51 protein-coding genes and 2 pseudogenes (1 of these 53 running past the window's edge) are annotated in these 57,671 nt (G+C 62.0%); 20 read left to right on the forward strand and 33 right to left on the reverse strand.

The window, feature by feature from the left end; all coding sequences use genetic code 11:
- The first annotated feature begins 385 nt into the window (after window positions 1-385).
- Entirely contained in the window at window positions 386-2,050 is a 1,665-nt protein-coding gene (locus QCE73_RS25675; RefSeq protein WP_309884118.1) for an alpha-amylase family protein, read from the forward strand.
- Window positions 2,051-2,056: 6 nt separating this feature from the next.
- Here the strand turns inward: QCE73_RS25675 and QCE73_RS25680 are convergent, their stop codons facing one another.
- The 3 genes from QCE73_RS25680 to QCE73_RS25690 form a co-directional block, all read right to left on the reverse strand.
- Window positions 2,057-2,524, reverse strand: coding sequence for an RDD family protein (locus QCE73_RS25680; RefSeq protein WP_309884207.1), 468 nt, complete (start codon window positions 2,522-2,524; stop codon window positions 2,057-2,059).
- A gap of 68 nt (window positions 2,525-2,592) precedes the next feature.
- Window positions 2,593-2,805, reverse strand: coding sequence for a Sec-independent protein translocase subunit TatA (tatA, locus tag QCE73_RS25685; protein WP_309884119.1), 213 nt, complete (start codon window positions 2,803-2,805; stop codon window positions 2,593-2,595).
- Window positions 2,806-3,045: 240 nt separating this feature from the next.
- Complete coding sequence (locus QCE73_RS25690) at window positions 3,046-3,774, reverse strand: Sir2 family NAD-dependent protein deacetylase (RefSeq protein WP_309884120.1); 729 nt, start codon at window positions 3,772-3,774, stop codon at window positions 3,046-3,048.
- 437 nt (window positions 3,775-4,211) lie between these two features.
- Between QCE73_RS25690 and QCE73_RS25695 the strand changes: the two genes are divergently transcribed.
- Window positions 4,212-6,167, forward strand: a complete 1,956-nt coding sequence (locus QCE73_RS25695) for an AAA family ATPase (protein ID WP_309884121.1) — start codon at window positions 4,212-4,214, stop codon at window positions 6,165-6,167.
- A gap of 124 nt (window positions 6,168-6,291) precedes the next feature.
- Here QCE73_RS25695 and QCE73_RS25700 read toward each other — a convergent pair.
- Window positions 6,292-6,348 (reverse strand): annotated as a pseudogene (locus tag QCE73_RS25700) (H-NS family nucleoid-associated regulatory protein); the annotation flags it as partial.
- A gap of 813 nt (window positions 6,349-7,161) precedes the next feature.
- Between QCE73_RS25700 and QCE73_RS25705 the strand changes: the two are divergent.
- The gene (locus QCE73_RS25705) at window positions 7,162-8,001 is read left to right on the forward strand and encodes a hypothetical protein (RefSeq protein ID WP_309884122.1); all 840 of its coding nucleotides are present in this window, start codon (window positions 7,162-7,164) and stop codon (window positions 7,999-8,001) included.
- A gap of 176 nt (window positions 8,002-8,177) precedes the next feature.
- Here the strand turns inward: QCE73_RS25705 and QCE73_RS25710 are convergent, their stop codons facing one another.
- From QCE73_RS25710 to QCE73_RS25735, 6 genes are all read right to left on the reverse strand, one after another.
- On the reverse strand, window positions 8,178-9,155 hold the full coding sequence (locus tag QCE73_RS25710) for a YncE family protein (protein WP_309884123.1): 978 nt from the start codon (window positions 9,153-9,155) through the stop codon (window positions 8,178-8,180).
- On the reverse strand, window positions 9,101-10,045 hold the full coding sequence (locus QCE73_RS25715; protein WP_309884125.1) for an SMP-30/gluconolactonase/LRE family protein: 945 nt from the start codon (window positions 10,043-10,045) through the stop codon (window positions 9,101-9,103). Before QCE73_RS25715 ends, QCE73_RS25710 begins: the two co-directional genes overlap by 55 nt.
- Window positions 10,046-10,050: 5 nt before the next feature.
- Window positions 10,051-11,172, reverse strand: coding sequence for a substrate-binding domain-containing protein (locus QCE73_RS25720; RefSeq protein ID WP_309884126.1), 1,122 nt, complete (start codon window positions 11,170-11,172; stop codon window positions 10,051-10,053).
- Between the two features lie 52 nt (window positions 11,173-11,224).
- Complete coding sequence (locus QCE73_RS25725; RefSeq protein ID WP_309884127.1) at window positions 11,225-12,157, reverse strand: ABC transporter permease; 933 nt, start codon at window positions 12,155-12,157, stop codon at window positions 11,225-11,227.
- Between the two features lie 114 nt (window positions 12,158-12,271).
- A complete protein-coding gene (locus QCE73_RS25730; RefSeq protein WP_309884128.1) occupies window positions 12,272-13,759 on the reverse strand; it encodes a sugar ABC transporter ATP-binding protein in 1,488 nt (495 codons plus the stop codon).
- A 531-nt stretch (window positions 13,760-14,290) separates the two neighbouring features.
- Window positions 14,291-15,223 carry a LysR family transcriptional regulator gene (locus QCE73_RS25735; protein ID WP_309884129.1) on the reverse strand — a complete coding sequence of 311 codons (933 nt, stop codon included), beginning with the start codon at window positions 15,221-15,223 and terminating at the stop codon, window positions 14,291-14,293.
- A 176-nt stretch (window positions 15,224-15,399) separates the two neighbouring features.
- Between QCE73_RS25735 and QCE73_RS25740 the strand changes: the two genes are divergently transcribed.
- From QCE73_RS25740 to QCE73_RS25770, 7 genes are all read left to right on the forward strand, one after another.
- Window positions 15,400-16,503, forward strand: coding sequence for a 4-hydroxythreonine-4-phosphate dehydrogenase PdxA (locus QCE73_RS25740; RefSeq protein ID WP_309884130.1), 1,104 nt, complete (start codon window positions 15,400-15,402; stop codon window positions 16,501-16,503).
- A complete protein-coding gene (locus QCE73_RS25745) occupies window positions 16,500-17,672 on the forward strand; it encodes an L-rhamnonate dehydratase (RefSeq protein WP_309884131.1) in 1,173 nt (390 codons plus the stop codon). The genes QCE73_RS25740 and QCE73_RS25745 overlap by 4 nt, the downstream gene beginning before the upstream one ends.
- Window positions 17,673-17,674: 2 nt before the next feature.
- On the forward strand, window positions 17,675-18,592 hold the full coding sequence (locus tag QCE73_RS25750) for a dihydrodipicolinate synthase family protein (protein WP_309884132.1): 918 nt from the start codon (window positions 17,675-17,677) through the stop codon (window positions 18,590-18,592).
- 77 nt (window positions 18,593-18,669) lie between these two features.
- Window positions 18,670-19,962, forward strand: a complete 1,293-nt coding sequence (locus QCE73_RS25755) for an MFS transporter (RefSeq protein ID WP_309884133.1) — start codon at window positions 18,670-18,672, stop codon at window positions 19,960-19,962.
- 77 nt (window positions 19,963-20,039) lie between these two features.
- Window positions 20,040-20,987, forward strand: coding sequence for a YncE family protein (locus tag QCE73_RS25760; protein ID WP_309884134.1), 948 nt, complete (start codon window positions 20,040-20,042; stop codon window positions 20,985-20,987).
- On the forward strand, window positions 20,965-21,939 hold the full coding sequence (locus QCE73_RS25765) for an amidohydrolase family protein (protein ID WP_309884135.1): 975 nt from the start codon (window positions 20,965-20,967) through the stop codon (window positions 21,937-21,939). The genes QCE73_RS25760 and QCE73_RS25765 overlap by 23 nt, the downstream gene beginning before the upstream one ends.
- A gap of 330 nt (window positions 21,940-22,269) precedes the next feature.
- A complete protein-coding gene (locus QCE73_RS25770) occupies window positions 22,270-23,238 on the forward strand; it encodes a LysR substrate-binding domain-containing protein (RefSeq protein ID WP_309884136.1) in 969 nt (322 codons plus the stop codon).
- 127 nt (window positions 23,239-23,365) lie between these two features.
- Here QCE73_RS25770 and QCE73_RS25775 read toward each other — a convergent pair whose 3' ends face one another.
- From QCE73_RS25775 to QCE73_RS25810, 8 genes are read right to left on the reverse strand one after another with little or no spacing between them, the layout of a single operon-like run.
- Entirely contained in the window at window positions 23,366-24,217 is an 852-nt protein-coding gene (locus tag QCE73_RS25775) for an amidohydrolase family protein (protein WP_309884137.1), read from the reverse strand.
- Between the two features lie 28 nt (window positions 24,218-24,245).
- Complete coding sequence (locus tag QCE73_RS25780; RefSeq protein ID WP_309884138.1) at window positions 24,246-25,886, reverse strand: class I adenylate-forming enzyme family protein; 1,641 nt, start codon at window positions 25,884-25,886, stop codon at window positions 24,246-24,248.
- A gap of 58 nt (window positions 25,887-25,944) precedes the next feature.
- The gene (locus QCE73_RS25785; RefSeq protein WP_309884139.1) at window positions 25,945-27,045 is read right to left on the reverse strand and encodes an ABC transporter ATP-binding protein; all 1,101 of its coding nucleotides are present in this window, start codon (window positions 27,043-27,045) and stop codon (window positions 25,945-25,947) included.
- 30 nt (window positions 27,046-27,075) lie between these two features.
- Complete coding sequence (locus tag QCE73_RS25790; protein ID WP_309884140.1) at window positions 27,076-28,665, reverse strand: NAD(P)/FAD-dependent oxidoreductase; 1,590 nt, start codon at window positions 28,663-28,665, stop codon at window positions 27,076-27,078.
- A gap of 15 nt (window positions 28,666-28,680) precedes the next feature.
- A complete protein-coding gene (locus QCE73_RS25795; protein ID WP_035498253.1) occupies window positions 28,681-29,535 on the reverse strand; it encodes an ABC transporter permease in 855 nt (284 codons plus the stop codon).
- The gene (locus QCE73_RS25800) at window positions 29,532-30,365 is read right to left on the reverse strand and encodes an ABC transporter permease (protein WP_309884141.1); all 834 of its coding nucleotides are present in this window, start codon (window positions 30,363-30,365) and stop codon (window positions 29,532-29,534) included. Before QCE73_RS25800 ends, QCE73_RS25795 begins: the two co-directional genes overlap by 4 nt.
- A gap of 19 nt (window positions 30,366-30,384) precedes the next feature.
- A complete protein-coding gene (locus tag QCE73_RS25805) occupies window positions 30,385-31,467 on the reverse strand; it encodes an ABC transporter substrate-binding protein (protein ID WP_309884142.1) in 1,083 nt (360 codons plus the stop codon).
- A gap of 40 nt (window positions 31,468-31,507) precedes the next feature.
- A complete protein-coding gene (locus QCE73_RS25810; protein WP_309884143.1) occupies window positions 31,508-33,001 on the reverse strand; it encodes an aldehyde dehydrogenase in 1,494 nt (497 codons plus the stop codon).
- A gap of 140 nt (window positions 33,002-33,141) precedes the next feature.
- Here QCE73_RS25810 and QCE73_RS25815 point away from each other — a divergent pair, with 140 nt between their 5' ends.
- Window positions 33,142-34,035 (forward strand): LysR family transcriptional regulator, encoded by an 894-nt coding sequence (locus QCE73_RS25815; protein WP_309884144.1) that lies wholly within the window; start codon window positions 33,142-33,144, stop codon window positions 34,033-34,035.
- Window positions 34,036-34,131: 96 nt separating this feature from the next.
- Here QCE73_RS25815 and QCE73_RS25820 read toward each other — a convergent pair whose 3' ends face one another.
- Window positions 34,132-34,872 carry a 3-oxoacyl-ACP reductase family protein gene (locus QCE73_RS25820; RefSeq protein WP_309884145.1) on the reverse strand — a complete coding sequence of 247 codons (741 nt, stop codon included), beginning with the start codon at window positions 34,870-34,872 and terminating at the stop codon, window positions 34,132-34,134.
- Between the two features lie 187 nt (window positions 34,873-35,059).
- Window positions 35,060-35,956, reverse strand: coding sequence for a LysR family transcriptional regulator (locus QCE73_RS25825; RefSeq protein WP_309884146.1), 897 nt, complete (start codon window positions 35,954-35,956; stop codon window positions 35,060-35,062).
- Between the two features lie 105 nt (window positions 35,957-36,061).
- Between QCE73_RS25825 and QCE73_RS25830 the strand changes: the two genes are divergently transcribed.
- Complete coding sequence (locus QCE73_RS25830) at window positions 36,062-37,177, forward strand: NADH:flavin oxidoreductase (protein ID WP_309884147.1); 1,116 nt, start codon at window positions 36,062-36,064, stop codon at window positions 37,175-37,177.
- A gap of 28 nt (window positions 37,178-37,205) precedes the next feature.
- On the opposite strand, the gene QCE73_RS25835 is transcribed toward QCE73_RS25830, so the two are convergent.
- The gene (locus tag QCE73_RS25835) at window positions 37,206-38,174 is read right to left on the reverse strand and encodes an AraC family transcriptional regulator (protein ID WP_309884148.1); all 969 of its coding nucleotides are present in this window, start codon (window positions 38,172-38,174) and stop codon (window positions 37,206-37,208) included.
- A gap of 119 nt (window positions 38,175-38,293) precedes the next feature.
- On the opposite strand from QCE73_RS25835, the gene QCE73_RS25840 reads away from it, so the two are divergent.
- The 5 genes from QCE73_RS25840 to QCE73_RS25860 all read left to right on the forward strand — a co-directional run bounded on the left by QCE73_RS25840 (window position 38,294) and on the right by QCE73_RS25860 (window position 43,764).
- Entirely contained in the window at window positions 38,294-38,833 is a 540-nt protein-coding gene (locus tag QCE73_RS25840) for a carboxymuconolactone decarboxylase family protein (protein ID WP_309884149.1), read from the forward strand.
- A 68-nt stretch (window positions 38,834-38,901) separates the two neighbouring features.
- Window positions 38,902-40,299, forward strand: a complete 1,398-nt coding sequence (locus QCE73_RS25845) for an FAD-dependent oxidoreductase (RefSeq protein ID WP_309884150.1) — start codon at window positions 38,902-38,904, stop codon at window positions 40,297-40,299.
- Window positions 40,300-40,525: 226 nt separating this feature from the next.
- Window positions 40,526-41,371 (forward strand): DUF3667 domain-containing protein, encoded by an 846-nt coding sequence (locus tag QCE73_RS25850; protein WP_309884151.1) that lies wholly within the window; start codon window positions 40,526-40,528, stop codon window positions 41,369-41,371.
- A gap of 163 nt (window positions 41,372-41,534) precedes the next feature.
- Window positions 41,535-41,936, forward strand: coding sequence for a phasin family protein (locus QCE73_RS25855; protein WP_035498264.1), 402 nt, complete (start codon window positions 41,535-41,537; stop codon window positions 41,934-41,936).
- Between the two features lie 295 nt (window positions 41,937-42,231).
- A complete protein-coding gene (locus tag QCE73_RS25860) occupies window positions 42,232-43,764 on the forward strand; it encodes a PHA/PHB synthase family protein (protein ID WP_404989815.1) in 1,533 nt (510 codons plus the stop codon).
- Here QCE73_RS25860 and QCE73_RS25865 read toward each other — a convergent pair.
- The 3 genes from QCE73_RS25865 to QCE73_RS25875 are packed head-to-tail and all read right to left on the reverse strand — an operon-like array spanning window position 43,725 to window position 45,593.
- Complete coding sequence (locus tag QCE73_RS25865) at window positions 43,725-44,168, reverse strand: nuclear transport factor 2 family protein (RefSeq protein ID WP_309884153.1); 444 nt, start codon at window positions 44,166-44,168, stop codon at window positions 43,725-43,727. The genes QCE73_RS25860 and QCE73_RS25865 overlap by 40 nt on opposite strands.
- 18 nt (window positions 44,169-44,186) lie before the next feature.
- Window positions 44,187-44,828: an NADPH-dependent F420 reductase gene (locus QCE73_RS25870; protein WP_309884208.1), complete on the reverse strand. Its 642-nt coding sequence runs from the start codon at window positions 44,826-44,828 to the stop codon at window positions 44,187-44,189.
- Window positions 44,829-44,858: 30 nt separating this feature from the next.
- Window positions 44,859-45,593 carry an SDR family oxidoreductase gene (locus QCE73_RS25875; protein ID WP_309884154.1) on the reverse strand — a complete coding sequence of 245 codons (735 nt, stop codon included), beginning with the start codon at window positions 45,591-45,593 and terminating at the stop codon, window positions 44,859-44,861.
- Window positions 45,594-45,699: 106 nt separating this feature from the next.
- Between QCE73_RS25875 and QCE73_RS25880 the strand changes: the two genes are divergently transcribed.
- The 3 genes from QCE73_RS25880 to QCE73_RS25890 all read left to right on the forward strand — a co-directional run bounded on the left by QCE73_RS25880 (window position 45,700) and on the right by QCE73_RS25890 (window position 49,060).
- Window positions 45,700-46,677, forward strand: coding sequence for a LysR family transcriptional regulator (locus QCE73_RS25880; RefSeq protein ID WP_309884155.1), 978 nt, complete (start codon window positions 45,700-45,702; stop codon window positions 46,675-46,677).
- Window positions 46,678-46,766: 89 nt separating this feature from the next.
- Entirely contained in the window at window positions 46,767-47,510 is a 744-nt protein-coding gene (locus tag QCE73_RS25885; protein WP_250487709.1) for a GntR family transcriptional regulator, read from the forward strand.
- Window positions 47,511-47,743: 233 nt separating this feature from the next.
- The gene (locus tag QCE73_RS25890) at window positions 47,744-49,060 is read left to right on the forward strand and encodes an MFS transporter (RefSeq protein WP_309884156.1); all 1,317 of its coding nucleotides are present in this window, start codon (window positions 47,744-47,746) and stop codon (window positions 49,058-49,060) included.
- Here the strand turns inward: QCE73_RS25890 and scpA are convergent.
- From scpA to QCE73_RS25935, 9 genes and pseudogenes are all read right to left on the reverse strand, one after another.
- Window positions 49,029-51,166: pseudogene (gene scpA, locus QCE73_RS25895) on the reverse strand (methylmalonyl-CoA mutase). The gene QCE73_RS25890 and the pseudogene scpA sit on opposite strands and share 32 nt — an antisense overlap.
- The gene (locus tag QCE73_RS25900) at window positions 51,163-51,987 is read right to left on the reverse strand and encodes a Pnap_2097 family protein (RefSeq protein ID WP_309884209.1); all 825 of its coding nucleotides are present in this window, start codon (window positions 51,985-51,987) and stop codon (window positions 51,163-51,165) included. The pseudogene scpA and the gene QCE73_RS25900 overlap by 4 nt, the downstream one beginning before the upstream one ends.
- Before the next feature lie 8 nt (window positions 51,988-51,995).
- A complete protein-coding gene (locus QCE73_RS25905) occupies window positions 51,996-53,285 on the reverse strand; it encodes an MSMEG_0569 family flavin-dependent oxidoreductase (RefSeq protein WP_309884157.1) in 1,290 nt (429 codons plus the stop codon).
- 25 nt (window positions 53,286-53,310) lie between these two features.
- Window positions 53,311-53,595, reverse strand: a complete 285-nt coding sequence (locus QCE73_RS25910) for an MSMEG_0570 family nitrogen starvation response protein (protein WP_309884158.1) — start codon at window positions 53,593-53,595, stop codon at window positions 53,311-53,313.
- A 21-nt stretch (window positions 53,596-53,616) separates the two neighbouring features.
- Complete coding sequence (locus QCE73_RS25915; protein WP_309884159.1) at window positions 53,617-54,567, reverse strand: sll0787 family AIR synthase-like protein; 951 nt, start codon at window positions 54,565-54,567, stop codon at window positions 53,617-53,619.
- Window positions 54,564-55,124: an MSMEG_0567/Sll0786 family nitrogen starvation N-acetyltransferase gene (locus QCE73_RS25920; protein ID WP_309884160.1), complete on the reverse strand. Its 561-nt coding sequence runs from the start codon at window positions 55,122-55,124 to the stop codon at window positions 54,564-54,566. Before QCE73_RS25920 ends, QCE73_RS25915 begins: the two co-directional genes overlap by 4 nt.
- Window positions 55,125-55,126: 2 nt before the next feature.
- Window positions 55,127-56,197, reverse strand: a complete 1,071-nt coding sequence (locus tag QCE73_RS25925) for an MSMEG_0568 family radical SAM protein (protein WP_309884210.1) — start codon at window positions 56,195-56,197, stop codon at window positions 55,127-55,129.
- Entirely contained in the window at window positions 56,190-57,197 is a 1,008-nt protein-coding gene (locus tag QCE73_RS25930) for a Nit6803 family nitrilase (RefSeq protein WP_309884162.1), read from the reverse strand. The genes QCE73_RS25925 and QCE73_RS25930 overlap by 8 nt, the downstream gene beginning before the upstream one ends.
- Before the next feature lie 5 nt (window positions 57,198-57,202).
- On the reverse strand, window positions 57,203-57,671 hold the 3' portion of the coding sequence (locus QCE73_RS25935) for an MSMEG_0572/Sll0783 family nitrogen starvation response protein (RefSeq protein WP_016348771.1). It continues 14 nt past the right edge of the window; the window shows 469 of its 483 coding nt (coding positions 15-483); the start codon falls outside the window, past its right edge; its stop codon occupies window positions 57,203-57,205.

A 57,671-nucleotide genomic window follows, 5' to 3' on the forward strand; every position in this document is an offset into this window, starting at 1 on the left:
ATGCCGAACCAGCAATGTCCCACGCTCCGGTCAACGGAACTCGGGCGACGGCTGACCGTTAAGGCGGGAGGCGACCATTCCATCTAAAAAGCTCTGACAATCAAAAAATTGCTAACTTTCGTTATGTCAAATTTACTGCGCTATGTTTGATCGTGGCTCGCCCTCCAGGCGTCCACGACCCGCAAAGACTGCCGGAACACTTCTTGCACAGCACAGACCGACATCAAACATCGACCCGATCGAATCGGATCAAACGAAGCGAAAGATCGCACCGCGCACGAGCGATCCCCCAACGTTCTCGCCACGCTGTTTAATCTCGGAGAACCTCCAAAGTCGCAAACCCCGATAACCCGCAAATGGAACAGCCGGACTTCCTTCAAGGCCTATGGTCAACGATCTCTGGTACAAAAACGCGATCATCTACTGCCTGTCCGTTGGCACGTTCATGGACGCGAACGGCGATGGCGTCGGTGACTTCCGAGGCCTGCTGCGGCGGCTCGACTATCTTCAGGGGCTCGGCATCACCACGATCTGGCTGATGCCCTTCCAACCGTCCCCCGGCCGCGACAATGGCTACGACATCACCGACTACTACAACGTCGATCCGCGCTACGGCTCGCTCGGCGACTTCACGGAGTTCACGCACGCGTGTCATCAGCGCGGCCTGCGCGTGATGATCGATCTCGTAGTGAATCACACGTCGGACCAGCATCCGTGGTTCCGGGAAGCGCGGCGCGATCCCGAATCGAAATATCGTGACTGGTATGTCTGGTCGAAGAAGCGGCCGGCCAACGCCAAGGATGGAGTGGTCTTCCCCGGCGTGCAAAAATCGACATGGACCTACGATAAAGAAGCGGCCATGTGGTACTTCCATCGCTTCTACGAGTTCCAGCCCGACCTGAACACGGCCAACCCTCTCGTGCAGGCCGAGTTGCTCAAGATCATGGGCTTCTGGATCCAGCTCGGCGTCTCGGGCTTTCGCATGGACGCCGTGCCTTTTGTCATCGCCACCAAGGGCGCGCAGGTGAAAAAACCGGTCGAACAATACGACATGCTGCGCACGTTTCGCGAGTTCCTCCAATGGCGCAAGGGCGACGCGATCATTCTCGCGGAGGCGAACGTACTGCCCGACACCGACATGAAGTACTTCGGCGAAGCCGGCGAACGATTGCAGATGATGTTCAACTTCCAGGTCAATCAGAACACGTTCTATGCGCTCGCGAGCGCGGACGTCGCGCCTCTCAAGAACGCGCTGGAGGCGACGAAGTCACGCGCCGCAACGGCGCAATGGGGCGTATTCCTGCGCAATCACGACGAACTCGACCTCGGCCGGCTTTCGCCCAAGCAGCGTGAAACCGTATTCGCGGCGTTCGGCGCCAATCCCGCCATGCAGCTCTACGATCGCGGCATCCGCCGTCGACTTGCGCCGATGCTCGATGGCGACCGTCGTCGGCTGGAACTCGCGTACAGCCTGATGCTGACGCTGCCGGGAACGCCCGTCGTGCGTTACGGCGATGAAATCGGCATGGGCGACGACCTGCGCCTGCCCGAGCGCGAAAGCGTGCGCACGCCGATGCAATGGTCCACCGAGCCGCATGCCGGCTTCACGAAGCATGATCGCCCCGTCTGTCCGGTGATCTCCGGCGGACCGTACGGTTTCGAACGCGTGAATGTCGCGAACCAGCGCCGCGACCCGAACTCGCTGTTGAACTGGATCGAGCGAATGATCCGCATGCGCAAGGAAGTGCCCGAGATAAGCTGGGGCGATTTCGCGATTCTGAAGGCATCGCGCGATGACGTGCTCGCGATGCTTTACCACTGGCGCAACAACTCGGTGGTCTGCGTGCATAACTTCAGCGCGGCGGCGTGCACTGTCAAGTTCCGAGTCGGCTCAAAAGCCGGTGAAAACGACGTACTCGTGAACCTGCTCTCCGACGACCACAGCCAGGGCAACGCGAAGGGGCAGCACACGGTCGTGCTTGAGCCTTACGGCTATCGATGGTTCCGGGTAGGCGGTCTCGACTACCTCCTGAAACGCAGCGAAGTGTGACGTGCATCAGGACGATTTTCGCAATCCACCGACCACGACCGTGTTTGCGATTCGGTCATGGAGCGCTTGCTTGCGCGGATTGAACAATACCCAGAGAAAACCCGCTCCACACATGGTGAACGTGAGCACGTAGCCCACTGTGCGCAAGACGGCTTGCCTGCGGGTCATCGGCTCGTGACTGTCGGCGTCCACAATCTGCAATCGCACCACGCGCTTTCCCGGTGACGTGCCCCACACGACCCATAAAACACCGGTTATGAGCAGTGGAATGCATTGGGCCACGACCAGCCACAGGATGAAAGTCGCCGCGAGCGCATCAGGCGTCAGCGGGATTTCATCGGAGGACGGTCCTAACGGGATAAACAGAAGGATAACCGTCCACCAGATCGAGTCGATGAACAAAGCGCGGGCGCGCTCGGAATACGTGGCGAGGCGCATCTCGGGAACCAGACCAATCAACTGAGGTTCGTGCACTGACAAGCCGGGGTCCATCGCGTTCCGGCGTGAAATCGTCTCACCGGTAGTGCGGCCCTCTCGCGTCTTTACCGTGCGGTGACATCCTTGGCTTGAACATCAACGGTCGCCGGGATCGGGTTTGCCGTGGAGGCCGACGTTGGGGCATCGCCCAGGCCTTCCTTGAAAGACTTGACGGCACCGCCCAAGTCGGAACCGACGCTACGCAACTTCTTGGTGCCGAAAACAAGTGCGATGATCGCCAGAACGATAAGCCAATGCCCGATGCTGAGACTTCCCATATCACCCATCCATAACAAAGAGAAACGCTTAATTCGAGCGGAATGCGCAATATTTACTTCACGCCCCGCTCCCTCGTCTCGCATTCTGTCATAAAAATCAACAGTTTATGTGACCCTGTTTCGCATCACGACGCACCCGCGACAGGCGCGCATGAAATTTTTACCTCTGGGAGAGCTTTCATGCGCGACTGCCAGCGAGCCGCGAGACAACGCCCCGCAAGCGCAGAGAAAGTCGAAACGCTATTCCATATGACCCGCAATCTGTTCCTCGAGATGCTGTAGCCCGGTTGTCGCAGGCTGCGCCTCTACGACGCCGAACATCTCGCTTCGGTTTGGCGACGGGTCTACGAGGAAGTTTCTCGGATGCTCGTTTTGTCGGTCCCAAGGAAGCATTGCCTCGGGCGGAACGACTTCGAAAGCGCTCCCGATGGCGAGAAACAGATCGCACGCGCGCATTTCTGCCTGGAGCCGATGGAGATTGAGATAGGCAGGGGCCGCCTCTCCGAAGAACACGACTCCCGGTTTGACGCCTTCGTGGTTTCCGCAAATCGGGCAGGCAGCCGCAGGGTCGAAATACAGCCCCTCTTTCGGAAACGCGAGATCGCACGCGGTACACAACAACGAGTTCAAATCGCCGTGGAGGTGGATGACGGAGGTGGCGCCGGCTTTCTCGAGCAGATCATCGACGTTCTGAGTCAGCAACTGGACGCGCTCGGCTCCCCACTTGTTCTGCCACTTGGCGAGCAGCTTGTGGGCGGCATTCGGCTCGGCACCATGCTTCTCGCGAATGCGATCGTTGTAGAACCGGAAGACGGCCTGACGGTTCTTGCGCCATGTGCGGATATTGCAGACTTCGTCGACGCTGTTGCGAGTCCAGATACCGTCGCCTGTACGGAACGTCGATAGACCGCTTTCGGCGGACAATCCTGCGCCGGAAAACACGTAGAGCCTGGGCGTCCTGTTATCCATATCTCAGCTTGGTTGTGCGTACGCCCTTAAAGCACCGCTTCTCATCCAAACGACTGCAGAATTCGCGTCGATTGGAAGGCAGCATTTAAAGGCTCGCGATCTATTCAGCGGCGAGTCTACCAAGATCCGATAACGATCAGCGGTCGCCGCGTTTGATTTAACCGTGCGCAGCCGTATCGAAAAATTCGAGCCATCGGCGATTCACGCTGCACTGCGACGCATGATAAGCCACGCCCCCCGAATCACGCGCCGCGCCGTCCCAAAGCGGTCATACGCACGGACGCGAATTTTCAGCGCGTGCAACATTCGTAGCCTGCGCTCCCGCGTTGCCGACTTAAAAAATGCGGACAAACATGACACGCGCAAGGGCCGGAGCATGAGAGGCAAGTCTCCGCATGAGAGAGACGCACACGTACGCGATACGAGGAAGAACCCCCATGAAACCGGGAAAGAATGGACCGTGGACTCGGCTGCGTGGCCGACGGCGACTGCTCATCTCCGTCGTTGCGTTCGTCGCCGTACTGATCGCGATCGGCTCAGGCGTGCTGCGCAACCGCATGGCGGACCAGCATCACGATCCGCTTCAGGCGACGAGCATCGTCTATCAGATGCGGCAGGATCCGTCGCCGTGGGCGCGCACCGAGAACGACGCCTCGCGCATGCTCACGGATATCCGCGACAAGCGCGTGGCCGCGATCGGCGTGACGCTCGATGCCATCCTCGTGTCGACAAAAAGTGGCCTGCGGTACTTCGTCAGCGACCGGTTCGCGGTGTTCTCGCAGTCGTTGCTGCTCAATGCGATCAAGGGCGAAAGCGCGCCGGACTACCAGATCGCGTGGCTTCCGAACGTGTCCATTGGCGCACAGGCGGGCATAGGCCCGCTGCTCTCCGTGTTGCGTGATTCGGTCGTCATGCTGGTGTACGTGCTGATGCTGGCGCTTATGCTCTGGTACGTGCGCCGCGAAATGAAGGGTGACGCCACGCTGATCAGCGCGCCACCCGACACGAGTTTCGACGACGTGATCGGCGCGGTCGAAGCCAAGGCCGCGCTGGAGGACATCAAGGCCTATCTGCGCGATCCGAAGTCGTTCACGAAGCTGGGCATCCGTCCGCCATGCGGGGTGCTGATGACGGGCGGTCCGGGGGTCGGCAAAACGCGGCTAGCGCAGGCGCTGGCGGGCGAATGCGACGCGCGTTTCATCGCGATCACGGGGAGCTTCTTCAGCGCGAAGTACTACGGCGTCGGCATTCAGAAGGTCAAGCATCTGTTCAAGACGGCGCGCAAACATGGCCCGGTGGTGATCTTCATCGATGAAGCCGACGGGCTCGCCGCACGCACCAGCGGCGCGTCCGGTTCCGCCGACGCCGAAAGCAACCGCATCATCAATCAACTGCTCGCGGAGATGGACGGCTTCGAGAAGAACGAAGGTGTGATTCTCGTCGCCGCGACCAACTTCCCCGAGAATCTCGATGAAGCGCTCCGCCGTCCGGGCCGCTTCGATCGCATCTTGCCGGTGCGTCTGCCGGACGTATCGGATCGCGTGAAGATTTTCGAGTATTACCTGGGCAAGCTGCCGTCGTGTTCGACCGATATCGACTGCAATCAACTGGCGCGGCTGACGGTCGGTTTGTCGCCCGCATCGCTGTCGATGATCGTCAACCAGGCCGGATTGATCGCGCGCAGGCAAGGCGCGGGCATGGTGTGCGGGGAGCATCTGCGCGAGGCGGTCAAGGTCGCGCGCATCGGCGACGTGAGTCGTACGGAGAAGGCGCTCGACGCGGACGAAGTGCGTCGCGTCGGCGTACATGAAGCGGGGCACGGCATCGTCGCTGCGCTGCTGGGCGCCGGCGTGCTGGAGGAACTGACGGTGCTGCCGCGCGGCGGTGCACTGGGCATGGCGCTCATCACGAAGCCGCAGGACAAACACCTGTATCGCCGCAGCGAGCTGGAAAAGGAACTGATGGTGCTGCTCGGCGGACGCAATGCGGAGTTGCTGATGTTCGGCGAGGCATCGAGCGGCGCGGCGCAGGACTTGCAGGAAGCATCGCGCATCAGTCTGGAGATGGTGTCGCGGCTCGGCTTCGGCCGCGAAGGCAATCTGTTCAGCCTCGCCGCGCTGCCGCGCGAGAGCGCCGCACGGCAACTCGACGGTGCGATCGAACAGGCCAACGCGCTATTGAACGAGATGAACGAGCGCTGCTTCGACCTGCTCGCGCGAAACGAATCGATTCTGCGTGATGTCGCGCTCGCGCTGACTAGGACCGAGACGGTGCCGGGCGCATATGTCTATGATCTCATCCGCGAAAGCGGAGTCAGACAGTCGCCCGAGCTGGAAGCGGTGTGTTTCAGTGCCGCGGCCAGCGAGGGACGTGTCAGAAATTTTGTGCGCTGAGGTCGGTTAAATAATCTCAGTTGATGGCGCAGGTGAAGCACTCGCCGAACACAATGGCAAACTGATTGACGGCTTGCCGCCAGGTGACAGGTGGCATCTTCCAGCCCTTCTCGATGCCGCGGTTCTTCGCGCTTGCAATCCATTGAGGCGCCTTACCGCACCCACTCCAGGTCGCGCCTGTTTTCGGGTTTCACTACCTTGACGCAAACAGGCGCACGCCGCCCCTTTCTCCGATCGGCAATTAGCGGCCGTGCCGACCATCGAAGAAATCCACTAATTCAATTCAGTTTACTATCCACATCTCTATGAACCTTCTGCTCACCAAACTGACATAAATTCTTCGCTTTAACCATAAACGAAGAATATTCTAAAATTCTTGACATTGAATTTCACTCCGCTTACATTGCCCGGACACGACACGATAGTTGGTTAGCAATACTGTCGTTCCGCCGAATTGGCGAGGGTCCGCGCAATCTGTTATTTGTATTAAAGCAGCCACATCTCCGCATAAATTCGCAACTTTCCTGCATCGCATTTCGAATTCGGGCTGCACGTTTGTAGGAATTCTCAAATATTCGAATTTCGATCCGGAAATTCCCGACGCAAATTCTCGTCTTCCTATGCAAGTCCGTAAAGCTGAGTCTGTTTTGTCTGTTGGCTTCGAAACAACGAACGAGCAAACGAATGATGAGACGCAGTGCTTTAATTATTGTCGCAACGGCATTTATGTCCGTCACCTTCGGTTACACGATGCCGCTGCTGGCGCTCACATTGAAATCTGGTGGCGCAACACAGACGCAAATCGGCGTCAGCGCTTGCGCACCATCACTTGCGATCATCCTCACGGGATTCAGTTCACGACGTTTGATTGCGCTGCTCGGATACAAAAAAGTCCTCGCGCTCAGTGCGTTAGTGTTGTGCAGTGGGCTCTTTATCCTGGAGAGACTTGTATGTATGGTTTGCCGTCAGAGCTTGCATAGGCGCAACCAATGGAATGCTCTGGATCGCCTTGGAGTCTCTTTTGAATCACTCGACACCCGCCCCCATCAAAGGACGGGTGATTGGGGTTTATGCCGCGGCAACGACTTTCTCCTTGGCCATGGGGTCCTTGATCCCAATCGATACGGCCGCGCTCGAAGGCGCCTTTCTCACGTCCGCATTGCTATTTTGCGTTGGCGTAGCGATATGTTACTTGTCGGGCTCTCTCATCTTGCCAGAAGAAAAAGGAGCAACACTTGAGCTCACTGTCAAGTCGCTGAGGAAAATGCCGGTCGAATGCGTGATCGCAACTTGTGGCGGCGCTCTGGTGGCCGCACAGATCACCCTACTTCCTACCTCGACGACCGTGAACGTGAATAGCCTGACCGGAAAGGATTTGCTGTCGGCCACATTGATTGGTTCTGCGGCTGCGCAGATCGCTATGGGCATCACCGTCGACAAATTGGGTATTTATAAATCGGCTTTCATCGTTACCACCGCAGGGATTCTGCTTTCCCACTTGATATGGATGGGTGACGACGGTGTCGGTAGTGAAATTTTATATTTTCTTTGGGGAGGCGTTTGCAGTGTGTTATACGGGTTGGCGCTTATTATGTTTGGCCTGCGAGCGCGCCCCGATGAACTGATGGCAGGAAATGCCGGATTGCTTTTGCTGTATGAAACGGGGTCGCTACTTGGCCCGGTCACGGGCGGTGTGCTGCACGACATACTTGGCATCTCCTCCCTACCGATTGTTAGCGCCTTGGCGTTTTATGTCATCCTTTCATTTTTGATTTTCGATAAGTACACCAGACTTCGAGTTCTATTAAGAGGCGTCATTGAATTCAAACGCTGACGAGATTTAACGTGACGAACGTAGATGAAGAATTATTGTCGGCTAAGAAAGTGCTTGGCCAGGTCAAGTTTCTTTCTCCGTCGCGTTCATGCCGGCGGGGGTTCGTCGAACGCGAGCAGCTTCGGGCCAAGCCTGTCCCGCCATATCCCAACCCGGCTGCACGCATCTGCGTAAAATCAGATCACTTTCGACACGTCCGGCTCGCGCTGCGTATGGATGTAAGTTTCGAAGCGCCTCGTTTGCATATCAAACAATCCGACGCGGTCGTCGTCCTGCGACACGAACGCGATGCCTCTCGTGTAATCGAACGACAAGGCGATTGCTCGCGCGGACATCGGGACGTGATCGATCTCTTCGAGCGTGGCCGGATCAACAAGCGATAGACTGCGCTCGCCGTAATTCGTGACTACGAGCATGTCGTCTTTCCATCGGTAGATGCGCGTGGGGTCGTCACGCGAAGCCGCCGAATAGCGCGTCTGCATTGTCTCGGTCTCGATCGCGGTCAGCGTCCTGCTCCAGCGGTTGCTGACGAACAGCGTGCGCTCGTCGCTACTGAGACAGTAGCCCTCCGGTTTGTCCCCAGGATGACAGACCAGAGGGAGCGCAAGAGGATCCCAGGGCCGTATTTTCGTTACCGTATGCGAGAGCAGATTCATGCAATAGGCCGTCTGTCCGTCTCGCGTCAAGGCGAACAGATGACTCTTGATTCCACCGGATGGCACGGCGCGACGCGGCATCTCATCCGTCTCGGGGTTATCAAGCACGAGCAATGTCGCCCGCTCCTCGCTGAGCGCATACAGACGGTCCTTTTCGTCCATCTGTAGACCGTGAATCCGATTGAAAGGCGAAAGATCGATCGTACGGGTCAGGCTTCCAGCCGCGATATCGATCTGCAGCAGCGAATGCCCACCCGCGCCGGCATGGCCGGACGTCTCTACTCCGTAATGTCCGACCCACGCGTACCGGTTCGCGCCGTCGGTGACGAACTCGTGAGGGAACGACGGCAAAGCGACACTGTGAAGCCGCTTGCCCGATTCAATGTCATACCAACTGATGCAATGACTGCATTTTTCGACAAGCAGCAGCGTGTTCCGATCGCTCACGTGGCGCCTCGTGTGTTCAGTCTGATTCGATAAAGAGAGCTGGATGCGCATATATACAGTTCCTTGCCATCGGGTCCCCCAAACGTCAGATTCGCGACCTTTTCCGGCACGCCGATTCGCGCCAGCCGCGTGCCGTCGGGGTGAAACACCTGCACACTGTCGGCGCTGCTCGTGAAAATGCAGCCCTCACGGTCAACACGAAAACCGTCGGCAAGACCAGGCTCGATCACGGCAAAAATGCGTGGATCGACAAGCTCGCGGCCGTGGACGACATCAAAGGCGACGATATGGTGGTGACCGCCGCCATCCGTTCTGAGCGCTGCGGACGTGTCGGATACGTACAGGACGGATTCATCCGGCGAGAACGCAAGTCCGTTCGGTTCTTCGACAAAATCGGTCGCGACTGTCAACGCGCCGGTGGCCGGGTCGTATCTGAAAACGTAGTTGTCGCCAAGCTCTGATTCAGCCGCATGCCCTTCCCGATCCGAAACGATTCCGTACGGCGGATCGCTGAACCAGATCGTGCCGTCACGCTTCACGATGATGTCGTTCGGAGAATTGAAGCGCTTGCCCTCGAACAGGCCGACAACAATTTCGTCTGCGGCGTCTTCGAGGTGCGGACCAAAGCGCGTGCGGACAATCGCGCGCTGCCCATGTGAGCAATGCAGGATCGAACCGTCGCGTTCACGCGCATGGCCGTTCGTGAACTCGACGTTCTCGCGCCATACAGTCATACCGTCACGCTCCGACCACCGTAGCATGCGATTGTTGGGAATGTCGCTCCAGAGAACCGACGCATCTTCGTGAATCCAGACAGGACCTTCTCCCCAGATTGCCCCGGTGCATAGCCTCTCAAGGTTCGCTCGGACCGGGAAAAGTCCCTTCGCGCGCAGATCATAAATGACGATATCGGTTTCAATCGTATCGGTGCGGTCAGTCATACCTTTTATCTGCCCCAGATGCGGCGATACACATCGCGATAGTTATTGGCCGGATCGTAGATGTTGTTCGGGCCGACATCGGATGCGATGTTTTCCGGTGTCACCAGATGAACGGGTGTGCTGTATCCGCTTGGCGTCGCACCGGAAAACGCCCGGTTCAACTCGTCAACCAATTGCCAGCCATGCAAAAGCAGCGGTTCTGGAATCGTGCCCGCCTGATAGCGGTCGCCGCGGATACGTTGATAGGCAGATTCGCTCCCATCTCCGGCAGACAGATTCACGGGCGGACCGGACGGCTTCTGACCTGCACTTGCTAGCGCCGGCCCCATGAAATCGAAGTACAGGTCGTTGATGCCGAGCGAGTAACTCCACCGGGTTCCAAACCGTTGCAATAGTGACGTGGACAACTGGGGAATGCGCGTCGACGTTTCCGATAGCGGTGTGTCTTCAACCGAAAGCAGCGCACAACCTTTGCATTTCCGGATGACGTCCGCCATCGCTGTCGATTTAGCCACGGCCACCTGGTACAGCGAGTCTGTGAATACCACGACGCCTGCCGTGCCGTTCGACTTCACGACGGCATAGTTCGCCGCGACAGTGGCGACCTGCAAGGGGTCCGTGCTGACGTTGGTGAATAGCTCGGTGGAGGGATCGGGTCCTGCTTTGGGGCCGGCATGCCATCCGACCACAGCGATCTTGAGGCTGCCGGCTTTGCGAATCACTGTCGCCTGCTCCGTCGGGTCGAATCCGCCGAGAATAATGCCGGAGGGATTGAGCGTCATGGCCTGGTTCATCGCAGCAGTACGGCCCGACACGGAGCCCTGCCCGTCGAGTACGCGCAGTTTCCAGCCAATCCCGCGTGCAGCTTCGGCAACGCCATCGCTGACGCCCAAGACACCGCCGTTGCGCAGATCTGAACCGACATAAACAATGGTCTTGTTAGCCTGTGCCTTTGGTCCGCCCGTCGGGCCGTCCCATGGCGGTGAAGGCTTGACCGCCGCAGCCACGACTGCCTGCGCCTTCGACATGAATTCGTCGGCTGCGCTCGCGTGGGTCGCGAGTAAAAAGAGTGCTGTCGCCACAACAGCAAAAGCTGACCTATGCGGAATTCGGGGCAAACGCCTCATGGTATGTCTCCGTCGTCGGATTTGTATTGAAAGCCGCTTACTGGCTTAAGGCTTATCGGTTATGTTTTGACGCGCGTGACCGTCTGCGGCTGCCGTACCCTGCAATGCCGATCGCGATCAGAAGCGTCACGCCGTTAAAGAGCGGCTCGACAAAGAACGCGCCTCCGAGCTGCTGGATACCAGATATACCTACTGCCAGGACACCTACGCCGACAAGCGTGCCCCAAACATTCACGCGGCCGGGGCGGATCGTTGTCGAGCCGAGAAACGCACCGACGAGGGCCGGTAGCAAAAATTCAAGGCCGACGCTTGCCTGCCCAATGCCGAGCTTCGACGCGAGCACGACACCCGCGAACGCTGTCAGGAGACCCGACGCCATGAATGCGCCAATCACGTAGCGGCGCACGGGAATGCCATTGAGTTGCGCTGCACGAGGATTGGCCCCGATCGCATAGAGGAAGCGACCCGCCGGCAGGTACTCGGTGATGATCCAAAGCATGAGCGCAATCGCTATGACGTACCAGGTCGATACGGGCAGACCGAGGAGTTGCGCGCTGTTGATCAGATAAAACGAATCAGGAGGCATGCCGATTACCTGACGTCCACCCGTGTGCCACAGAGCAATTGCGTAGACGATCGTGCCACTGCCAAGCGTCGCGATGAACGAGTCGATCTTCGCCATCTCGACCAACAGACCATTGAGGAAGCCGAAAGCGAGTCCAAGCAGCAATACGACCGCGACGGCAACTGGCCATGAAAGCCCAAAGCGGGTCTGCAACGTGATTGTCAGTACGTGCCAAAGGACGATCCCGTATCCGACAGTCAGATCGATCTTGTTCGTGAGCATCGGAATCATTGCAGCCAATGCCAGCAGCGCGATGATTGCCTTGTCAGAAAGAATCGAATTGAGGTTCATCCGCGTCGGAAATGTTTCCGGCAATGCGATCGAGAACAACGCGATGAGCATCAACAGGAGGATCGGCATGCCGTACACCGGGATAACACGCGAAAGGCCATGAGAGATGGCACGTGATGAAGGCTGGCCTTCTGTTTGTACGACTGATCTCACTTTCTTATTCCTCAATGTTTGCGAAACCTGTTACGCCGTAATGCATTCGCTTGCAGACGCCCGTTGCAGCAAGGTCTGGATGGTGAGCGATTCACGCTCGACGCAATCGATGACACGTCCTCGATTGAAGATCAGCGCCCTATGCGCGATGTTCGCGACTTCCTCGAAGTCGGTCGAGATGAGCAGCACCGCAAGTCCACGTTCGAGCGCCCTGTTCACGAGCGCATAGATATCCGCCCGGGCGCCGACGTCAACGCCCGCGGTCGGTTCCTCGAGTATCAGGAGGCGTTTGGCGATCTGAAGCCATCTGGCGATGACGACCTTCTGCTGGTTACCGCCGCTCAGGTTTTCGACCGCCTCCGTGGGATCGTTGGGACGTACGCCGAACTGTGTGGTCAATGCGAGCGCCTCGCCATACTCGGTCCGTCCACTTTTGAGCCGAAGAATGCCGCGGCCCGTTGCACGAGGATTCAGAAACATGTTTTCGCGCACGGACATGGACATAGCCAGCGACTCTCCAGTCCGATCGCCAGCCACGAAGCCGATGCCGTGCGCCATCGCTTCCCTTGCGTTGCGCACGCGAAGCGGTGTTCCACCCAACTGGATTTCGCCCCCTTCCGTGGGCGCCTGTCCGAAAAGGGCTCGCCCGACAGCATCCTGCCCGGCTCCCCGCAATCCAGCGAGCGCCAGGAGTTCACCGGCGCCGAGTTTGAAGGACACAGGCCCGACTCCTTCGAACATTGCCGCCCGGAGTTCGAGTGCAACAGGCTTGCCCGCGCTGATCGACGGTACGTGAACCGGCAGCGGCTTGCGGCCCACGATCATGCGGACCAGATCTTCCGGATCGGTTTCGTCGATGCGCTTCTGCCCCACCAGACGCCCGTCACGCATGACCGCGACCCGGTCGGCGATACGGAATATTTCGTCGAGTCGATGGGAGACATAGATCATCCCGACACCGCGCTTGCGCAGCGAGTCGAGCACAACGAAGAGACGCTCCACATCGTCTTGCGGGAGACTGGCGGTCGGTTCATCGAGCACGATCAGTTTCGCATCCGTAGCCAGCGCGCGCGCAATGGCCAGTAACGACTTCTCGGTTCGTGACAGCTCGCAAACGGGCACATCGGGATCAATGCCGCTGTCGACCAGCGCGAGTGTTTCGACCGCACGGCGACGAACCGCCCGCCAGTCGATGAGACCCGCGCACCTTGCGAAGCCGCAGCCGAATGCCACGTTTTCCGCGGCAGTCATCCAGTCGATCAGGCCGAGGTCCTGATGGATGAAGGCAATGGACTTGGACGACGCGCCACCGACGACTGGCGTGCCACGAAACTCTATCGATCCGGAATCGAGCGGATAGACACCGGCGAGAAGCTTGATCAGTGTCGATTTACCCGCCCCGTTCTCGCCAAGCAAGGCGAGCACAGAACCTGACTCGACGTCCAGACTCACGTCATCGACGGCAACCGTGCCACCGAAACGCTTTCTCACGTTTTTTAAAGAGAGTAAGGGCGACACGATTGTCTCCGGAGGGTTTGCTGTCACCGATGCGGCACATAAACTAGCTGGAGCGTTTCATGTGCCGTCTATGTGCTGTCTGGATTGCATCGCCTGTGACTCGCCGATACGCAGCCATTACGTATGTATCGATACGTTTCGAGAAACAGTAGCCGGTGATCAGATTGGACTGGTGATATATGGGCTGTTTCACCGTTCCCTGCTTGTTATCGATGTATTGAATTTTTCGCAAGTGTGGACGCAAGACGGTTGCTGCACTAATCAAAAGATTTCAATAAACGATAACCTGCCGTTATACGAACGAGACGAATGCAAAGTCTTTAAAAAATGAAATTATTGTCCAGGTGAGTAGATATCCATAACATTGGTTTGCAAATCGCAACCAGTAAAGGAGTGGAATCTCTCAGTCAGATTTCGTTCCGAGCGTACATTGCGCAAAGGCGGGAGCGCTCCTGATCCCTAGAGCGGGTCACGTGATACATCAGATGCTGGCAATACATGACTGCGCGAAGGTTGCGCGACGGGCGTCCGCTACGCCTCGCTATGGAACAACTCCAGGAAATGCTTGGCGGGCGCACTCAACGGCCTGTCGCGACGCACCAGGCTGCCATAGGACGGAAGTTTGTGGCCGAATGCATAAGCGATAGTAGCCACGAGCCCATGCTCCGCATTGCGTTGCGCCACCGCCGCCGGAATAACGCCAAGCATCTGGGATCGCGCGACAAGACTCATCGTCGTCAATATTGAGCCCGTTTCAATCAGGCCGCGCGGCAACGGCCGGTGGTGCTCCTGAAATTCGCGCTCAACGACTTCGCGCGCGGGACTGCCTGCAGGCTGGAGGATCCATGGGTAGGAAGTCAGCGTCGTGAATTCAACACGGTGCGCCTGGGCTAGGGGATGGTCGCAGCCAGCGACGATCGCAAGGGTTTCATCATCGACAGACCGGAATAGACATTCGCTGCCTTCGCCGGCATCGCGACCTATCACTACTTCGAGCACGCCCTCGTTCAGTTGAGGCATAAGTCGGTCATTGGTATCGACCGCAATTTCGATAGCCAGGAGGGGAAAGCGCAACTTCAACTGGACCAGCGCCTCGGTTAGCCGGCCGGGCGTCGCCGCCATGATGCTGCCGATAGCGAGCCGCCCCGCGCTGCCGAGTCGCAGTTCCGCCAGTTCACGATTGAGCGCTTCCATGCTGCCGCGTATTCCGTGGAAATACCCCAGTACCCGCTCGCCCGCCGGATTGAGTCGCAAGCCCCGTCCCGCACGCTCGAAAAGCGGTTGTCCCAATGCGCTTTCCAGTTCGTGCAGCATCTTCGTCGCTGCGGGTTGTGTCAGCCCGAGTTGCCCTGCGGCACCACGCAATGTGGAGCATTCCTCGACCGCAAGCAGCAGTGCGATCTGGCGCATACGCAGCCGGTTCAGCAATTGTGGCGTGGTGTCCAGTCTGTCGATCGACCCCATTCTGATTACCTGAAGTTATCAATGGATCAGCAGTTTTCAATTTACGGGGTCAAGGCGTCTACCTAGTATGAACCCTGAATCACATTGGGCCGCCTCGCGGCCACCACGAGGAGACGCACGATGCGAATCGAACATCTGACCGTGTTATCGCGGCCCGTCATGGCGGGAGACACGGCATGACCGCCAAAACCGACCTGCCAGTCGTTGCACTGACGCTCGGCGATCCGGCGGGCATCGGCCCCGAACTGATTGCGAAGCTGCTCGCCCGATCCGATGCAACTGCCCACGCAAACATCGTGCTGATCGGCGACCGCTGGCTTTGGGAAGATGGGCAACGCATTGCACGCGTGCGCGTGAATGTCGAGCCGCTGGATTCGTTCGCCGAGGTCCGTTCGCGTACATCGACAGACTTGCCGGCCTTCCTTGCTGTCGACACCGTCATGCCGGTCAGGGTCGTGAGTGGTGAAGCCCGCGCTGCGGGTGGGCGTTCAGTGCTGCACGTACTCGACTTGTGCATGGATGCCACGCTGGCCGGCCACGTCGATGCGATCTGCTTCGCGCCGCTCAACAAGCACGCGATGAAGCTCGGCGGCCTCGAACACGAAGACGAGCTGCATCATTTTGCCGAGTATCTCGGCGTGACCGACTATTTCTGTGAGTTCAATACCCTCGGCAATCTTTGGACCGCACGCATCTCATCGCATATCCCCCTGAAAGATGCAGCGAACTATGTGACTGTCGACCGCATCACGCAAGCTGCAGAGCTGATGTACCGATCCCTGCGAGCGAACGATATCAGTGAGCCGAAGATTGCGATCGCAGCATTCAATCCGCACGGCGGCGACGGCGGCGTGTGCGGCCGCGAGGAAGTTGACGTCATCGTTCCTGCGACACGGGCGCTTCAGGCGCGCGACTGGCCGACCGATACGCCCTTCCACGGTCCCTTTCCGGCCGACACGATTTTCTTGAAGGCGCAGGCTGGCGCGTATCACGCGATCGTCACGATGTACCACGACCAGGGACAGATTGCGATCAAGCTGCTGGGCTTTTCGCGCGGCGTCACGGTTCAGGGTGGCCTGCCGGTGCCGATTACCACGCCTGCGCACGGCACAGCCTACGACATCGCCGGCCGCGGTTGCGCCGATGTGGGCGCGACCTGGCAGGCATTTCAGATCGCCTGTCGCATGGGCGCCGCACACCGCCGTGACCTCATTGGGCTGGCCGATCCGCGCGGTCCCAAATTCTCTGACCATCAAGAATCAACGGAGACATCCGAATGAAAATCAAGTCCGTGCGTGCCCGTGTCTATGAGTGGAAAGGCAAGACGGTGCCGCCACAGGGCAACTTCTGCTCCAACGCGATGGACCTCCTGTACGCACCGCAGGAAACGATGAGCACTTTTCGCTTCCATGCGTGGACAGTCGTCGAGGTGGAGACGGATGATGGCATCGTCGGTCTCGGCAACGTCGCGCTCGCACCACACGTCGCCAAGTCCATCATCGATCAGTATCTCGCACCGCTTGTGATCGGTCAGGACCCTTGGGACTACGAATACCTCAACCAGCGCATGTATCGCGCGACTCACGCGTGGGGCCGCAAGGGCATCGGCATGGCTGCGATCTCCGCGGTGGACATCGCTATCTGGGACATTCTCGGTAAGAGCGTGGGCAAGCCGGTCTTCAAGCTGCTCGGCGGCCGCACGAAGGAAAAGATCCCGTGCTACTACTCGAAACTCTATCGCACTGGACTGAATGAAATGCAGGCCGAGGCGCAGAAATTCCTCGACCAGGGGTTCCGCGCGTTCAAGATGCGCTTCGGGTACGGCCCGGCGCACGGGCAACAGGGTGTCGTCGAGAACCTGAAGTCGGTCGCCGCGATTCGGGAAGTCATCGGCTACGACAACGACTTGATGCTCGAATGCTACATGGGCTGGAACCTCGAATACGCGAAGCGCACCCTGCCGAAACTGGAGATGTTTCAGCCGCGCTGGCTCGAGGAGCCCGTGATTGCCGATGACCTCGAAGGCTACGCCGAACTGAACCGGCTGACGAGCATCCCGATCTCGGGCGGCGAGCACGAGTTCTCGCTCTACGGCTTCAAGCAGCTTCTGGATCGCAAGGCGGTATCGGTCGTTCAGTACGATACGAACCGCGTCGGCGGCATCACGATGGCGCACAAGATCAACGCGCTGTGCGAGGCGTACAGCGTTCCCGTGATCCCGCACGCGGGCCAGATGCACAACTATCACCTGACGATGAGCACGCTCGCATCGCCGATGAGCGAGTACTTCCCGATGTTCGACGTCGAGGTCGGCAACGAGTTGTTCTACTACATCTTCGATGGCGAGCCGGTCGCGGAGAACGGCTTCGTGCAGTTGCGCGACGACGCGCCCGGCCTCGGCCTCACGCTGAAATCCGAGTTCCTCGACCAGTTCGAAATCGTGGAGTGATCATGAGCGCACGTTACCAAGGCGTGTTCCCTGTCGCGCCGACGATCTTCACCGACGACGGCGCGCTCGACCTCGACGGCCAGCGCCGCTGCCTCGACTTCATGATCGATGCGGGTTCGAACGGGATCTGCATTCACGCGAACTACTCGGAGCAGTTCGCGCTCGGCGACAGCGAACGCGATCTCCTGACGGTCACGACGCTCGAACACGTCGGGGGTCGTGTGCCCGTCATCGTCACGACGTCGCACTTCAGCGCGCGGATCTGCGCGCAGCGCAACCAGCGCGCGCAGGAACTCGGTGCAGCGATGGTGATGGTGATGCCGCCTTATCACGGCGCGACGTTCCGCGTGCCGGAGACGCAGGTTTTCGGATTCTTCGAGGAAGTTGCGGCGGGTCTCGAGATTCCGTTGATGATCCAGGACGCGCCCGCGAGCGGCACGACGTTGTCGGCGCCGTTCCTCGCGAAGCTTGCACGTGAAATCAATGCGGTGTCTTACTTCAAGATCGAGACTGCGGGTGCCGCCTCGAAGCTGCGCGAGCTGATCGCGCTCGGCGGCGATGAGATCGAAGGCCCGTGGGACGGCGAAGAAGGGATCACGCTACTCGCCGACCTCGACGCGGGCGCGACCGGCACCATGACGGGCGCTGGCTATCCGGACGGGATCCGTGAGATCACTGATGCGTTCTTCTCGGGGCGCCGTGACGAGGCGTGCGCGCAGTACGCGCGCTGGCTGCCGCTGATCAACTACGAAAATCGCCAGGCGGGCTTCCTCACCGCGAAGGCCTTGATGAAGGAAGGCGGGGTGATTGCGTGCGACAAGCCACGCGGGCCGTGGCCTCAGTTGCATCCCGAGGTTCGGGCGGGACTGCTCGACGCCGCGCGCCGGCTCGATCCGCTCGTGCTGCGATGGGGCGACTGAGGTAAGGCGAGCGAGCGCGTCGAGCTTGACATGCGGCCATCCGAGAAGGCTGCAGCCGACATAAAACTGGAGACCTCATGAATTCCGTCAATCCGACCTCCCCGGCTTGCGAAGCCGGCGACGCCGTTCCACGCCGACGCTGGCTGCGAGTAATTGCGCCGCTTCTGATGGCCTGCACCATCTCTTACATGGACCGCGTGAACATCGCGTTCGCCATGCCGGGAGGCATGAACGTCGATCTCGGCATGGACGCGACGATGGCCGGGTTCGCAGGCGGAATTTTCTTCTTCGGCTACCTTTTCCTTCAGATTCCCGGCGGCAGGCGCGCGGCACTCGGCAGCGGCAAGAAGTTCATCGCCTGGTCACTCGTGAGCTGGGCGGTGCTGTCGGCACTGACGGGCCTCGTCACGCAGACGTGGGAACTGCTCACGCTGCGCTTTCTGCTCGGCGTCGCCGAGGGCGGGCTGATGCCCGTCGTCCTCACCATGGTCAGCAAGTGGTTCCCCGATCGCGAACGCGGGCGCGCGAACGCAATGGTCATCATGTTCGTGCCGCTCGCGGGAATGATCACCGCGCCGCTGTCCGGCTTCGTGCTCGCGGCGTACGACTGGCGTTACCTGTTCTTCAGCACGGGTCTGCTGTCGCTGCTGTTCCTGATCGTCTGGATACTCTTCGCCGACGACGGCCCGGAGTCGGCGCGCTGGGTGTCGCCGCGCGAGAAGGCGTACATCCTCGATGCGCTGCGCGAAGAGCAAGAGCGCAAGCGGGCGGCGGGCTCGCCCGCGTCGGCATCGTTGCGCGAAGTGATCCGCAACCCGACGATCTGGCTGCTCATCGCGATCAACTTCTGCTATCAGGTCGGCATCTACGGCTACACGATGTGGCTGCCCACGCTACTGAAGAATCTCACGCATACCGGCATGGGAAAGATCGGGTTGCTCGCGATGCTGCCGTACGTCGCGATGATCATCGGCATGTTCGCGACCTCGTATCTGTCCGACCTGACCGGCAAGCGGCGCCTGTTCGTGCTGCTTCCGCTCGTCGGCTTCGCTAGCTGCCTCGCACTGTCGGTGCTCACGCAATCGATGATGTTCGTGTCGTTCGCTTTCCTGATCGGCAGCGGATTTTTTCTGCAGGCGGCGGCCGGCGTGTTCTGGGCAATACCGCCGAAGCTATGCAGCCCCGAGACGGCGGGCAGCGCGCGCGGCCTCATCAACGCACTCGGCAATCTCGGCGGTTTCTGCGGCCCCTACGCGGTCGGCGTGCTCACGCAGCACATCAGTTCGGCGGCAGGCGTCTACAGCCTCGCGGTCACGCTCGCGGTGGCCGGCTTGCTCGCGCTCACGCTGCCCAAGCGCTGCGAGGACTGATGCGCCGACCGACAGCAAACCTGCCGCTGCGCGAGGCACGCGCCGAAGCGAAACCAGTGATCGAAGGGAATTCCCCGATGAACGACATCCTGCTGCTGGTGCAGAAATGCGCCCACACCTTCAGCTTTTACGACCTCGAAACGAAGACCGCGCTCAAGCACATCGTGCTGCCGAACTTCCCGCATGAATTTACGGTCGACGCGCAATGCCGCTTTGCGTACGTCGGCATCTTCGGTATCGAAACGGCGTGGTCGCGCGGTCATGACGGCGATCACCGGATCGCGGAGATCGACCTCGACGAGCGCACGCACACACGCACACTCGACCTCTGGCCTTATTACCGGCCGCACGGGATGGCGAGCGATGCCGACGGGCGTCTCTACGCGATGAGCGAAGCGCACGACATGCTGCTAGTGTTCGACCGCCCGCGTGAACAGCTAGTGCCCAACATGGCGATACCATCGGGCGGCGTGAAGACCCATCTGGTGACGCTCACGCGCGATGCAAGCCGCGCCTATGGCGTGCATCTCCTGTCGAACACAGTGACGCGCCTGCATCCGCGCGACGCGACGGTGCCTCCGCGTGCCGTGATGCCGGGGCCGCGCCCCGAAGGCAACGCCCTGTCGAGCGACGAGCGCACGCTGTACGTTGCGAATCGCGGCGACGACACGCTGGTGGCCATCGACACGGACAGCATGACCTGCGGCCGCCGTGTGAAGACGCGCCGCGATCCGAACCGCATCTACCGCACGAGCGCTGTCGACGGCCGTGATCTGCTGTTGCTGACCAATTCGGGCGAGCAGTCGCTCTCCGTGTTCGACGCTGAACTGCTGGAGGAAGTCGAGCGCATCGAACTGCCGGCCAATCCGACTGCTCTTTCGTTCCATCCGTCGCGCGCGGCGGCATATGTGTCGTTCCAGGACGACCATGTCCGCGAACTCGATCTGTCCATCTGGCGCTTCGTCAGCGCGATGCCGACGCTGCGCGAACCGGACGCGTCCTATGTGCTCGCAGCGGCTCGCTGATCCCGAAGCTGCCGACACGGAGACCGGGCTGCCCGATGCGATCGTCGACGCGCACCATCACCTGTGGCGGCTGGATGGCGACGTGCGTTATCCGTGGCTACAGGAGGCGTACGACCCTGCGCGTTTCATTCTCGGTCCATATGAGACGCTGCGCCACGATTTTGGCGTCGCCGAATTCCAGTCAGCAAGTGGAGGCGCGCCGGTAGTCGCGAGCGTGCACGTCGAAGCAGAATGCAGCGATTCGCTTTCAGAGACGCGCTGGCTGCATCAAGTCGCAATGCAGCATCCGATTCCGTCGGCCGTCGTCGCATGGGTCGATTTGCTCGCGGACGATGCGAATGAGCGGCTCGCCGAGCAGGCCGCATATTCGCTCGTGCGCGGCGTGCGCTTCAAGCCGAGAACGTCCGCCGCGCCCGATGACAGAACCGATGGCCCCGGCACGCTGAACGACCCGCGCTGGCCGCAAGCGCTCGAACGGGTCGCCGGGCACGGCCTGAGCTGGGACTTGCGGGTGCCCTTCTGGCATCTCGACGCAGCGGCCGCGATGCTTGCCGATGCGCCTGCGGTCGACGTCGTGCTCGAGCACGCCGGACTACCGTGGGATCGCTCGGATGTCGGGCTCGCGCGGTGGCGACGCGGGATGGCAGCGCTCGCCGCATTGCCGCGCGTGTCGGTCAAGCTGTCCGAATTCGGCTTGCGCGACACCGTGTGGAACGAGATGCAAAATCGCGAAATCATCCGCGACACAATCGATATCTTCGGAACCGAGCGGTGCATGTTTGCGAGCAACTTTCCCGTGGCGGGATTGCGAATCACGTATCAAGCATTGCTACGGACCTTCGCGGCGGCAATGGCGGACAGGAGCGAGGCGGCGCGACGCGCGATCTGGCATGACAACGCGATCCGCCTTTACCGCATCGATATGAACCGACTGGACAAACCGGAAAAGTAGCGAGAAACACGATCCGGGTCGATTCTTATCTCAAGATAGCTTATTGCGCACCACGGTTATGAATCACGACGTGCTAAGCCGTCAATCGCGATCTTCGTCACGGCGAGCGATTCTTGCTGGACATCAAGGCCCACGTACTTGCTAAACTTGTTCACGACCTACCCTGCCCCCTCAATGTGGCTCTGAGCCGCGGGTAACCCACCTTGAGCTTGATCCGAATACCTTGAGGTGCAACACGTCCATACATAATGTCCAGCTTTATGCACGTTTGGCGCGAGTTCAAGCAGAGGTCGAGATTTCTTCGATCCTATTCGGTACGGCTATCACTAAATGATTTCTTCAACATCCGACATTCGAGCCCGCCTGCGCTTGCGTCATCTTCAGCTAATTCTCGGAATCTGGGAGCAAGGGTCTTTGCGACGGGCGTCGAATGAGATTGGAATGACGCAGCCGGCCGCGACCAAGGCGTTGCAAGAACTCGAGGATCTGCTTGGAGTGACACTATTCGAGCGGCACACACGAGGCATTGTTCCAACCGTATTCGGTGAAGCGGTAACCCGATACGCTCGGGTAGTGTTCGCGGAACTCGGCCTGCTGCGAGAAGAACTCGTGGCGATCGAGTCGGGCAATGTGGGAACGGTCCGGTTAGGAGCGGTGACAGCGTCGTCGGACCTGTTGACCTCGGCCATCGTTGCGCTGAAACGGGCAAATCCGAAGTTGCATATAACCGTGCAAATCGACACCAGCGAGGTGCTAATACCTGCGTTGCAGGAAAGCCAGTTGGACCTCGTCGTCGGAAGCGTTCCGAATGGATGGCCAACGGAGGATCTTACGTTCGAGCCGCTTGCAGAAGAGCCGCTTTCGCTCGTCACGCGCCCTCAACATCCGGTGAGCGGGGGAAAAATGCCTATTGGGATGAAGGAGTTGGCGAAGTACCCCTGGATTATTCAGCCGCGTCCAAGCCCGCTGCGTGAGATTGTCGACCAGACTTTTCGATATTACCGGGTAGCGCTGCCAGAAAACACCGTTGAAACCTTTTCGATTCTCGCAACACTGTCGCTGTTAGTCGGCGCGGACATGATCGCCGTGCTGCCTACATCGGTCGCCCGGCACTATCAGAAACAAGGCACGCTCGCCATAGTGCCTGCGCGCCTTCGTGGGTATCTTCCTCCATACGGCCTGATACTGCGGGCCAACCGTCGTGTTACGCCGGCCACACAGATTGTCGTCAATGCGATCAGAGCTGCCGCCCAACCCCGGAAGAAAGGCAATCGAAAACCTCGTAACCCTGACATTTGAACTTAGCGGCAACAAAAACTTGTAGCGGCTATATCCTCCCGCGTTAACGGTGAGCCTGACAGAAACGACCGGATCGCCACCCTGCGCAGCATCACCCATCGCCCTCAAAATCCCCCGCCCATCGATTTCACAACCCCAAGTAAGCCAGCGCGTTATTGCAACACCAATCCTCGCGAACCGCATCCGGCATATCGAGCGCATCGAATTCGGCGAGCGCTTTCCCGACCGGCATCATCGGGAACGCCGAGCCGAATATCATGCGTTTCTTCAACACCGTGCGCCCGTATTGCAACAACGGCTCGTAGCCCGAATGCGCGGTCGCGAGCAGCTTCGGGCGCACAGCGAGCGTGCCGATCCAGACGTTCGGATGACGCCACGCCACCGCGAGCAGTTCCGGCACCCACGGCCAGCCCGGCGGCGATGCGCACACGCGCAACCCGGGAAGCGCCATCATCACGCGGTCGAGCGCCGCTGGATGGCCGTACATCATCGAGGTATGCGTCGAGAAGTTCGTGCCGCAATGGATGTTGACGGGCACGTCCAGTTCCACGCATTTCTCGTAGAGCGGAAACTGCAAGGGATCGTCGATGCACAGCCGGTGCTCGAAGCCCTGCACGTTCAGCCCGCGCAAGCCGAGCTCCCGCACGGCAACTTCGAATTCGGCGACGGCGGCAGCGCCCTTGTGCGGATCGACGCCAGCGAAGCCGATATAACGCTCGCCGTGCGCGCGGCAGAAGTCGGCGACGCTCTCATTGGAAATCTTCACGCCGAAGGTGCTCGATAGATCGCGCGCCTTGAGCACGACATGCCGCGCGCCGAGACGCTCATAAGTCTCGAGATAGGCGTCGAGCGGATCGCCATCGCCCGCATCGGCGGCCTCGCGCTCGGTGCTTTCGTACACGCGTCGATAGTTCGCCAGATGAGTGGCGGGACCGTCGAACTGAAGGGACGGCGGTCGGCTCGAAAAGTCCACGAACATGACAAGGGCTCCCGGCATGCGCGCGGCATCAGCGCCAGCGCGACTCCTGACGATCGTAGGTATGGGCGAACGGATCGGCGGTCTCCGCGATCAATCGCTTCTTCGCGATCTTGCGCGATGGCGTGCGCGGAAAATCGCCTTCGATGTACTGCAGAAAGCGCGGCACCTTGAACGGCGCGAGATGCTTCGCGCAATGCTCGAAGATGTCGGCAGGCGGCACGTCCGCGTGCGTGAGGCCATCGCGCAGCTTCAGATAAGCCTTCACTTCCTCGCGTCGCAGCGGATCGGGCACCGGCACGACCGCCGCTTCGGCGATCGCTTCCATGCCGCGCAGCACCGTTTCCACTTCCGTCGCCGACACGTTCTCGCCCGCGCGCTTGATCATCTCCTTCATGCGTCCGACGATGAAATAGAAGCCGTCGGCATCGCGCCGGAACAGGTCGCCGGTGCGAAACCATGCGCCGTCGAAACTCTCCGCGTTCGCTTCGGGCCGCTTGTAGTAGCCCCACAGAATGCCGCGCCCGCGAATCCACAACTCGCCGGTTTCATCGATATCCGCAATGCTGCCGTCCTCGCGACGAATCTGCAGTTCGCGAAACGGCGCGGGCAAGCCGCAGGTGCGTTCGAGCGCCTTGTCGTGCGCCCACGCGGGCACGAGCGCGCCGGTGCCCACTTCGGTCATGCCGAAGCCTTCGCGCGCGATCACGTGAAAGCGCGTCTGCACTTCCTCGCGCTTCTCGCGCGTCCAGCCATAGATGCTGACGTACTTGAGGCTGACCTCGGCATCGCGCGGACTGCGTGGATACTGGCTCAGCGCAGGCTCCGGAAAAATGCAGTAGTGAATGCGATAGTCGATGAGCCACGACATGAAGCGCGACAGACTCATGCGCTCCGCGATATACGCGGTGCCGCCGAGCTTCAGCGTCATGAGGAACTGCCACATCGGGTCCATATAGAAGAACGGCGCCCATATCAGCACGTTCTCGATGCCCGCCTCCGGCCCGCGCCGATGCCGCGCCGCGCCGTGGCAATGGATCATCCAGTAATCGTGGCTCAGCATGCAGCCCTTCGGAAAGCCCGTGGTGCCCGAGGTGTATTGCAGGTTCAGCAGGTCGTCGCGCGACACCGGGCTCGCGGGCGTGAACCCGGCGTTGCCTGCATCGACGAGCGCTTGCCATTGCAGCGGATGATCGCTCTCGCCGCTCACGATCACGCGCTCCCACGCAAGCAGGCCGGGCAGCGCGGGCGCGCCGGCGAGGAGCGGCACGAAGGCGGCGTCGATCACGAGATATTGCGCGTCGGCGTCGGTGAGCACGAAGGTCATCTCGTCGAGCGTGTATGCGGTGTTCACCGGCACCATCACCGCGCCGATGCGTCCGAGCGCGATCCACGTGATCGGAAACTCGGGCGTGTTCTTCAGCATCAGCGCGACATGACAGCCCTTGCGAATGCCGCGCCTCACGAGCGAATCCGCGAGTTGGGACGCGGCGCGATCGATCTGCGCATAGGTCATGCTGATGCCGCGCTCGAACCACACGGCGGCGGTCCTGTCGCCATACAACGCCGCCTGTTCGCTGACGAACGCGCCGAGCGATTCGGGCAGCGCAAGTTGCTCCTGACGTTTTCGACGGGCGAGCTCATCCGCCACGGTCGGGGACTGTGTTGTCATGCTGTTCTCCAGAAACTGTCGGGCCCCGGCGAGCGAGGCGCGCACGATGATGCGGGTGTCAGTCCTGCAGGATCATCTGGCAATCCTCCGGCGCCCAGTCGAGCAGGACGGGCGCGCCGCGCACATGCGCCGCGGGCCTGCGATTGCCCTGCTGCTGCACGACGATCCGCGTATCGCCGAAGAGCTTCACGTGATGCCGCACCACGCTGCCGAGCGTGATCGAATCTTCCAGCGTGCCGGCGTGACGCCTGCCGTCGGCGATGGCGTTGTCGAGCGCGAGGTCCGTCGTTTCCGGCGCGGGCTCCATGCGCACGCTTTCCGGCCGCACCAGCAGCTTGACCGCCGTGCCGCGCGCGATGCCCGACGGGCTCATCGCGGCATGCAGCATGCCGAGCGGCGTCGAGACGATCGCATGCGGGCCCGCGTTGTCCTGCACCGTGCCCGCGATGAGATTCGCCGTGCCGATGAAGCTCGCCGCGAACACGGTGCGCGGCGAGCGATAGAGTTCGTCGGGCGTCGCGATCTGCTCGACGCGCCCCTGATTCATCAGCACGATGCGATCGGACATCGACAGTGCTTCGTCCTGATCGTGCGTGACGTTGAGCATCGTGATGCCGAGTTCCGCATGCAGGCGGCGAATCTCGAACTGCATCTGCTCGCGCAGCTTCTTGTCGAGCGCGCCGAGCGGTTCATCGAGCAGGATCAGCGCCGGGTTATAGACGATGCAGCGCGCGAGCGACACGCGCTGCTGCTGGCCGCCCGACAATTCCTTCGGCTTGCGCGCGCCGATGTCGGGCAGGCGCACCATGTCGAGCACGTCCTTCACCTTGCGGCGGATCTCGTCCTTCGGCAGCTTGCGCACGCGCAGCGGGAACGCGATGTTGTCGAACACGCTCATGTGCGGCATCAGCGCATAGTTCTGGAACACCATCCCGAGACCGCGCGCGCTCGGCGGCGCATCGGTGATATCGACCCCTCGCACGAAGATCCTTCCCGACGACGGATTCACCATGCCGGCAATCAGATTGAGCAGCGTGGTCTTGCCCGAGCCGCTCGGCCCGAGCAGCGTGACGAACTCGCCCTGCTTCACGCTGAAGTCGAGCGGCGCGAGCGCCTGCACCGCGCCGTAACGCCGCGAGACCTGTTTCAGTTCGATCATGTTCATGGTTCGATCAAGCTCCCGTTCGCGTCAACGCCGCTCGCCGCGCATCACGACCTGCGCTGCATTGTGCCCAGGCACACCGGTGACGCCGCCACCCGGATGCACCGACGCACCGCATTGATAAAGGCCCCTGACCGGCGTGCGGTAGTCCGCCGCGCCCTGTACCGGCCGCCTGAAGAAAATCTGGTCCGCGCTGAGTTCGCCGTGATGCACATGTCCGCCCGGCAGCGCGAAGATGCGCTCCAGATCGACGGGCGACAGCACCTGTGCATCGTCGATGCACTCGCGTATGTCGGGCGCGTGCGCGGCGAGCGTATCGAGCACGATGTCGTACAGACGCTCGCGCTCGGTGTCCCACGAGCCTTCGCGCAGCGCATACGGCGCGTGCTGGCCGAAGATGCTCATCAGATGCTTGCCAGCCGGCGCGACGCTCGGATCGACCGCGCTCGGCGTCATGACCACGAGCGGCGGATGCGGCGAAATCTCGCCGTACTTCGCGGCGTCCCATGCGCGTTCGAGATACTCGACCGATGGCCCGATCCGCACCTGCGCGGGATAGGCGAAGCCCGCCGCGTCCGGGTCGAAGTCCGTGAAGGCGGGCAGCCGCCTGAGCGCGAGATTGACCTTGAAGGCAGTCGATCGATCGCGTATGTGCGCGACGCGCGCCAGGAACTCGGGCGCCACGTGTTCGGCCTTCACGAGCTGCTGGAACAGCACCTTGGTCGCGACGTTCGATATCACGCAACCGGCCTCGATGTGCTCGCCCGATACGAGCCGCACGCCTCGCGCCCGCTCGCCTTCGATCAGCACTTCGGCGACCGGCGCATCGCAGCGCACTTCCATGCCGTGCGCCTTGCCCGACGCCGCGATCGCATCGGAAATCGAACCCATGCCGCCGCGCACGAAGCCCGCCGGTCCCGCGTTCGTCGCATGGTCGCGAATGAAGCCGCGCAGCAGCACGTAGGCCGATCCCGGCGAACAGATGCTCGTGGCCGCGCCGCCGCACGATGCATAGAAGCCCAGCGCCGTGATCATCTCGTCGGACTCGAACCAGCGCGCGAGAAAATCGCGCGCCGAGAGCGTGAGAACGTCGTAGAGATCGTAGAACTGCGCGCCGAGATCACGAAAACGCCAGGCGAAGCCGAGCAGCTTGCTGCGCGCGGCGAGCGCATGGTCGGCGGGATCGGGCGGCGTTTCCCACAGCAATTCCGACACCACCTTGCCGAGCTTCGTCATGTGCGCGCGATACTTGCCGTAGGCGTCGGCGTCGGCCGGACTGAAGCGCGCGATATCGGCGTGCAGACGCTCGCCCTCCGCGCGAAGCATGAGGCTGCGCCCCTCGCCGTACAGATGCAGCATCGGCGGCGGCACGATGATCTCGTAGCCGTACTTCGCCAGCTCCAGTTCCTCGATGATGCGCGGTTGCAGCAGCGCCATCGTGTAGGACGCCGTCGATACGCGATAACCCGGCCACACGGCCTCGCTGACAGCCGCGCCGCCCGCGATCCCGCGCCGCTCCAGCAGACACACACGGAGTCCCTTGCGCGCGAGATACGCGCCGCACACGAGGCCGTTGTGTCCCGCACCGATGATCACCGCGTCGTACTTTTTCGCCATGTTCGTGTCGATTCGTTATTGATCGGCGGACCGGTCGCGGCGCTGCAAGGCCATGATGCCGAGACAGGCCACGAGCGAGATCAGCGTGAGCATCGTCGAGACGGCCGCGAGCACGGGCGACACTTCCCAGCGGATCGCGCTGTACATCTTGACCGGAAGCGTCGTGGTCTGCGGACCGGAGATGAAGTACGCGACCACCACTTCATCGAACGACAGCAGGAACGCGAACAGCACGCTCACCGCCACCGACGCGCGAATCTGCGGCAATACCACCTGAAAGAAGATGCGCACGCGGCTCGCGCCCATCACCAGCGCGACGGCTTCGAGCGACGCGTCCGCGTGACGCAGCCCCGAGCCCACCGCGATGACGACGAACGGCACGACCAGCACCGCATGAGCGAGCGCCAGCCCCCACACCGTATTGACGAGCGCGAGCGCCGAGAACTGCTTGTAGATGCCGAGCCCGAGCACGACGACGGGCACGAGCATCGGCGTGATCGCGAGCGATTCGAGCACGCGCTTGCCCGGAAAGCGGCCGCGTGCGAGCGCATAGGCGCCGGGCACGCCGACCGCGATCGAGATGGCCGATGCGAGCAGCGCGACCATCACGCTCGTCACGCACGCGCCCCACCATGCCGGATCGGACAGGAACTGCGCGAACAGCGCGAGCGAGAAGGTCTTCGGCGGAAAGCTGAGCTCGCTGCCGCCGCCGAACGAGATCGGCACGATCACGAGGCTCGGCAGCAGCAGGAACAGATAGCCGCACCATCCGCCGACGGACCCGAGCACGCGCAACGCGCCGCGCCAGTCGCGGCGCTTCGTCTCGGGTTTCGCGTAGCTATTGCTCACGCGGGTAACGGTATCGATCATGCGAGCGCCTCCCTGCTCTGCTGCACGCGTCCGAGCATGGCGATGAGCACGGCCGAGATCGCGAGCAGCATCATCGCGATGGATGCCGCGAGCGTCCAGTCGAGCGTCTGCCGCGTATAGAAATCGACGAGGTTGGCGAGCATCATGTCGCGCGGACCGCCCAAAAGCGCCGGCGTGATGTACATGCCCATGGAGAGCGTGAGGCACATCAGCACGCCCGCGATCACGCCGGGCATCGACAGCGGCAGCGTGATGCGCGCGAAGATCATCCACGGTCCCGCGCCCATTAGCTCGGCGGCGAACTTGAGATTGCGGTTCTGCGTCGTCAGGCTCGTGAGGATGGGCAGCACCATGAAGGGCAACAGGTAATTGGTCATGCCGATCACGACGCCCGTGCGATTGAATATCAGATCGGGATGCCACGCATCGCCGGACAGCCAGCCCGCCAGCTTCGCCACGATGCCCGCGCTGCCGAGCACCACCGTGAACGCATAGCTTTTCACGAGAATGCTGGTCCAGAAAGGCAGCATGACCATGACGAGATACGGCGCGCGTTTGGACGACGGCAAACGTGCGAGATGCAGCGCGACGATGTAACCGAGCACGAGGCTCGTCGATGTGGCGAGCGCGCTGATCGTGAGCGTGTTGGCGAGCACGCGATGAATCAGCGCGCTCGTCAGAACCTGTTCGTAGCCGCGCAGCGTGAACGCGTGCTCCCAGACGCTCGACCAGCCGACCACGCCCAGCGGCCAGAGGAAGAACACCGCCAGCAGCGCGTACAGCGGCAGCAGCATCACGACGACGGCCTTCAGGTTCAGCGTGTAGTTCATCGCGCGCGCTCCGTTTCGGTTACGTCAGCATCCACGTCGTGAAGCGGTTCTGCAGCGCATCGTAGTGATCGCCCCACCATTGATCGTCGATGACGATGCTGTTCTTGTCATGCATGTCCGGCATGCGCGCCTTCGCGGCGGCGGAGACAAGCGGCATCGCCGCCGCAACGTTCGGCGCGAATTCCACCATTTCGCAGAACGCCGCCTGACGGTCCGGGCGCAAACAGAACGCCACGTACTGCATCGCGGCGCGGGTGTTCTTGCCGTACTTCGGCACCGCGAGATATTCGAGGCTGTTGAGCGTCTGCTTCATCGACATCTGGATCGAGGTGCCCGCGCGCTGCGCCGGCAAGACGCGGCTGAGATACGTGTAAGTGAAATCGAGCTCGTTGCTCGCGATGAGCGTCACGGTCTCGGGCGTCGTCTCGATCCACTTGCGCACCGCGGGCTTGATGCGGTCCATCGCCTTGAACGCGCGCTCGACATCGAGCGGATAGAGCTTGTCGGGCGAGACGCCGTCGGCGAGCAAGGCCATCTCCAGGTTCTCGCTCACGCGCGGACGCAGCCCGCGCCGGCCGGGAAACGCCTTCGCGTCCCAGAACTCGGCATAGGTCGTCGGCGGCTTGCTGCTTCGTTTCGGATCGAAGCCGATGCCGCCCGCATACGAATACGTGCCGACGAAATCCGCGCCGGTCTTCGTGATCAGGCCATCCACCTTGACGATGGACGGATCGAGCTTCTCCCACATGCCCTGGCGCGAGCCCGCGACGATCTGCGGCCCGATGCTGTCGAACACGTCCCACGACACGTTCTTCGATTCGACCTGCACCTTCATGCGCGCGAGGTCCGCGCTGTTGACGAGATTCACCGCGATACCGGTTTCCTTCGTGAAGGGTTCGGCGAACGCGCCGCGAATCGCGGCTTCGTAAGCGCCACCCCAGCACGTCACGCTGATGCTCTTCGACTGCGCGCGCACGATGGCGGGCGCGCCCAGCAGCGCGGCGCCCGCGAGCGCGCCCGCCTGCATGAGAAAGCCGCGCCGCGAGCGCGACGAGGTATCGGATACGGTTGCGACTGCGACTGCGACATCGGGCGTTTTCATGGTGGTCTCCGTGACTGCGCGAGAGGTTAGGAGCGATGCGTCATCCGGCGATCCAGATCGCCTTCCAGTCCATGTATTTATCGAAGGCGTGCATCGACTTGTCGCGGCCGAAGCCGGATTGCTTGAAGCCGCCGAACGGCGAGGACATGGTGCCGCGGTCGAAGCAGTTGACCCATACGACGCCCGCCTTCAGTTGCCGCGACACTTGCTGCGCCCGCGCGACGTTCGACGTCCAGACGGCGGCGGCAAGTCCGTAGATGGTGTCGTTGGCGATGCGCACCGCTTCTTCCGGCGACTCCACCGTGATCGCCGAGAGCACCGGCCCGAAGATCTCTTCACGCGCGATGCGCATGTCATTGCTGACGCGATCGAACACGGTCGGCTCGATGAAATAGCCGCCCGATTCGGGCCGCGCCGCCCTTCCGCCCGCGATGATGCGCGCCCCGTCGGCGCGACCCGCATCGATATGCGACATCACCGATTCGTGCTGCGTCCGGCTGACGATCGCGCCCATCTTCGTGGCCGGATCGAGCGGATCGCCGGGCACCAGTTCGCGTGCGATGGCGGCGACCTTGTCGAGCAGTTCGTCACGCACGGCGGCATGCACGATGAGACGCGAGCCCGCATTGCAGACCTGTCCGCTGTTGCCGAAGATGCCGGCGGCGACGGCGCGTGCGGCGGCATCGAGATCGGGGCAATCGTCGAGCACGATATGCGGGCTCTTGCCGCCGCATTCGAGACCGACTCGCTTGATGTTGGACTGACCCGAGTACTGCATGAAGAGCTTGCCGACCGCCGTCGAGCCGGTGAAGCCGACCGCATCGACATCCATGTGCAGGCCGAGCGCGCGCCCCGCCGTCTCGCCGTAACCGGGCACGACGTTGAGCACGCCGGGCGGCAGGCCCGCTTCCATCGCGAGCGCGGCGATGCGGATCGCGGTGAGCGGCGACTGCTCGGCGGGCTTGAGCACCACCGAGTTGCCCGACGCGAGCGCGGGGCCGAGCTTCCAGCTCGCCATCGACAGCGGATAGTTCCACGGCACCACGGCCGCGACCACGCCGAGCGGCTCGCGCACGATCATCGTGGTCATGTCGGGCGCGGCGGGCGCGGTTTCGCCGTAGAGCTTGTCGATGGCCTCGCCGTACCACTGGATGCAGGTCGCCGAGCTGACGATGTCGCCGTTATAGGCATTCGCGATCGGTTTGCCGACGTCGAGCGATTCGAGCAGCGCCAGCTCCTCGCGATGCTCCATGATCGACTGCGCGAACTTGAGCATGACCGCCTTGCGTTCGGCGGGCGCGCGGCGCGACCACACGCCGGCTTCGAATGCGCGGCGCGCGCTGGCGACGGCCACATCGACATCTTCCTTGTCGCACTCCGCGATCTGCGCGATCGTGCGGCCCGTCGCGGGATCGATCGTCGCGAAGGTCTTGCCCGATAGCGCGGGCACGTAGCGTCCGTCGATGAACGCACGGCCTTCTGGCCGGATCTCCTGCGCGCGGGCGCGCCACACCGATGCGTCGGGAATGCTCACAGCAAAGCTCCTTGATGGATGAGTGGATTGCGTGCTTCCTCATGCGGTGAACCCAGTGTACGGTTTCAAATCCATGAAAACCAATACATTCTGCTAAGCTTGGTCCTGCCAGAAAGTTATACCCTTGCCGAGTCCAGCCCATGCTCAAAGTGCGACATCTGGAGATCTTTCGTGCGGTCGTGAAGGCGGGGAGCGTTTCCGCCGCCGCGCGTCTGCTGTATGTGTCGCAGCCCGCCGTCACGAAGACGCTGCGCATGCTGGAAGAAGAGATCGGCCTCACCTTGTTTCTGCGCGTGAAGGGACGGCTCGTATGCACGCCCGAGGCCGAGGCGATCCTGCCGGAAATCGAGCGGTTGTTCGGCAGCGTGCAGTCGATCGCGGAGACGGCGCGCGAGATCCAGCAAGGACAACGCGGCTCGATTCGCGTATCGACCGTGTCGATGCTCGCGACCACCATCGTCGCGCGGGCGGTCGGCGAATTCCGCGAGACGCATCCGTATGTCGAATTCGATATTCGCGCGTTGCCGACGCGTCACGTCGTCGAGTACGTGAACAACAATCAGGCGGACTTCGGCATTCTCGACGTGGCCGCGCCTTCGGGCACGCTGGAAGTCGAGGAGTTCTGCAGCGCGGAGTTGCGCTGCGTAATGCGAGCCGAACATCCTCTCGCGGCGCGCAAGATCATTACGCCCAAGATGCTCGACAAGGAGACACTCGCCACCTTCGGCGAAGACACCCTGACGGGCTGGCGTCTTCGCGAGGCGTTCCGGGGGCAAGGCAGGATGTTCACGAGCGTGTTCGTGTCGAACAGTACGCCGGTGCTGTGCGCGCTAGTGCGTGAGGCCAACGCGGTGGCGCTGGTCGATCCGTTCGCGCTCGTGGGCCGTTCGTTCCCTGACCTGATCGCGCGGCGTTTCTCGCCCGCCGTGCCCGTCGAGCCGCGGTTCCTGTTTGCGCCTGGCCGGCCGCGCTCGGTGATCGTGAATCAGTTCGTGTCGCAACTCAAGAAGACCGCGGATCAGATGTCGGTCTAGCGACGAAGGCGTTGCGGTTATCGCGCAGGTCGAAGCCTGGTGTCCTGTCGGTCAACCAGGCTATCGGCAGCAGGTGGCATCGTCGTGCCCTCGACGCTAGGCGTTCGTGCCGCCGTCGATCGTAAGATTTGCCCCGGTGATGTACGCCGCCTCGTCGCTGGCAATGAAAGCGACGATCGCCGCGATTTCATCGACCTTCCCGTATCGCTTGAGCGCGGTCATCGCCAATTGAGGCGCTGCCCAATCGCCCGCCGCAGGATTGAGATCAGTGTCGATCGGGCCAGGTTGAATATTGTTGACCGTGATACCTCGTTCGCCGACTTCCCGGGACAGGCCCTGCGTGAACATCCGTATGGCCGCCTTCGTCGCGGAATATGGGACGAGGCCCGGAGTCATCATTCGCTCTCCGACGCACGAGCCGATATTGATGATGCGACCACCGGCCTTCAGATGCTTCAGGGCTGCCTGCGTTGTCAGAAACACCCCCCGAACATTCAGGTTGATGACGTGATCCAGTTCCTCGATCGTCGTCTCTTCGAAGGGTTTCGGAATCGCCGTCCCTGCATTATTGACCAGGATGTCCAGGCCACCGTAGGCGGCAACCGTCTGCTGCACCGCCTGATTGATCGCTTCCGGCTTCGCTGCATCCGCCTGGATCGCAATCGCTTCTCCGCCGGCGCTTTTTATTTCCTTGACTACGCTTTCAGCGGCATCCCCGCCCTTGGAGAAAGTAATCGCCACGCGCGCGCCGTCCGCGGCCAGTCTCTTCGCAATGGCAGCGCCGATGCCCCTCGAACCGCCCGTCACAAGGGCAACCTTATTACTTAGCTTAGTCATAAGAACTCCGTGTTTTCGGTTAGTCGAACGGTCCGCTTCGGCTTCCAGATGACAAAGCGCGCCGGGCGTGCTGATTCAAGCCCCGTTATTTATAGGCGGTCGAAGAGTCGTGAACTGTCTTTACTCACGGCGAATGTTCGGCGGCCAACATTTCTCGTTGATCTCCTGTTGATTGGGCAGGAAGCGTTCAGCGTCGATGTCCTTCGCCGAGTTCGTCGATCTGACTCTGCAACGCGCCGAGAAAGACACTCACCCTGTTTGGAACGTATCGCCTGCTCGGCATCACCGCCCAGACCGACAAGTCCTCCATCGCCGCATCCTCCAAATGAATCTGCACGAGCGAGTTGTCGGCTAATTGCCGGAAGACGTCCCAGTACGTCAACTGCGCGAGCCCGAGACCTTGCACGGCAGCGCTCCGCGCCGCTTCGACACTCGTCGTGGTGAAACACGCATCCACGCGCTTGCGGATCAACGCTCCGTCGACGACAAGCGGCCACCGTCGCACCGCGCTCAGTCGGATACAGGCGTGATCGTCCAGATCGGCAACCGTCGAGGGTCGTCCGTGTTTCTTCAGATAGGCCGGCGCGGCGCAAACGAGGCGCGGATTGGCAGCGATCTTCTTCGCCACCAGCTCGGAGTCCTCCAGGGGCGCAATCCGCAAGGCCACATCGAGGCCCTGCCCGACGATATCGACCTGACGATCCGAAAGATCGAGGTCGATGCGAAGCTCCGGATTGGCTTCGAGCAAGCCCGCAAGCATGGGCAGCACGACCGATTGCCCGAACCCGCTCGGCGCCGTCAGACGGAGCACGCCCGACGCCTTTCCCGGCGACGGGCTGAGCTCGGCGCGCGCGCCGGATTCCGCATCCACCATCGCCGTGGCAAATGGCACGAACGCTTCGCCTTCGGCAGTCAGCGTGAGCGACCGGGTCGTCCGATGAAAGAGCCGCACGCCGAGATCTTCTTCCAGCGCGGCGATGCGACGCGACACCTGCATGGGAACGACGTCGAGCTGGCGCGCCGCAGCGGAAAGACTGCCCGCCGACGCAACGGCGAGAAAGGTTCGAACGTCTGGAAGGAACATGGTTTATATCCGATACCGTTACGGCGGCTTCACCTTTCGATGTCTGTTTTCCCGCCCTCCCAACGCCTAGGATGAAGTCACTTTCCTTCCTTGACGAGCCGCGAAATGAACGACTTCACCTCGCAGATCCTTACCCCGTACGCCGGCAACGGCATTGCAGTGCGCAACCGCATCGCAGTCGCCCCGATGACGCGCATCACGGCCACCGAATACGGCCATCCGACACAGACGATGTTCGACTACTACAGTCGATTCGCGAAAGGCAGCTTCGGCCTTGTAACGACAGAAGGCATCTATACGGACAAGGCGTTTTCGCAAGGATACCGTTTTCAGCCTGGCCTGGCCGATGACGAACAGGCGCGCGCATGGGCAGCCTTCAATCGCGACATGCAGGCACATGGCGCACGCGTATTCGCGCAACTGATGCACGCAGGCGCGCTGAGTCAGGGCAATGCTTATCGGAAGCACACGGTGGCGCCATCGGCCGTTCGACCCAAAGGCGAACAGATGGCGTTCTATTACGGCGATGGACCGTATCCCGAACCCCGGCAGATGACGGATGCCGAGATCGATGAAGCGATTCAGGGCTTCGTGCAGGCGGCGCAGCGCTCGGTGAATATCGGCGGATTCGGCGGTGTGGAAATTCACGGCGCGAATGGCTATCTGCTCGACCAGTTTCTGGGCGCGCATACGAATCTCAGAAACGACCGTTGGGGTGGCAGCACGAGGGCGCGAGTACAACTGCTCGTCGATGTCGTTAAGTCGGTCCGGCTCGGCGTCGGCGATGCAGTGCCGGTCGGCATCCGCATCTCGCAGGGCAAGGTCAACGACTTCGCGTCGAAGTGGCCCGGCGGCGAGGCGGACGCCGAAGTGATCTTCGGCACGCTCGCCGATGCAGGCGTGAACTTCATCCACGTGACCGAGCACGAAGCGTGGCAGCCCGCATTCGAAGGCACGCGCGACAGCCTCATCGCGCTGGCGCGTCGCTACGCGCCGAACGCGACGATCATCGCGAACGGCGGGTTGCATACGGCCGAGCGTATCGCCCATGCGCTCGGGTCCGGCGCGGACATCGTGACAGTCGGACGCGGCGCGCTCGCCAACCCCGATCTGCCGATGATGCTCGCGAGCGGGCGCGAACCGAGGCAGTTCGATAGCTCGATACTGCAACCCATCGCCAGCATCAAGGACGACGAGTTGGCGATGCAGCTCTCCGCCTGAACGCGGTCGTGAGCGCGGGCGCGTATCCTCAGTCCTCTACACGCGCCTGCTGCGTCTCCACATTCGAGCGCCGCCAGTGCGCCGGCGTCATGTCGAAGTGCTGACTGAACGCGCGCCTGAAGGCCGCGACGGATTGGTAGCCGATGGTCTCGGCCACCACTTCGGTCGAGACGCCTGGCCTCTTCAGCTCATTTGCCGCCAGCGCCATTCGGACGCTGGTCAGCAGATCGATGGGTGAACGCCCCACCTTGTTCTGAAAATGACGGATCAATGTTGCGCGCGACATGCTGCATAGACTCGCCAGTTCCGGCAGCGTCCAGTCACGCGCCGGCTCGTTGAAGATCGCGGCGAGCGCGGGCGACAGACGCGAATGTCCCGCGAGCGTCAGCAGACCGGCGGGCGCTTCGTCGGACTCCGCGCTCGCACGCAACGCCAGCGCGAAAAGCGCCGCCGACAGCGCGTTCATCATCGCGTAGCCGCCGAGATTGTCGGCGATCGATTCCGTCCGCATCAACGCGACGAGACCATTCAACTGTTCCAGCGCCGCGCCCTGCCCTCTGCCCTTCGCTATCGACGTACGGACGACGAGCCGCGCCGGCAGATACGCACGAACGAAGCGGTCATGCGGCGGCGCGAGGATGATCCGTCCGCACAGCATGTCCAGACGCTCGCCGGCACCCTTGTTTTCGCTGATGATCAGGTTCAGCGCCGCGCGTTGCCGGGCAGGCTTCGGCCGCGCCCCGCTGCCATCGCGAAGCGTATGCGCCGAACCGTGCGTGAGCATCACGATGTCTCCGGCGCTCAAGTGTTGCGGCTTGCCGCCGGGCGTCTCCAGCACGGCCGATCCACCGAGCACGATGTGATACGGCATTTCGCCCGCGTCTGAATCGGCGTAGATCACTTCCCACGGCGCGCCGTACGAACAGCGAAGTTCGAGCTGACCGCGCACGGTCATCATGCCGAGCAGGCGGCTCAGCCAATCGATCGACATCGACATGCTTACCTCGAATGACACGATGAGACTTTTGAGCATGATATTGAGAATTTAGCGACTCAACAAGCTCATCCGGCGACCCTAAAGTGGAGGCTCCTAACCACCACCGAACGAGGTCAACCATGAGTCGCATCGCCATTCCCGCCGTCGCCAACGCCACCGGCGACACTGCCGACGTCTACGCACGCGTTCGCAAGATCGCGGCCGGCAGCGTGCCGAACCTGTTCGCGGCGCTCGGCCATCTCGCGCCGGCGACGTTGAACGCCGCGCTCGACGCCGAAGGCGCGCTGACCGCCAGCAGCCTGAGCAAGCAGGATCTGGAAACCATCAAGCTGCTGGTCAGCGAGCAGACAGGTTGTGACTACTGCGTCGCCGCCCACGTGATGCTAGGCAAGATGACCGGTCTGACGCCGGAAGCGCTCAGACAGATTCGCGCCGGCCAGCCGACCGGTGATGTCAAGCGCGATGCGCTGATCCGCTTCGTGCGGCTTTTGCAGACGACGCGCGGCACGATCGGCGCTGACGAACTCACCGCCATCCGCGCCGCAGGTTATCGCGATTCGCAACTGGCGGAGATATCGCTGGCGATTGCGATGACGATCTTCACCAACACGTTCAATCGCATCAACGACACCGACGTCGATTTTCCGCCCGTCGAGTAATGCAGACACTCGCAAGCGGATTCGTCCGCTCCACATCAATTCATCCGTTAGCTGATTGGGAGAAGGTCATGTCTCAGATCGAACAGTTCGATACGTTGATTCTCGGTAGTGGTCAGGGCGGCAAGCTTCTGGCGTGGCATCTGGCGCGCTCGGGGCAGCGCGTCGCCGTGGTCGAGCGGCAGTGGGTGGGCGGCTCGTGTCCCGCCGTCGCGTGTCTGCCCAGCAAGAATGAAATCTGGAGCGCGCGCGTGGCGCATCTGACGCGGCATGCCGCCGATTTCGGCGTAGCGACGGGAGCCGTCGCCGTGGATATGACGAAGGTTCGCGATCGCAAGCGCGGCATGGTCGAACGGGAAGCCGCGTTTCACGTGCAGGCGTATGCATCGAGCGGCGCAGAGCTGATCATGGGCGTCGGACGGTTCGTCGGGCTGAAGATCATCGAGGTGCGGCTCAATGACGGCGGCACCCGCACGCTCGGCGGCGATCAGGTGGTGGTCAACGTCGGCACGCATGCCGCGATTCCGGACGTGCCGGGCCTGGCGTCGGCCGATCCATTGACGCACATCGGCGCGCTGGATCTCGATCGCGCGCCATCGCATCTGATCGTGATGGGCGGCGGCTATATCGGCGTCGAGATGGCGCAGGCGTATCGGCGCTTCGGCAGCCGCGTGACGATCATCGAGCGCGGTGCACGACTGATGGCCCGCGAAGACGCGGACATCGGCGACGAAATGCTGCGCATACTTCGCGCGGAAGAGATCGACGTCGTGCTGGACGCGCAGACGATCCGCGTCGAGGGGCACTCGGGCACGCAGGTGCGCGTCGTCGTGCGCACGTCTTCGGGCGAGCAGACCGTAGAGGGCAGCGACATTCTGGTCGCGGCCGGGCGCATTCCGAACACAACCGATATCGGCCTGGAGCATGCAGGCATCGAACTGGACGAGCGCGGCTATATCCGCGTGAACGATCGGTTGCAAACGTCGGCGCGCGATGTGTGGGCAATCGGCGAGGTCGCGGGCAGCCCGCAATTCACGCATGTTTCCGTCGATGACTTCCGCATCGTGCGCGACAACATGGCGGGCGGACATCGCAGCACCGGCGATCGGCTGATTCCATACACGCTGTTCACCGATCCGCCGCTCGCGCGTGTCGGCCTGAGCGAAACCGATGCGCGGCGCGAGGGCATCGCCGCGCGCGTCGCCACGCTACCGATGAGCAGTGTGCTGCGAACCGAAGCGACCGACGAAACGCAGGGCTTCATGAAGGTGCTCGTCGGCGCGGAAGACGACCGCATTCTCGGCTTCACGATGATCGGCTCGGAAGCGGGAGAAGTGCTGGCCGCGATGCAAACGGCGATGATCGCAGAACTTCCGTATCCGAAGCTCCGGGATGCCGTGATTTCCCATTTGACGATTGCCGAAGGTCTCGGGCCATTGCTGTCCAGGTTGCCTGAGCGCGCCGTGTAGTAGTGGCGCGCGGTAGCTCGGGAGTCCGAGCTACCGCGCCTGTTCGTAGCATGTGCCGATCTGTTCGTCGTCTAAACTGCTTCCATGGCGCAGAGCCCGTGGCGCCCCCTCGACGGGTGAGATTCGTCGCTGTATCGCGCAGATGATACGGCCGCAGGGCTCACGATCGACTCTGTTAGTCCGACTCTGTTAGTCCATATGTACGAGCGGTCCAACGGAGGACGTCATGTCTGCGACCGAACCCTGGATATGTCCGACGTGCGCAAATCACGTCACCACACCGTTCTGCCCGATGTGCGGCGAGAGCCCGCTCCGGCCTCCCGACCTGACCCTGCGCGGGATCGGAACGAAGCTCCTGCACGCGGCGACGACCATCGACGGGCGCCTGCTTCGCACGATCTGGATTTTGCTACGCCATCCCGGCGAGCTGACGGTCGCGCATCTGAACGGAAAGCGCATGCCTTATGTGCCGCCGTTCCAACTGTTTCTCATCGCCAACGCGTTCTTCTTCGCGATGCAGTCGCTGACCGACACTCAGGTCTTCGGCTCGACGCTGCAGTCCCATCTTTATCTTCAGGACTGGAGTCCGCTCGCGCGGTCGCTGGTGGCCGAACGCGTCGCGAAACTACGGACGGACCTGCCCCAGTACACGTCCATTTTCGACCGTGCGGCGGTGCTCAATGCCAAGTCACTCATTATTCTCATGGTGATTCCGTTCACGCTGCTGTTGTGGATGACCTTCCTCCGCGCGCGCAAGCCATTCGTCACATTTGTCTATTTCTCGCTCCATCTCTATGCGTTCCTGCTGTTGCTGTTCTCGCTCGCGCTCGGCGTCGCGGCCATCGAGGTCCGTCTCGGCGGCCTCGGACTCGATTCACCTGTCGTCGACAACCTTCTTTCGATCCTCAATCTAAGCCTCTGCGGCGGCTATGTGTTCCTGGCATTGAACCCCGTCTTCGGCTCTCACGGCATGACAAGGCTCCTTAAAGCGGCAACTTTGGCGCTGACGGCTGGCCTCATCGTTCTAGGCTACCGATTCGCGATCTTTCTCATCACGCTATACACGGCGTAACCACGGAACATCTTGTGCAAAGCGTGGAGCACGCTGCGCCCGGACGGCGTAAAGTGATGTCCGCGAGGCCCGGTTCTCGACGGCGCCACCCCAAGCCGGCGAACCGCACGAGCGTTCCACGAATCCAGCATCGCGATCCACACAAACAACCCAGGAGACAGTCATGGCTGACCCAAAGAATCCCTTCGAAGATCTGACCAGGATGCTCGAACAGTTCAAGGTGCCCGGCGTCGACATGTCGGCACTGGTCGAATCGCGCAAGAAGGACATCGAGGCTATCGTCGAAGCGAACAAGACCGCGTACGAGTCCATGCAACTACTCGCCCGCAAGCAGACCGACATGCTCACGCGCGCGATGCAGGACATTCAGGAGGCGGCGAAAACCGGTATCAGCGATCCGGGCAAGCAGAACGAATTCGTCCGCAATGCCTGCGTGAAAGCGCTCGAAGACATCAAGGATCTCGCGGAAATCGCACGCAAGTCGCAGGCCGACACGATGGCGAACATCACGCAGCGCGCCAACGAGCACGTAGACGAAATAAAGAAGATGCTGCAGCGAAAATAGCGCAGTTTCGTCCAGTCGGAATCCGCACCCCGGCGCGCCCTGTCTGACGACACGGCGCGCGGCGTGCCTTTGACGATGACCCCAGGGAGACAACATGGCCTCGCCGTTCAACATGCCGGAGGAGTTCGTCCGGGGGTTTTTCAAATCCGGGCAGACGCTGCTGGAAGCCTATATGGGCGTGGCCGGCAACAAGACCGACTCGCCTTCGAGGTCCGGCAGGACATTGCCCGGGCTCGCGCTCGCGCAGGCTCAGGCGCATTACTGGCAGCAGCAGATGGCGCTCTATGCAGGCATGATGGCGAGCGCGACCGGCCAGAAGCCGGCGCCCGCCATTGAGCCGGAGCGCGGCGACCGCCGCTTCAAGTCGGATTCCTGGCACGACAATCCGTGGTACAGCCTCCTCAAGCAGACTTATCTGCTCAATTCGAAGCTGCTCAACGACATGGTCGAAGCCGCGGATATCAACGCAAAGGAGAAGCACAAGCTGCGCTTCTACGCGCGCCAGTTCATCGACTCGATGAGTCCGGTCAATTTCGCCGTCACCAATCCGGAGGCGATGCAAACCGCGATCGAGACGCAGGGCAAGAGCATGCGCACGGGGTTCGCGAATCTGCTCGAAGACCTCAGGCGCGGACGCATATCCATCACGGATGAAAGCGCCTTTGAAGTCGGGCGCAATGTGGCGGTCTCGAAGGGATCGGTGATATTCGAGAACGAACTGTTTCAACTGATCCAGTACGCGCCGCTCACGGAGAAGGTCGCCGAGCGGCCGCTCGTCATCGTGCCGCCGTGCATCAACAAGTTCTATATCCTCGATTTGCAACCGGCGAATTCGTTCGTGCGCTTCGCGTGCGAACAGGGGCAGACCGTGTTCCTCGTGTCGTGGCGAAACCCCGACAAGGAACTGGGCCACATCACCTGGGACGACTACATCGAAAGCGGCGCGATCAAGGCGATCGAAGTGGCCCGCGCGATCAGCCGCGCCGACAAGGTCAATGCGGTCGGCTGGTGCGTCGGCGGGACGATACTGTCGTCGGCGCTGGCGGTACTGCGCGCGCGCGGCGAAGATCCGGTCGCGAGCCTCACGCTGCTCACGACGATGCTCGATTTCAGCGATCCCGGCGACCTGGGCGTGTTCATCGACGAAGTAGGCGTCGCGCAGCGCGAGCAGACCATCGGGCGCGGCGGCATTTATTCGGGCGGCGAACTGGGCTTCGTGTTCCAGACACTGCGTGCGAACGATCTGATCTGGCCGTATGTCGTCGACAACTACCTCAAGGGCGGCGCGCCGCAGGCGTTCGACCTGCTCTACTGGAATGCCGACGGCACCAACCTGCCCGGGCCGATGTACGCCTGGTATCTGCGCAACATGTACCTGGAGAACAATCTGTGCCAGCCGGGGCGGCTCACCATGTGCGGCACGCCGGTGGACCTCGCGCGCATCGACATGCCGAGCTATATCTTCGGCACGCAGGAGGATCACATCGTGCCGTGGCAGGGTGCGTACCGATCGACGCGTCTCCTGGGCGGCGAGACGCAGTTCGTGCTCGGCGCGAGCGGACATATCGCGGGCGTGATCAATCCTGCATCGAAGAACAAGCGCTCCTACTGGATCGACGGCAAGCCCGGCGACGATCCAGAAGCGTGGCTCGAATCGGCCACTTCACAGCCGGGAAGCTGGTGGACGCACTGGAGCAAGTGGCTGCAAACGTACGCGGGCGAGCAGGTCGCCGCGCCGAAGAAGCTGGGCAGCGCGAAGTTCCCGCCGATCGAGCCCGCGCCGGGACGTTATGTTGCGAAGCATCCACCGGAGGCAACGCTCGCTTGAGCGTTCATGGTCTCGCAGGCCCGCGCCAGGGCTTGCGTATCGATATATTCCCGGATGTTCGCGAGCTTGCTATTTCTGACGGTAATGGCGAAGACCCAATCGTCCTTGAACGTCTTGTTCGTCGCTTTGATTTTGCCCGTAGCGACGCCGATGACCAGAACCCGGTCTCCCTGCGCGACGAATTCGGGGGGCTCCGGGTATGTCATTTCCACCTCGTTCGAAGCCTTCCGAAGCACGTTCGCCAATCCCGCGTGCCCGCTATGCGTGCCGGCCAGCGGCCAGTCCTCGCCCGGAATGATCCACTCGATATCTTCGGCAGCCAACGCCAGCAGACCTTGCTCATCACCGCGACCGATTGCTGCAAAGAAATCCTTCACGATCTGGACATTCTCTTCAGTGCTCATCGAATTCTCTCCATTTCATCAGTCGAACTTGACCAGGTCCTTGAAGATCAGTTGACCCCAGCTGTTTCCGCGCCCCTGCACGAGTAGTCCGCCTTCCGAAAGTCCGCCAAGTTCGATCGGCGAGAAACCGAGATTTTCCGCAAGCGCACCGATCTCCGCTGCGGCCCCTTCATCGTCGCTCGCCAGGAACACGACTCGCCTCCCGCCATGTACGGCCGGGTCTTGCGCGAGGACCGCGGCGGCCAGATGATTGAAGCCCTTCACCAGCCTTCCATCAGCGAAGGCCTGCGCGACGAACCTGGACGAAGCTTGTCCTCCCAGCTCCTCGGGGGGCACGCCGTAGGCATTGGTCACGTCGACGATGGTCTTCCCCTGCCAGCTCGGCAACGCCTTCGCGACATCCTGGTGCGACGCGAAGCCGACAGCCAGGAAGACAATGTCCGCCCTGACCGCTTCAGCCAGTTTCGTTGGAATGATCGTGGGTCCGATGGCGGCCGCAGCGGACGCAAAGCTTTCCGGGTCGCGCGTGGTCGCGACGCATACTTCGATGCCGCTTCGGGCAAACGCCTTGGCAAGCGCCTGGCCGATCTTGCCGAAGCCAATAATTGCGTAGCTCATTTTTTCTCCTTTGGTTTCACCCGCCCTGCGGGCCGCGAGTATCGAATGGAGTGACCGGCAGGGCGCGGCGCGTCAGAGTTGCGCAAGGCCGCCGTCGACGGCGACCTCGCTGGCGGTCATGAAGCTGCTGTCCGGCGACGCGAGAAAGGCGGCCACCGCTCCGATCTCCGCCGGATCGGCCATCCGCTGAAGCGGCGTCATCGAGGCGAAAACCTTCTGGCCTTCCTCGCCGAGCGCCTCCTTCGCGAGTTCGGTGGCCGTCGCCCCGGGCGACAGCACATTTACGCGGATGCCGGTGCCCTTCAGGTCCTCCGCCCAGGTCCGCGCGAGGTTGCGCACTGCCGCCTTGCTCGCGCTGTAGGCGCTCATTCCCGGAGCGCCCGTGGTGCCGGCGCTCGATCCTGTGAGGATGATCGAACCGCCCTCGCCCATCAGCGGCAGCGCCTGCTGGACCGTGAAGATCGAACCCTTCACATTGGTGTCGAAGGTTTCGTCGATGTGCCCGGCGGTGATCTCGCCCAGCCGAAGCTGGCTTCCCGCTCCGGCATTGGCGAAGACGATGTCGAGGGTTCCACGCTCGGCCTTCACCGCCGCATAGAGTCGAGCGAGGTCGGCCGGATCCGACACCGAGCCCTTTACCGCGCGGGCATTGGGCCCCAGGTCGGCCAAAGCGGCGTCGAGCGCTTCCTGCCGTCGGCCGAAGATGAAGACGAAGGCGCCCTCCTCGATGAAGCGCTTTGCCGCGGCGCGGCCGATGCCGGTAGCGCCGCCGGTAATCACGGCGGTCTTTCCATTCAGTCTGTTCATGTCGTGCTTCCTTCGAAACAAAAGTGACGAACACCATTCTGAGACTCTTGTTTCATGAAGCCAATTGACTGAATATCTATAAGTGCCATCTACTTATTAGATATCTATGCTCGACAACGTCACCATCAATCAACTTCGGGCCTTCGTCGCCGTGTGCGACCAGGGAAGCTTTTCCGGGGCTGCACGGGAGCTGAGGCGTGCACAGTCGGCGATCAGTCACGCGATCAACGCGCTCGAGAGTGCCTTTGATGTGGTGCTGTTCGAGCGCAATACCCGGAAAGCGACGCTCTCGGCCGCGGGCCGCAGTCTCTTGCCCGATGCTCGCGGGGTGATCTCGCGCACCGAGGAAATGAAGATGCGCGCGGCTTCGATCGCCGAGGCCGGGGTCCCACAGGTCTCGGTTGCCGTGGATACCTATTTTGCGCGTGCGCATTTGATCGAATGCCTGCGTACCCTGCAGGCGGAATTTCCGACGGTTGCAATCAATCTGCGCATGACGACGATGCAGGGCGGCGAGCGTCTGGTTCTCGAAGGCACGTGCGCGTTGGCAGTGACGATCACGGACGTGCCGGAGTTGAGCCCAGGCACCATAGAAAGGCAGCATTTATGCGAAGCGCGAATGGTGACCGTCTGCGCGCCATCGCATCCGCTGGCCGCAATCGCGGGACCGATCCCGCGGGAGGAATTTGGCCGGCACATCCAGCTCGTCGTAACCGACAATCAGCCCGATGCAGAAAAGACACAACAGGGGGTTGCCAGCGAACGCCAGTGGCGAGTCAATGACCTCGGCGCGAAGCACGATCTGCTCAGGGGAAGCCTGTGCTGGGGGCACATGCCGCATCACATCGTTGCGGGAGACCTCGTGAATGGAAGCCTTGTCGAACTTCAACGGCGCGCATGGCACATGCGCCCCCTCGCCTTCGTGGTCTCGCAGCGGCGCGGGTACTCGTTTTCCGAATGCGAGACACGGCTCGTCGAGCTCCTTGGCGATCCTCGGCGCGTGCCAAAGAATGTCAGCCAGCGCTCCGTCTCCTCCAAAGGCAAAAAAGCCCGGAGACCCGCGACGCGCGAGCGACGGTCGTAAGCCCCGAAACCAGCGAATCGTGAGTTGAATGGCGCGAACTCGTCCTGAATCCACACGGAGAGCTAGAGTTGTGGTTAACTATATGAATCATGAACACGGCCTCCTTCCACGCTAACGCCGACCTACGGCTTCCGCGCTATCAGCTGATCCGCGATGACCTCGTGCGTCGAATCGCCAATGGGGAATGGACGCCCGAGCAGGCGCTACCGACCGAGGCCGACCTTTGCGAGGCCTATGTCGTCTCGATCGGTACGCTACGCAAAGCCATCGAACTGCTCGTAGCAGAAGGCGTCGTCACGCGCACGCAAGGCAAAGGAACATTCGTGCGTCGACCGCGGTTCGATTCATCCCTCTTTCGCTTCTTTCGGTTCAAATCGGCGGACGGCCAGCCGGTCCAGCCGATCGGCAGAGTTTTGAAGCGTGAGATTGTGAAGCCGAACAAGGCGATTCGCGATGCGCTCCAAATGGAGCCGACCGAAAAGAGCATCCACCTGTCCCGAGTGCGTCTCATCGATTCGAAACCGGTTCTGCGCGAGGAAATCTGGCTCGCCCGACCCCGCTTCGATGCGTTGGCGACCCTTCCGCTCGACGACTTCGGGAACCTCATGTACCCCCTCTACGAGCGGGCCTGCCGGCAGATAGTGGCATCGGCTACAGAAACCCTGACCGTCGAACAGGCCAATCAAGAGGATGCGGCGGCACTTCACGTTGACGTCGGCAGCCCCGTAATCATGGTCAATCGAGTGGCGCTGGACTTCGCCGGAACGCCGATAGAATGGCGCACGACGCGAGGTGCCGCGACAGGGTTCCAGTATCAAGTAGAAATTCGGTAACCCTCCCTCTGGCCCGCCCAAGCGCAGGCTCCTTGACAGACAACGTTCTCCCGGCTTTACGCGCAACCCGTGCGTGCCTTTTTGCGCCTGACCGACTTATCGTTCGGGTAACACCTCATAGTTCGTCGATGTCATCCAGAGATATAAAGATATATATGTTTATATCTTGCATCGGATGCCACTGCCCGTCTTCACGAGGGGCCAGTGTCGCAGGCGACATTTCTGGGGGGTACATGGATTCGATTCCGATTTCTGAACAGCATGTGATGAGAAAGATGGCGTGGCGACTCATGCCGCTGCTCATCGTGATGTTCCTCATCGCGTTCATCGACCGGCAAAACGTCGGATTCGCAAAGCTTGAAATGGTGCAGGCATTGGGGATGACGGAGGCGGCCTACGGTTTTGGCGCATCGCTGTTCTTCATCGGTTATCTGCTGTTCGAGGTGCCGAGCACGTTGGCGCTCCACCGGTTTGGGGCGCGTACATGGCTGGCGCGAATCATGATTACGTGGGGCATCATCACGGTCTTGCTCGCCTTCACGAAGTCGCTGCCCCTGTTTTACTTTTACAGGTTCGCGCTCGGCGTAGCTGAGGCAGGCTTCTATCCTGGCGTCATCTACTACCTCACGCAATGGTTCCCGCAGAGCTATCGAACGCGGGTGCTCGGGTTCTTCACCCTCGGTAGCGCACTGGCAAACATGCTGGGTTCGCTTGTCGGTGGCCTGCTGCTTTCGCTTGGCGGCACGTGGGATTTGCAGGGCTGGCAGTGGGTGTTCATCGCAACCGGCGTTCCGGCCATTCTTATCGCCTTTGTCGCGCTGAAGTATCTGCCGAACTCGGTTCAAGTCGCGCCATTCCTCTCGCAGGCGGAGAAGGAAATCGTACTGGCAGCTTTTCAAAGGGAGGCGCCTACCGAAGCGAAGGCGTCGCATCCCTGGGCTGCATTCATCGACCCCAAGGTTCTCATGTTCGCTGCGACCTATATGCTGATGTCGACGTCACTCTATGGAGTGACCTACTGGATGCCTACACTGGTGAAAAGCTATGGCGTCTCGTCGACGGTCAACGGTCTGCTCAACATGATTCCGTGGGCACTGGCAGCCTTGCTCCTGCTGTGGCTGCCGGGCAAGCTCAAACGAGAGCGCGTTGTCCTTCGAGCGATGACCGTCGTTGCGGGCGTTGGAGTCGTTTGCTTCGCCTCAAGCCTGGTACTGCCAACCGTTTCCCTTCGCTTCATTGCACTGTGCCTGGGCGGCGCGTGTATTCCATTGCTGTATCCGTGCTTCTGGTCGCTTCCGCCGCGCTTCTTCTCGGGTGCTCGAGCCGCAGCAAGTGTTGCGGCCATCAACTGCATCGGAAATCTTGGAGGTTTCTTTGGTCAAAACCTCATGCCCTATGTCGGCAAGATCAGCGAGAGCCACACTGCGCCGATGCTTGTTCCTACTGCATGTCTTCTAGTGCTCGCGATTGGAACAGCCGTCGCACGGTCGGTCGGCGCCCGACGGCAGGCAGCAGTGATCACCGCGCAGCCGGACCTGCGTCAACCGTAGCGCTCTTCCGGTCTAGATCAGCGATGCGTCTTGGCCGGGCCGACGCACCGAAGCGGCTCGTTTCGATCAACCGCACGAGCCGCGCGACGATCTCGTGTACGGGTGTCCCCGGTCCGAAGATTTCCGCCACGCCTGTGTTCCGCAGATAAAGCGCATCTTTATCCGGCACGATCCCGCCGACGACGACCGGCGCACATACGTCTCTTTCTCCAAGCTCGCGCATGAACTGGAGCACCAGACTTCCATGCGCGCTCGCAAGCGACGAAATGCCGATCACGTCGCATCTCTCGTCCGCCGCAAACCTCGCTGCGCGCGTCGGCGAAGCGAACAGGCCGCTCATCGCAACATCGAAGCCCGCGTCCTTCAGCGCCGCCGACACCACGTTCGCGCCGCGATCGTGTCCGTCGAGTCCGAGTTTCGCCATCAGCAGGCGAGGCTTTCGCCCAGCTTCTCGGCGAGTCGCGCAACCTGTGCGCTCGCGGCGTGCCATGCCTCGTCCTTTGCGCATTGCGTTCCATACGCATTCGACGTAACACCCGATGGCTGCACATAGCGCGGCCAAACTGCTTCGAGGGCACGCGTACACTCGCCCACGGTCGCCCGCGCGCGCATGCAGTCGATCGTCAGTGCGAGCAGGTTGCCGGCATCATCGTGTGCGGCGCGAGTCAATGCCGCGAGCGTGGTGCTCACGCGATATTCGTCGCGTCGGCGTTTGACATCGGCGATTCTGCGCGACTGTTGCACGCGCACACGCTCGCCATCGATTGCGACGCATTCGGGCGCATCGTCATCGGTCTCGATTGCCGGAAAGGCGTTAGTGCCGACGATCATCCGTTCCCCCGTATCGATGCGCGCCTGCGTCGCCGCCGCGCTCGCGTGAATCTGCTGCCGAACCCAGCCCGTGCGGATCGCCTCGCGCGCGCCGCCGCCCGCCTCGATTTCATCGATCATTTCGCGCGCCCGCCCGGCGAGATCCGCCGTCAGCGATTCCATCATGTACGAGCCGGCCCACGGATCGATCACATCGCACAAGCCCATTTCGTGCTGAAGAATCAGTTGCGTGTCGCGTGCAAGTTGCGACGCCGATGCGGACGGCAGCGCAAGCGCCTCGTCATGCGCATTCGTGTGCAGCGACTGCGTTCCGCCGAACACCGCCGCCATCGCCTCGACGGTCGTACGCACGATGTTGTTATGCGTGCGTGTCGGGCTGAGCGACCAGCCCGAAGTCTGACAGTGCATGCGCAACGCGCGGCTTTTCGGCGTGCTCGCACCCTCTTGCGCCGCGATTCCCGACCACAGCAGGCGCGCCGCGCGCAGCTTCGCGATCTCCGTATAAAAGTCCGTTCCGGCGCCGAAGAAAAAGCTCAGTTGCTCGCAAACGGCATCGGCCTCCAGACCGCGCGCACGCAACGCGCGAAGATATTCGCGGGCATTCGCGAACGTGAGCGCAAGTTCCAGCGAAGCATCCGCGCCCGCTTCCTGAAAGTGATAGCCCGACACGGAAAGCGCCTTGAAGCGCGGCATGTGTTCATTCAGAAACTGCGCCACCTCCGCGACGATGCGCATCGACGGCTCCGGCGCGAACACATACGTATTGCGCACCATGAACTCCTTGAGGATGTCGTTCTGCACCGTGCCCGAGAGCGAATCCCTCGCAATGCCGCGCTCTTCGGCCGCGACGATGAAAGCGGCGAGCACCGGCAGCACTGCGCCGTTCATCGTCATCGAGACGGACACGCGTTCGAGCGCGATGCCTTCGAAAAGACGCGCCATGTCCTCGACCGTATCGATCGCCACGCCTGCGAGGCCGACGTCCGCGCGTGCTTCGTGATCGGTGGAATCGTAGCCGAGCTGCGTCGGCAGATCGAAGGCCACGGACAAGCCTTGCGCCCCGTGTGCGAGCGCCTTGCGAAACGCGAGATTCGAATCCGCGGCGTCCGCATAACCGGCGTACTGGCGAATGGTCCAGGGCTTCGACGTGTACATCGACGCATAGGGTCCGCGCACGAATGGTTGCGCGCCGGGTTGCGAACCGAGATGCCCGATGCCGTCGATATCCGCCGACGTGTAGAGCGGCTTCAATGGAACGCGTCGCGGACGGCTCATGCGCGCCTCCGTGCCTTGTGCGTGAGGACATCGGCGATCTTCCTGCCGTCGCTCGTGCGTTCGATCTCGCACCAGTGCGCCACGCGCGTCTCGTCGATGAACGCGCGCCGGAACGTCAGCCGCAAGCGCTCGCCGACATCGATGTTGCCGTGATAGTGCAGTTCGCGCGAAACCAGCGCGGGGGTATCCGCGAGACGCCAGGTCTGCCATTCCGCACGATCGACGAAGCCCTGAAAGCTCGCGAAATAGAGGAAATCCGCGCCGTTGAAATCGTTGTACGGGCACGGCAGAAACTCGACCGGCGCGCAATCCGCCGCGCGCACGCCCATTTCCGCGAGGCGCGGACCCGCTTCGCGCAGACGCAGTTCACGCGCGGCGTTCTGCATGTCGGTGATCGCCGCGTTCATCGGCGCAATGTCGCCCTTCATTTTGGCAAAGCTCGCGCGCGCGACCGAGCGGTTGTTGCGCGCCTCGGTGCGCCGCACGAAGGTGGACATCATCGACAGCGAGGCGATCGCGCCATGTTCACGCTCCACGCGATGCTCGCTGACATGCCGCGCCGCGCCGATCCGCGCAAGCTCCGTGCGAATGCGCAACGCGTCGTTCTCGCGCACGTCGTGCATGCCGTGCGCGCGCAGCCGGATCGATGTGAACGCGGCATAGGCGCGCGTGCCTTCATCGGCGACGAAGTCGCTGCCGGTGGCGTGCGCGAGCGCGCCCCAGTGCCGGTCGCCGCACTCCTTGAGCAGCCAGTTTTCGGACAGGCCCGCGTAGTTGAGTTGCGGCATGCCGGCGCGGTAAGTGTCGTCGTGGCGAGGCATCATGCTCTTCACGCACACGCAATCGACACATGATCGGGCACGTTCGAGCGCTCCGCGCAGATCGCGTCGACGATGTACTGCGCGTCGCGTGCGACGCCGGAGAAGCGTCCCGAGCCCCACGTATGCAGCCACGGGAGACCGACGAAATAGATGCCCGGAACGGCCGTCACGCCGCGCATATGCGCCGGATATCCGCGCCCGTTGAACACCGGCGCGTCGAGCCAGGCGAAGTCCGGCGTGAAGCCGATGCACCACACGATGGACGTGATGCCGCTCGCCTGCAGATCGAGTTCCGCGCGTTCGCCCGGCGGATGCCACAGCGGCTCGTACCGCGCGGCAGCCGGCGCATCGATGCCATGCTTCTCGATGAATCCGTCGATGCTCGCGTTGATGCGGTTGTACGTGTCGTCGGCATCGTCGAGATTGGCGCGCAGGTTCGGAAGAAAGCGCAGTTTTCCGTCGCGGAAGTCCTCCAGGCGCCCGAACAGTTCCATGCCTTCGGACGCGAAGCGGCGCAGGTCGATGTCGCGCCCGCCGTCGCGGCCCGTCACATAGTGATTGGTGTTGTCGCGCACGCCTTCGCGCAGCGGATGATCGGTCACCGGCATGTCGTAGTAGCGCATGTCGGCCAGCCAGTCGACGACGTCGCGGCCCCGATAGAAGCGCGCGCAACGCGGCGCCTCGCCGACCGCGAGATGCACCTTGCGGCCCGACAGGTGCAGATCTTCCGCGATCTGTGCGCCCGATTGCCCCGAGCCGACGACGAGCACCGCGCCGGGTGGCAGCGCGTCGGCGTTGCGGTATTCCGACGACTGCATCTGCACGATGCTCTGCGGCAGGCGCTCCGCCATGCGCGGCACGATCGGCGTGTGATAGCCGCCCGACGCGACGACCACCTGATCGGCTGTATATGTCCTGCGCGTGCTGTGCACGACATAGCCGCCATTGGCGTCGCGTGTTACCCGCGTGACTGCCGCGCCTTCCAGCACCGGCGCGTTCACCTTGGCGATGAACGCATCGAGATAGGCGATGATCTCGTCCTTCTTCATGAAGCCGTGCGGGTCCGGACCGTCGTATGCATGGCCCGGCAGCGCGCATTGCCAGTTGGGCGTGACGAGACAGAACGTATCCCAGCGCTGAGTGCGCCACGTGTGCGTGACGCTGTGCTTTTCGAGCACGAGATGCCCGATATTCGCCTGTTGCAGAAAGTAGCTGACCGAGAGTCCGGCCTGGCCGCCACCGATGACGATCACGCCGACATGCTCCGGCGCGGCCTGAGTGGATTCGATGTTCGACATATCCGCTTCCTCTTCGACAAATGGGTCAATCGAGCGCGAGCACGGTCACGCGCGCATCGTGCGCCTCGCTGAACCGTTGCGCGTCCTCTTCGATGCGTGCAAGCTGATCGAGCGCCGCGGAGCACGCGAAGCCGTACTTCTCGCGCACGCGCTCGGAGCCGATGCTGAGCGCTTCGCGCGAGCGCGCGACGAAGTCGCCGACGGCATAGCTTTCGCCCGCCGCGAAGTACTCGCCGACGACCGTCGAGGGCGAATAGCAATTCGCTTCCACGCCGTCCGGCCAGCGAATTCGAAAGTGCATGACAGGCATGTCCGAGCCTCCGTTATGGGTTCATCGCGCACATATGAACGGTTCCTCGCGAAAGTTCCACAGCAAGGCAGTCTCGTCGCCGCGCGTCACGACTACATCGCGCGAATCATCGACTTCACCGATCACCGCGCTCGCGAGATCGCGCCCGGCGAAACGTGCCAGCACCTCGCCGACATGCTCGCGACGCACGGAAAGCACGAAGCCGAAGCTCGGAAACGCCGTGAGCCAGCGTTCGATATCGACATCGGCGGGACGCGGCAATGCATCGAGATCGATGCGCGCGCCCATCTCCGAGCATTCGAGCAGCATCAATGCCGTGCCTAGCGCGCCCGCCATGCTGATGTCCTTCGCGGCATCGCACAGACCGTCTTCGGCGAGCGCGGGCAACAGTTCGAAGTCGGCGCGAGCGCGACCTTCGGGCGACCCTACCGATGCATTCCAGAACGGATACGGCTCCTCGAACCTGCCGCGCAGATCGACGGCCATCACGAGCGCATCGCCGGGGCGCGCATCGAAACTCGTCAAAAGCTTGCGCGCCCGTCCGACGATCGCGACCGCGAGTTGCGCGCCGTCGCTGCGCACGTTGCTGTGACCGCCGACGACCGGCACGCCATATACCTCCGATGCCGCCGCCATGCCGGCGAGCACGTCGCCCGCGTCTTCGGCATTGCCGCTCCACAGCGCATCGACGACGGCGAGTGGGCGGCCGCCCATCGCGTAGATATCGCTCACGTTCACCATGACGCCGCTGTAGCCTGCGAACCACGGCATCGCACGAACGAAATCGCTCACCATGCCTTCGATCGCGAAGAGCAAGTAACCATCGCCATCGGGGATCGCGGCGCAGTCATCGCCGATCGCCACGGATTGCGCGTTCGAAGGAAGACGCGCAAGCACATGCGAGATATCGCTCTTGTGACGAAAGCCACGACTCTCGCGCAGGCGTTCGACGAGTCCGGCGAGCGCGTTCACGGCAGCCTCCGCGCCAGCGCGACGAAACCGCTTTGCGGGGTGATGCAAGGCGGATACGCCTCGAGTTGCGCGCGCATCAGATGATGTGGGCGGCCGAAGAGCGTTTCCTCCTGCTGCGTGTCCCAGCGCAGACGGCGAAAGAGCGGCACGTTCTGCGCCTGCACATGCGCGAGAAACGTCTCGCAGCCCAGCGCATGCGCGCTCGATACGGCGAGCCGGATGAGCGTCGAGCCGATCTTGCCGTGCGAGCGGAAGGCCGCGTGCACCGCGAGCCGCGAGCCGCACCACACGCCCGGCTCCGTCTCGTGGATGCGCACCGTGCCGACCACCTGCTCCGGTATGCCTGCGACGCAACTCAGCGCGACGAGCAACTGCGCGCGCTCATCGATCTCGTCGCGATCGTCGCCGACGAACACGCCCTGCTCGATGCAGAACACCGCGCGCCGCAGCTTGTACGCTTCATCTTCTTCCCACGGCAGCGTCGCCCACTTCACGCGATATTCGACCGGCGTGTAGTCGAGCTCGAACGCATCGCCTTCGATGGCTTCGACGAACATGGTCACACCTCGTACGAAGAAAGCGACGAGCACGCGCCGCATTTGCCGCAGCCCGCCTTGATATCGGCGGAACGCATGCTCGCCTGCGCGAGCATCGCGCCGATCGGCATGAGCACCGAGCGCATGAAGTCAGGTGTGGGCGCGGGATGATCTTCGAGCGGCGTGCCGCTGATCGGCACGAACGGCACGACGAACGGATACACGCCGAGCGCAATCAGATCGCGCGCCATATCGACGATGGCTTGTGCGCTGTCACCGAGTCCGGCGAGGATGTACGTGCTCACCTGCCCGCGCCCGAACACCGCGACCGCCGCCTCGAAGGCTTCCATGTAGCGCGACACCGGCACGCTCGCCTTGCCCGGCATGATGCGCTCGCGCACCGCGGGCGTCACCGCTTCGAGATGCATGCCGAGCGTATCGATGCCGCTCGCCTTCATGCGCTCGAACCAGCGGTCGTCATCGGGCGGCTCGCACTGCGCCTGGATCGGCAGATCGACGGCTGCTCTGATCGCGAACGCGCTCTCACAGAGGATCTGCGCGCCACGATCGGGCGTCGGTGGCGTGCCGGTGGTCAACACCATATGCTTGACGCCGTCGAGCAACACGGCGGCGCGCGCCACCTCGGCGAGCTGCTCGGGTGTCTTGCGCGCGATGGTGCGTCCCGCCGCGAGCGATTGCCCGATCGCGCAGAACTTGCACGACTTGCGGCGGCTTTCGTAACGGATGCAGGTTTGCAGCACGGTCGTCGCGAGCACGTCGGCGCTGTGCAGCGTCGCGATGTGCGAATACGGCACGCCGTCGAGTGTCTGCATCGCGTAGAAGCGCGGCGCCTTCGGAAAGCTGATGCTCGCGATCGGGATCGTGTTGCGCATCAGCGCGCTGTTGCCGTTCGCGTCCGGCTGGCCCGCGACGAACGGCGAATCCCATGCCGTGCTCGTATGCACGGGCACCATGATGGTCACGCCATCGACGGTGACCGCCTTGTGATCCGATGGTCCCGCGCCGCCGCGCCGGCTGGACACACCGGCGCGCGGATCGACCAATCGCAGGCCGCTCGACTGAAGCTCAGTCATCAATTGCCGGCTCGACGCCGGCAGGTTCTCTCTTGCGCTCATCGTCGTAGGTGTCCTTGAAAGAAGTGACGGGCGTGGCGGGCCGGTCGTTGATCGCGAGACTCAGCAACTCGGGCCGCGCGTAGTGGCCGACCGAATCCATCATGCGTTTGCGCTTGGTGATGAGCGCCATGTCGAGGTCGGCGATCACCATGCCTTCGCCTTCGCGCAGCGGCTCGGCCAGATGCTGGCCTTCGGGCGAGACGATCGCCGTGTTGCAGCCGCCGCGCAGCGCGCGTTGCAGGTTCGGATCGGGCGTGATGGCTTCGATCTGCGCATCGGTCAGCCAGCCCGTCGCATTGACGACGAAGCAGCCCGACTCCAGCGCGTGATGCCGGATCGTCACTTCGATCTGCTCGGCGAAGATCGGGCCGACCAGCGAGCCGGGAAACTGGCTGCAATGAATCTCTTCATGCTGCGTCATCAGCGCGTACCGCGCGAGCGGGTTGTAGTGCTCCCAGCACGCCAGCGCGCCCACACGTCCGACGCGCGTTTCCGCGACCTTCAGCCCCGCGGCATCGCCTTGCCCCCAGATCATCCGTTCGTGGAAGGTCGGCGTGATCTTGCGGCGCTTGAGCAGCAGGCGGCCGTCGGTATCGAAGACGAGCTGCGTGTTGTAGAGGCTGCCGTGATCGCGCTCGTTCACGCCGAGCACGACCACCATGTTCGCGAGCCGCGCGTGTTCCGCGACCGCCTGCGTGACCGGACCCGGCACGACCACCGCCTGTTCGTAGAGCTTCATGTGATCCGCGCCCGAGGCAACCGGTGCGCGCACGAACGAGAAGTACGGGTAATACGGCACGAAAGTCTCGGGGAACACGATAAGCTGCACGCCTTTCGCGGCGGCTTCGTCGATGGCCGTGCAGACGCGGTCGAGCGTGCCGTTCGGGCGCTCGAAATCCGGCGCGATCTGCACGGCGGCGGCGCGCACGACGCGCTTCGTCGTCAGGGCATCGGCCATGATCGTCACACGGTCCACGTATGGATGACGAGCGCGTTCTCCTTGCGATGAAGCAACTGGAGATCGAGCACATCGAGCGGGTTGATCGGACGAATGCCTTCGATCAGCGACGCCTCGCCATGTCCGTAGAGCGCCTGCAACGCGAAGCGGCATGCGTAGACCTTCCCGCCTTCGGCCATGAACTTCTGCAGTTGCTTGTTGAAGTTGAGATGGCCGGGGAACGCTTCGTCGCCGAGCGTCGGGAAGCCGCGTTGCAGGCCGAGCGTCACACCCGGTCCGTAGAGCAGCACGGAGGTGTCGAAGCCCTTGCGTTGCAGACGCGTGGCTTGCAGCAGATTCACGAAGCCGATCGAGCCTTCGAATGCAACCGTATGAAACGTGACGAGCGCTTTTTCGCCAGGTTCGGCCTTCACGTCTTCGAATACTTTCTCTTCGTAGTCGACCAGATAGTCGCCGTTCTTGTGAAGCGGTTGA

The sequence above is a fragment of the Caballeronia sp. LZ029 genome, assembly GCF_031451275.1.
GTDB lineage: Bacteria > Pseudomonadota > Gammaproteobacteria > Burkholderiales > Burkholderiaceae > Caballeronia > Caballeronia jiangsuensis.

Excerpts from the sequence above, each read along its gene's own strand:
- QCE73_RS25675 (WP_309884118.1), top strand. The coding sequence starts at position 386 with ATGGTCAACGATCTCTGGTACAAAAACGCGATCATCTACTGCCTGTCC.
- tatA (WP_309884119.1), bottom strand. The coding sequence starts at position 2,805 with ATGGGAAGTCTCAGCATCGGGCATTGGCTTATCGTTCTGGCGATCATC.
- QCE73_RS25690 (WP_309884120.1), bottom strand. The coding sequence starts at position 3,774 with ATGGATAACAGGACGCCCAGGCTCTACGTGTTTTCCGGCGCAGGATTG.
- QCE73_RS25695 (WP_309884121.1), top strand. The coding sequence starts at position 4,212 with ATGAAACCGGGAAAGAATGGACCGTGGACTCGGCTGCGTGGCCGACGG.
- QCE73_RS25705 (WP_309884122.1), top strand. The coding sequence starts at position 7,162 with ATGCTCTGGATCGCCTTGGAGTCTCTTTTGAATCACTCGACACCCGCC.
- QCE73_RS25710 (WP_309884123.1), bottom strand. The coding sequence starts at position 9,155 with ATGCGCATCCAGCTCTCTTTATCGAATCAGACTGAACACACGAGGCGC.
- QCE73_RS25715 (WP_309884125.1), bottom strand. The coding sequence starts at position 10,045 with ATGACTGACCGCACCGATACGATTGAAACCGATATCGTCATTTATGAT.
- QCE73_RS25720 (WP_309884126.1), bottom strand. The coding sequence starts at position 11,172 with ATGAGGCGTTTGCCCCGAATTCCGCATAGGTCAGCTTTTGCTGTTGTG.
- QCE73_RS25725 (WP_309884127.1), bottom strand. The coding sequence starts at position 12,157 with ATGCCGATCCTCCTGTTGATGCTCATCGCGTTGTTCTCGATCGCATTG.
- QCE73_RS25735 (WP_309884129.1), bottom strand. The coding sequence starts at position 15,223 with ATGGGGTCGATCGACAGACTGGACACCACGCCACAATTGCTGAACCGG.
- QCE73_RS25740 (WP_309884130.1), top strand. The coding sequence starts at position 15,400 with ATGACCGCCAAAACCGACCTGCCAGTCGTTGCACTGACGCTCGGCGAT.
- QCE73_RS25745 (WP_309884131.1), top strand. The coding sequence starts at position 16,500 with ATGAAAATCAAGTCCGTGCGTGCCCGTGTCTATGAGTGGAAAGGCAAG.
- QCE73_RS25750 (WP_309884132.1), top strand. The coding sequence starts at position 17,675 with ATGAGCGCACGTTACCAAGGCGTGTTCCCTGTCGCGCCGACGATCTTC.
- QCE73_RS25755 (WP_309884133.1), top strand. The coding sequence starts at position 18,670 with ATGAATTCCGTCAATCCGACCTCCCCGGCTTGCGAAGCCGGCGACGCC.
- QCE73_RS25760 (WP_309884134.1), top strand. The coding sequence starts at position 20,040 with ATGAACGACATCCTGCTGCTGGTGCAGAAATGCGCCCACACCTTCAGC.
- QCE73_RS25765 (WP_309884135.1), top strand. The coding sequence starts at position 20,965 with ATGTGCTCGCAGCGGCTCGCTGATCCCGAAGCTGCCGACACGGAGACC.
- QCE73_RS25770 (WP_309884136.1), top strand. The coding sequence starts at position 22,270 with ATGATTTCTTCAACATCCGACATTCGAGCCCGCCTGCGCTTGCGTCAT.
- QCE73_RS25775 (WP_309884137.1), bottom strand. The coding sequence starts at position 24,217 with ATGTTCGTGGACTTTTCGAGCCGACCGCCGTCCCTTCAGTTCGACGGT.
- QCE73_RS25780 (WP_309884138.1), bottom strand. The coding sequence starts at position 25,886 with ATGACAACACAGTCCCCGACCGTGGCGGATGAGCTCGCCCGTCGAAAA.
- QCE73_RS25785 (WP_309884139.1), bottom strand. The coding sequence starts at position 27,045 with ATGATCGAACTGAAACAGGTCTCGCGGCGTTACGGCGCGGTGCAGGCG.
- QCE73_RS25790 (WP_309884140.1), bottom strand. The coding sequence starts at position 28,665 with ATGGCGAAAAAGTACGACGCGGTGATCATCGGTGCGGGACACAACGGC.
- QCE73_RS25795 (WP_035498253.1), bottom strand. The coding sequence starts at position 29,535 with ATGATCGATACCGTTACCCGCGTGAGCAATAGCTACGCGAAACCCGAG.
- QCE73_RS25800 (WP_309884141.1), bottom strand. The coding sequence starts at position 30,365 with ATGAACTACACGCTGAACCTGAAGGCCGTCGTCGTGATGCTGCTGCCG.
- QCE73_RS25805 (WP_309884142.1), bottom strand. The coding sequence starts at position 31,467 with ATGAAAACGCCCGATGTCGCAGTCGCAGTCGCAACCGTATCCGATACC.
- QCE73_RS25815 (WP_309884144.1), top strand. The coding sequence starts at position 33,142 with ATGCTCAAAGTGCGACATCTGGAGATCTTTCGTGCGGTCGTGAAGGCG.
- QCE73_RS25820 (WP_309884145.1), bottom strand. The coding sequence starts at position 34,872 with ATGACTAAGCTAAGTAATAAGGTTGCCCTTGTGACGGGCGGTTCGAGG.
- QCE73_RS25825 (WP_309884146.1), bottom strand. The coding sequence starts at position 35,956 with ATGTTCCTTCCAGACGTTCGAACCTTTCTCGCCGTTGCGTCGGCGGGC.
- QCE73_RS25830 (WP_309884147.1), top strand. The coding sequence starts at position 36,062 with ATGAACGACTTCACCTCGCAGATCCTTACCCCGTACGCCGGCAACGGC.
- QCE73_RS25835 (WP_309884148.1), bottom strand. The coding sequence starts at position 38,174 with ATGTCGATGTCGATCGATTGGCTGAGCCGCCTGCTCGGCATGATGACC.
- QCE73_RS25840 (WP_309884149.1), top strand. The coding sequence starts at position 38,294 with ATGAGTCGCATCGCCATTCCCGCCGTCGCCAACGCCACCGGCGACACT.
- QCE73_RS25845 (WP_309884150.1), top strand. The coding sequence starts at position 38,902 with ATGTCTCAGATCGAACAGTTCGATACGTTGATTCTCGGTAGTGGTCAG.
- QCE73_RS25850 (WP_309884151.1), top strand. The coding sequence starts at position 40,526 with ATGTCTGCGACCGAACCCTGGATATGTCCGACGTGCGCAAATCACGTC.
- QCE73_RS25855 (WP_035498264.1), top strand. The coding sequence starts at position 41,535 with ATGGCTGACCCAAAGAATCCCTTCGAAGATCTGACCAGGATGCTCGAA.
- QCE73_RS25860 (WP_404989815.1), top strand. The coding sequence starts at position 42,232 with ATGGCGAGCGCGACCGGCCAGAAGCCGGCGCCCGCCATTGAGCCGGAG.
- QCE73_RS25865 (WP_309884153.1), bottom strand. The coding sequence starts at position 44,168 with ATGAGCACTGAAGAGAATGTCCAGATCGTGAAGGATTTCTTTGCAGCA.
- QCE73_RS25875 (WP_309884154.1), bottom strand. The coding sequence starts at position 45,593 with ATGAACAGACTGAATGGAAAGACCGCCGTGATTACCGGCGGCGCTACC.
- QCE73_RS25880 (WP_309884155.1), top strand. The coding sequence starts at position 45,700 with ATGCTCGACAACGTCACCATCAATCAACTTCGGGCCTTCGTCGCCGTG.
- QCE73_RS25885 (WP_250487709.1), top strand. The coding sequence starts at position 46,767 with ATGAACACGGCCTCCTTCCACGCTAACGCCGACCTACGGCTTCCGCGC.
- QCE73_RS25890 (WP_309884156.1), top strand. The coding sequence starts at position 47,744 with ATGGATTCGATTCCGATTTCTGAACAGCATGTGATGAGAAAGATGGCG.
- QCE73_RS25900 (WP_309884209.1), bottom strand. The coding sequence starts at position 51,987 with ATGCCTCGCCACGACGACACTTACCGCGCCGGCATGCCGCAACTCAAC.
- QCE73_RS25905 (WP_309884157.1), bottom strand. The coding sequence starts at position 53,285 with ATGTCGAACATCGAATCCACTCAGGCCGCGCCGGAGCATGTCGGCGTG.
- QCE73_RS25910 (WP_309884158.1), bottom strand. The coding sequence starts at position 53,595 with ATGCCTGTCATGCACTTTCGAATTCGCTGGCCGGACGGCGTGGAAGCG.
- QCE73_RS25920 (WP_309884160.1), bottom strand. The coding sequence starts at position 55,124 with ATGTTCGTCGAAGCCATCGAAGGCGATGCGTTCGAGCTCGACTACACG.
- QCE73_RS25925 (WP_309884210.1), bottom strand. The coding sequence starts at position 56,197 with ATGACTGAGCTTCAGTCGAGCGGCCTGCGATTGGTCGATCCGCGCGCC.
- QCE73_RS25930 (WP_309884162.1), bottom strand. The coding sequence starts at position 57,197 with ATGGCCGATGCCCTGACGACGAAGCGCGTCGTGCGCGCCGCCGCCGTG.